42 protein-coding genes, 1 tRNA gene and 1 pseudogene (1 of these 44 running past the window's edge) are annotated in these 57,671 nt (G+C 61.8%); 10 read left to right on the top strand and 34 right to left on the bottom strand.

Features of this window, described 5'->3' with window-relative positions; genetic code table 11:
* On the top strand, window positions 1-288 hold a 288-nt coding region (locus AC5ZGW_RS13610), incomplete at its 5' end, for a DUF4082 domain-containing protein (RefSeq protein ID WP_496113922.1).
* 65 nt (window positions 289-353) lie between these two features.
* Here AC5ZGW_RS13610 and AC5ZGW_RS13615 read toward each other — a convergent pair.
* The 10 genes and pseudogenes from AC5ZGW_RS13615 to AC5ZGW_RS13660 all read right to left on the bottom strand — a co-directional run bounded on the left by AC5ZGW_RS13615 (window position 354) and on the right by AC5ZGW_RS13660 (window position 12,968).
* On the bottom strand, window positions 354-2,675 hold the full coding sequence (locus tag AC5ZGW_RS13615; RefSeq protein WP_130225244.1) for a molybdopterin guanine dinucleotide-containing S/N-oxide reductase: 2,322 nt from the start codon (window positions 2,673-2,675) through the stop codon (window positions 354-356).
* 51 nt (window positions 2,676-2,726) lie between these two features.
* Window positions 2,727-3,185 (bottom strand): annotated as a pseudogene (locus tag AC5ZGW_RS13620) (aldehyde dehydrogenase family protein); the annotation flags it as partial.
* A gap of 36 nt (window positions 3,186-3,221) precedes the next feature.
* Window positions 3,222-5,282, bottom strand: a complete 2,061-nt coding sequence (locus tag AC5ZGW_RS13625; RefSeq protein WP_130225243.1) for a hydantoinase/oxoprolinase family protein — start codon at window positions 5,280-5,282, stop codon at window positions 3,222-3,224.
* A 2-nt stretch (window positions 5,283-5,284) separates the two neighbouring features.
* On the bottom strand, window positions 5,285-6,955 hold the full coding sequence (locus tag AC5ZGW_RS13630) for a hydantoinase B/oxoprolinase family protein (RefSeq protein WP_130225242.1): 1,671 nt from the start codon (window positions 6,953-6,955) through the stop codon (window positions 5,285-5,287).
* Window positions 6,956-7,050: 95 nt separating this feature from the next.
* Window positions 7,051-8,367, bottom strand: coding sequence for an aspartate aminotransferase family protein (locus tag AC5ZGW_RS13635; RefSeq protein ID WP_130225241.1), 1,317 nt, complete (start codon window positions 8,365-8,367; stop codon window positions 7,051-7,053).
* Window positions 8,368-8,391: 24 nt separating this feature from the next.
* Window positions 8,392-9,099 (bottom strand): ABC transporter ATP-binding protein, encoded by a 708-nt coding sequence (locus tag AC5ZGW_RS13640; RefSeq protein WP_130225240.1) that lies wholly within the window; start codon window positions 9,097-9,099, stop codon window positions 8,392-8,394.
* Window positions 9,086-9,823 (bottom strand): ABC transporter ATP-binding protein, encoded by a 738-nt coding sequence (locus AC5ZGW_RS13645; RefSeq protein ID WP_130225239.1) that lies wholly within the window; start codon window positions 9,821-9,823, stop codon window positions 9,086-9,088. Before AC5ZGW_RS13645 ends, AC5ZGW_RS13640 begins: the two co-directional genes overlap by 14 nt.
* A complete protein-coding gene (locus AC5ZGW_RS13650) occupies window positions 9,820-10,806 on the bottom strand; it encodes a branched-chain amino acid ABC transporter permease (protein ID WP_130225238.1) in 987 nt (328 codons plus the stop codon). Before AC5ZGW_RS13650 ends, AC5ZGW_RS13645 begins: the two co-directional genes overlap by 4 nt.
* A gap of 3 nt (window positions 10,807-10,809) precedes the next feature.
* Entirely contained in the window at window positions 10,810-11,685 is an 876-nt protein-coding gene (locus AC5ZGW_RS13655) for a branched-chain amino acid ABC transporter permease (RefSeq protein WP_165435162.1), read from the bottom strand.
* Window positions 11,686-11,816: 131 nt separating this feature from the next.
* A complete protein-coding gene (locus AC5ZGW_RS13660; RefSeq protein WP_130225236.1) occupies window positions 11,817-12,968 on the bottom strand; it encodes an ABC transporter substrate-binding protein in 1,152 nt (383 codons plus the stop codon).
* Window positions 12,969-13,158: 190 nt separating this feature from the next.
* Between AC5ZGW_RS13660 and AC5ZGW_RS13665 the strand changes: the two genes are divergently transcribed.
* Entirely contained in the window at window positions 13,159-13,965 is an 807-nt protein-coding gene (locus AC5ZGW_RS13665) for an IclR family transcriptional regulator (protein WP_130225235.1), read from the top strand.
* Between the two features lie 326 nt (window positions 13,966-14,291).
* Here the strand turns inward: AC5ZGW_RS13665 and AC5ZGW_RS13670 are convergent, their stop codons facing one another.
* From AC5ZGW_RS13670 to AC5ZGW_RS13700, 7 genes are read right to left on the bottom strand one after another with little or no spacing between them, the layout of a single operon-like run.
* The gene (locus tag AC5ZGW_RS13670; RefSeq protein WP_130225234.1) at window positions 14,292-15,257 is read right to left on the bottom strand and encodes a dihydrodipicolinate synthase family protein; all 966 of its coding nucleotides are present in this window, start codon (window positions 15,255-15,257) and stop codon (window positions 14,292-14,294) included.
* Window positions 15,258-15,286: 29 nt separating this feature from the next.
* Complete coding sequence (locus AC5ZGW_RS13675) at window positions 15,287-15,931, bottom strand: ABC transporter ATP-binding protein (RefSeq protein WP_207230997.1); 645 nt, start codon at window positions 15,929-15,931, stop codon at window positions 15,287-15,289.
* A gap of 55 nt (window positions 15,932-15,986) precedes the next feature.
* A complete protein-coding gene (locus AC5ZGW_RS13680; protein ID WP_165435161.1) occupies window positions 15,987-16,709 on the bottom strand; it encodes an ABC transporter ATP-binding protein in 723 nt (240 codons plus the stop codon).
* A complete protein-coding gene (locus AC5ZGW_RS13685; RefSeq protein ID WP_165435160.1) occupies window positions 16,706-17,608 on the bottom strand; it encodes a branched-chain amino acid ABC transporter permease in 903 nt (300 codons plus the stop codon). Before AC5ZGW_RS13685 ends, AC5ZGW_RS13680 begins: the two co-directional genes overlap by 4 nt.
* 17 nt (window positions 17,609-17,625) lie before the next feature.
* Complete coding sequence (locus AC5ZGW_RS13690) at window positions 17,626-18,507, bottom strand: branched-chain amino acid ABC transporter permease (protein WP_130225231.1); 882 nt, start codon at window positions 18,505-18,507, stop codon at window positions 17,626-17,628.
* Window positions 18,508-18,555: 48 nt separating this feature from the next.
* Window positions 18,556-19,734 carry an ABC transporter substrate-binding protein gene (locus tag AC5ZGW_RS13695; protein WP_165435159.1) on the bottom strand — a complete coding sequence of 393 codons (1,179 nt, stop codon included), beginning with the start codon at window positions 19,732-19,734 and terminating at the stop codon, window positions 18,556-18,558.
* Window positions 19,735-19,757: 23 nt separating this feature from the next.
* A complete protein-coding gene (locus tag AC5ZGW_RS13700) occupies window positions 19,758-20,651 on the bottom strand; it encodes an amidohydrolase family protein (protein WP_130225229.1) in 894 nt (297 codons plus the stop codon).
* A gap of 118 nt (window positions 20,652-20,769) precedes the next feature.
* Between AC5ZGW_RS13700 and AC5ZGW_RS13705 the strand changes: the two genes are divergently transcribed.
* Complete coding sequence (locus AC5ZGW_RS13705) at window positions 20,770-21,468, top strand: GntR family transcriptional regulator (protein ID WP_165435158.1); 699 nt, start codon at window positions 20,770-20,772, stop codon at window positions 21,466-21,468.
* Between the two features lie 89 nt (window positions 21,469-21,557).
* Here the strand turns inward: AC5ZGW_RS13705 and AC5ZGW_RS13710 are convergent, their stop codons facing one another.
* From AC5ZGW_RS13710 to AC5ZGW_RS13735, 6 genes are all read right to left on the bottom strand, one after another.
* A complete protein-coding gene (locus tag AC5ZGW_RS13710; protein ID WP_130225227.1) occupies window positions 21,558-22,982 on the bottom strand; it encodes an amidase in 1,425 nt (474 codons plus the stop codon).
* 87 nt (window positions 22,983-23,069) lie between these two features.
* On the bottom strand, window positions 23,070-23,780 hold the full coding sequence (locus AC5ZGW_RS13715; protein ID WP_165435157.1) for an ABC transporter ATP-binding protein: 711 nt from the start codon (window positions 23,778-23,780) through the stop codon (window positions 23,070-23,072).
* Entirely contained in the window at window positions 23,770-24,525 is a 756-nt protein-coding gene (locus AC5ZGW_RS13720) for an ABC transporter ATP-binding protein (RefSeq protein WP_165435156.1), read from the bottom strand. The genes AC5ZGW_RS13715 and AC5ZGW_RS13720 overlap by 11 nt, the downstream gene beginning before the upstream one ends.
* Window positions 24,519-26,465, bottom strand: a complete 1,947-nt coding sequence (locus tag AC5ZGW_RS13725; RefSeq protein WP_130225224.1) for an ABC transporter permease — start codon at window positions 26,463-26,465, stop codon at window positions 24,519-24,521. The genes AC5ZGW_RS13720 and AC5ZGW_RS13725 overlap by 7 nt, the downstream gene beginning before the upstream one ends.
* A 38-nt stretch (window positions 26,466-26,503) precedes the next feature.
* Window positions 26,504-27,718, bottom strand: coding sequence for an ABC transporter substrate-binding protein (locus tag AC5ZGW_RS13730; protein WP_130225223.1), 1,215 nt, complete (start codon window positions 27,716-27,718; stop codon window positions 26,504-26,506).
* Between the two features lie 41 nt (window positions 27,719-27,759).
* Window positions 27,760-29,112, bottom strand: coding sequence for an aminotransferase family protein (locus AC5ZGW_RS13735; protein WP_130225222.1), 1,353 nt, complete (start codon window positions 29,110-29,112; stop codon window positions 27,760-27,762).
* A gap of 102 nt (window positions 29,113-29,214) precedes the next feature.
* Here AC5ZGW_RS13735 and AC5ZGW_RS13740 point away from each other — a divergent pair, with 102 nt between their 5' ends.
* Entirely contained in the window at window positions 29,215-29,811 is a 597-nt protein-coding gene (locus AC5ZGW_RS13740; RefSeq protein ID WP_028161501.1) for a TetR/AcrR family transcriptional regulator, read from the top strand.
* Between the two features lie 163 nt (window positions 29,812-29,974).
* On the opposite strand, the gene AC5ZGW_RS13745 is transcribed toward AC5ZGW_RS13740, so the two are convergent.
* The 5 genes from AC5ZGW_RS13745 to AC5ZGW_RS13765 form a co-directional block, all read right to left on the bottom strand.
* A tRNA-Lys gene (locus tag AC5ZGW_RS13745) sits at window positions 29,975-30,060 on the bottom strand.
* Between the two features lie 147 nt (window positions 30,061-30,207).
* Window positions 30,208-31,269 carry a Gfo/Idh/MocA family protein gene (locus AC5ZGW_RS13750; RefSeq protein ID WP_130225221.1) on the bottom strand — a complete coding sequence of 354 codons (1,062 nt, stop codon included), beginning with the start codon at window positions 31,267-31,269 and terminating at the stop codon, window positions 30,208-30,210.
* 208 nt (window positions 31,270-31,477) lie between these two features.
* Window positions 31,478-32,890, bottom strand: a complete 1,413-nt coding sequence (gene pyk, locus AC5ZGW_RS13755; RefSeq protein ID WP_496113926.1) for a pyruvate kinase — start codon at window positions 32,888-32,890, stop codon at window positions 31,478-31,480.
* A 165-nt stretch (window positions 32,891-33,055) separates the two neighbouring features.
* A complete protein-coding gene (locus AC5ZGW_RS13760; protein WP_130225219.1) occupies window positions 33,056-33,181 on the bottom strand; it encodes a cation-transporting P-type ATPase in 126 nt (41 codons plus the stop codon).
* A 144-nt stretch (window positions 33,182-33,325) separates the two neighbouring features.
* Window positions 33,326-34,300 (bottom strand): 1-phosphofructokinase family hexose kinase, encoded by a 975-nt coding sequence (locus tag AC5ZGW_RS13765; protein ID WP_035688711.1) that lies wholly within the window; start codon window positions 34,298-34,300, stop codon window positions 33,326-33,328.
* 62 nt (window positions 34,301-34,362) lie between these two features.
* On the opposite strand from AC5ZGW_RS13765, the gene glk reads away from it, so the two are divergent.
* The gene (gene glk, locus AC5ZGW_RS13770) at window positions 34,363-35,307 is read left to right on the top strand and encodes a glucokinase (protein ID WP_207230996.1); all 945 of its coding nucleotides are present in this window, start codon (window positions 34,363-34,365) and stop codon (window positions 35,305-35,307) included.
* A gap of 48 nt (window positions 35,308-35,355) precedes the next feature.
* A complete protein-coding gene (locus tag AC5ZGW_RS13775) occupies window positions 35,356-38,634 on the top strand; it encodes an HAD-IA family hydrolase (RefSeq protein WP_130225217.1) in 3,279 nt (1,092 codons plus the stop codon).
* A 30-nt stretch (window positions 38,635-38,664) separates the two neighbouring features.
* Here the strand turns inward: AC5ZGW_RS13775 and AC5ZGW_RS13780 are convergent, their stop codons facing one another.
* Window positions 38,665-39,675: a hydroxyacid dehydrogenase gene (locus tag AC5ZGW_RS13780; protein ID WP_130225216.1), complete on the bottom strand. Its 1,011-nt coding sequence runs from the start codon at window positions 39,673-39,675 to the stop codon at window positions 38,665-38,667.
* A 129-nt stretch (window positions 39,676-39,804) separates the two neighbouring features.
* The gene (locus tag AC5ZGW_RS13785; protein WP_130225215.1) at window positions 39,805-41,310 is read right to left on the bottom strand and encodes an L-lactate permease; all 1,506 of its coding nucleotides are present in this window, start codon (window positions 41,308-41,310) and stop codon (window positions 39,805-39,807) included.
* A 342-nt stretch (window positions 41,311-41,652) separates the two neighbouring features.
* On the opposite strand from AC5ZGW_RS13785, the gene gap reads away from it, so the two are divergent.
* Entirely contained in the window at window positions 41,653-42,660 is a 1,008-nt protein-coding gene (gene gap / locus AC5ZGW_RS13790; RefSeq protein WP_130225214.1) for a type I glyceraldehyde-3-phosphate dehydrogenase, read from the top strand.
* Window positions 42,661-42,955: 295 nt separating this feature from the next.
* Here gap and AC5ZGW_RS13795 read toward each other — a convergent pair whose 3' ends face one another.
* A complete protein-coding gene (locus AC5ZGW_RS13795) occupies window positions 42,956-44,659 on the bottom strand; it encodes a long-chain-fatty-acid--CoA ligase (protein ID WP_130225212.1) in 1,704 nt (567 codons plus the stop codon).
* Between the two features lie 502 nt (window positions 44,660-45,161).
* Here AC5ZGW_RS13795 and AC5ZGW_RS13800 point away from each other — a divergent pair.
* The gene (locus tag AC5ZGW_RS13800) at window positions 45,162-46,475 is read left to right on the top strand and encodes an acyltransferase family protein (protein ID WP_165435155.1); all 1,314 of its coding nucleotides are present in this window, start codon (window positions 45,162-45,164) and stop codon (window positions 46,473-46,475) included.
* 1,055 nt (window positions 46,476-47,530) lie between these two features.
* On the opposite strand, the gene AC5ZGW_RS13805 is transcribed toward AC5ZGW_RS13800, so the two are convergent.
* Window positions 47,531-52,981 carry a beta strand repeat-containing protein gene (locus AC5ZGW_RS13805; protein ID WP_130225210.1) on the bottom strand — a complete coding sequence of 1,817 codons (5,451 nt, stop codon included), beginning with the start codon at window positions 52,979-52,981 and terminating at the stop codon, window positions 47,531-47,533.
* A gap of 434 nt (window positions 52,982-53,415) precedes the next feature.
* Window positions 53,416-55,476 (bottom strand): sensor histidine kinase, encoded by a 2,061-nt coding sequence (locus AC5ZGW_RS13810; protein ID WP_165435154.1) that lies wholly within the window; start codon window positions 55,474-55,476, stop codon window positions 53,416-53,418.
* A gap of 87 nt (window positions 55,477-55,563) precedes the next feature.
* Between AC5ZGW_RS13810 and AC5ZGW_RS13815 the strand changes: the two genes are divergently transcribed.
* Both AC5ZGW_RS13815 and AC5ZGW_RS13820 read left to right on the top strand, forming a co-directional pair.
* Window positions 55,564-56,325, top strand: coding sequence for a response regulator transcription factor (locus AC5ZGW_RS13815; RefSeq protein ID WP_130225208.1), 762 nt, complete (start codon window positions 55,564-55,566; stop codon window positions 56,323-56,325).
* A gap of 64 nt (window positions 56,326-56,389) precedes the next feature.
* Window positions 56,390-56,659, top strand: coding sequence for a hypothetical protein (locus AC5ZGW_RS13820; RefSeq protein WP_130225207.1), 270 nt, complete (start codon window positions 56,390-56,392; stop codon window positions 56,657-56,659).
* A gap of 445 nt (window positions 56,660-57,104) precedes the next feature.
* Here AC5ZGW_RS13820 and AC5ZGW_RS13825 read toward each other — a convergent pair whose 3' ends face one another.
* A protein-coding gene (locus tag AC5ZGW_RS13825; protein ID WP_130225206.1) for an ABC transporter substrate-binding protein crosses the window boundary here: on the bottom strand, window positions 57,105-57,671 show its 3' portion. The gene runs 651 nt beyond the window's last position; the window shows 567 of its 1,218 coding nt (coding positions 652-1,218); its start codon lies beyond the right edge, outside the window; the stop codon is at window positions 57,105-57,107.

Below are 57,671 nucleotides of genomic sequence, written 5' to 3' on the forward strand. Positions count from 1 at the left end.
ACCGCAAGCGGCTGGCAGACCGTGCCCTTGGCGACGCCGGTCTCGATCGCCGCCAACACCACCTATGTCGCGTCCTATCACACAAACGGCGAGTATGCAGCCACCAGCAACTTCTTCACCAGCGCGCTCACGAGCGGAGCCCTGACGGCGCCATCCAGCGCTACGTCAGGCGGCAATGGCGTCTATGCTTACGGGGGAACGAACTCGGCCGGACTCTTCCCGACCAACACTTTCAGTTCCACCAACTACTACGCCGATGTGGTGTTTCAACCTCAGCTCGCAGCGTGAACTCGTCGATTCTCGCTCAGTCCGATGCGATCAGAGCTCAGACGTGATCGGGCATGTCACGTCCGCTACATCGGATCGAAAGCGCGGATCGGCGGCAGATTGCCGCTGAACCGTTCCACCTCGACAGTCGTAAGCTGGCCGGTGCAGCCTTGCGCGAAGGACGAGGTGCCGACGTCGCGGGTGAGCACATTCGGATTGCCGTGAACGCAGAGTGGTGTCTCTTCCTCCGGATCCATCGGGTCGTACCACGCGCCGGTCGGTAGCTGGACAACACCGGGAGCGATGCCATCGGTGATGTGCACCGCGGCAAGGCAGGCGCCGCGTTCGTTGAACAGGCGGATGATGTCGCCATCCGCAATTCCGCGAACGTCCGCATCGCGCGGGTTCATGCGCGCGACCTCTCGGCCGCGATGCTTGGCCCCGGTCGAATGTCCGCCGAAGTCGAGCTGGCTATGCAGACGCGTCACCGGCTGATTGGCGACGAGGAAACACGGCGAGCCCGGCTTGGGCACATCTGTCTTCTCGAGCCAGACCGGATGGCCCGGACAGTCTGCGTCGCCATGGCCCGCGATCTTCGTCGAGAAAATCTCGATGCGTCCGCTCGGCGTCGGAAGGGGATGAGCGATCGGATCCTCGCGGAAGCCGCGCAGCTTGCCGCCGTCGTCGAGGTGTTGCGGCACGATCATGCTGCCGCGCTCCCAGAATTCCTCGAAGCTCGGAGCCGCGAGGCCGCGCGCGGCGAGCGAGGTGCGGGTCGGTTCGTAGAGATGTGCCAGCCACTGCCGTGCCGTGCGGCCTTCGGTGAAGGCCTCACGACTCCCGAGACGCTCGGCAATATCGGAGAAGATCTCATAGTCATCGCGCGCAAGGCCAAACGGTTCGGCGATCCGGTGCATGGCGACCATCAGTGGATCGTTGGTGGAATAGCCGATGTCCTCGCGCTCGAGCGTCATCGTGCAGGGCAGAACGATGTCGGCGTGCCGGGCCGTGGCGGTCCAGGCGAGCTCATGCACAACCAGCGTGTCGAGCCGGGCGAAGGCTTTGCGCAGGCGGTTGAGATCCTGGTGGTGATGGAAGGGATTGCCACCTGCCCAGTAGACGAGCCGGATGTCCGGATAGACGCGTGTCTCGCCATTGTAGCGATAGGTGGTGCCGGGATTGAGCAGCATATCGGCGATACGCGCCACTGGAATGAAATCCGCGACACCATTGCGGCCTTGCCCTAGCGTCGGCCCCGGCACGTCGTTCACGCGGCGGCCGTAATAGCCGATCGCGCCGAGCGAATAAGCGTAGCCACCTCCAGGCAGGCCGATCTGGCCCAGAGCCGCCGCCAGCACCATGCCCATCCAGACCGGCTGCTCGCCGTGCTCCGAGCGCTGCAGGGAATGGGAAACGGTGATCAGCGCGCGCCGTCCGGCAAGCCGACGGGCGAGTTTCCTGATCGTGTTCGTGTCGACACCACAGATCGCGGCGGCCCACTCAGCGTTCTTGGGTTGCCCATCCGTCTCGCCGGTCAGATAGCGCAGAAAGACCGGCCAACCCTGGGTGTAGCGATCGAGGAAGGCCTGGTCATGCAGGCCTTCGCTGACCAGCGTATGGACGATGCCGAGCATCAGGGCCGTGTCGGTGCCGGGCACGAGCGTCATCCATTCGGCACCGGCCTCGGCGGGCAGATCGTCACGCAGCGGGCTGACCAGGATGAACTCGCAGCCGCGCCGGCGCGCCGCGGCCATGGCGCCGCGCTCGACATGCTTGCTGATCGAACCGCCGGCCACCATGGAGTTCTTCAGCGCCATGCCGCCGAACGCCAGCACGATCTCGCTTTCGGCCGCGATCTGCTCCCAGGTGACGTTGCGCTTGGTGATGTCTTCGTAACCCGCCAGGATCTGCGGCAGCAGCACCGAGGACGCACCCGAGGAATAGGTGTTTACCGAACGCACATAGCCGCCCATCGCAATGTTGAGGAAGCGGTGAACTTGGCTCTGTGCGTGATGGAAGCGGCCGGCGCTCGACCAGCCATAGGAACCGCCGAAGACCGCACCGGGGCCGCGTGTGTCGCGGATGCGCGATAGCTCACCGGCCAGGAGGTCGAGCGCCTTCTCCCAGCTGACGGACACGAATTCGTCGCGGCCGCGGCGATCATCGGGGCCGGGACCACGCTCAAGCCAGCCGCGGCGGATCGCCGGCTGGGCGATGCGAGCCTGGTGGCGCAACGCGCCGGGGAAGTTGCCGATGATGCCGTTCGGATCAGGATCCCCCGCATAAGGCCTGACTTCGAGTCCAGCCTCGCTGTGACGCGCCGAGAACACGCCCCAGTGCGAGGTGTGCGGCTTGAAGCCGTCCGACAGGTCGAGGCCGGGGTCGGGGTAACCAATTATCTCGTTCATCGCCTCATCCTTATGCTCCGCTGGGGTGCTCCGCCTCCACTTTCATGTCTATCAGGGCAACGTATATGCCGTCTTCACCGTGGTGAAGAGTTCGGCGACATATTTGCCCTGCTCTCTCGCTCCGTAAGAGGAGCTCTTGCGGCCACCGAACGGTACATGGAAATCGACGCCCGCAGTAGGTAGGTTCACCATCACCATGTCAGCTTCCGCATTGCGCTTGAAATGTGTGGCATGCTTGAGACTCGTCGTGGCTATGCCAGAGGAAAGGCCAAACGGCGTGTCGTCCAGGACGATGTTTTTGAGACGTTCACGGAGCGCGGCCACGAATTTGTCGTGGACGCTCTTCGTCACGATGAGGCGGGAAGAGGCCGTGCAGCGTTGGCCGGTCGAGAAGAAGGCAGAATTCACAGCAGCCTCCACGGCGACGGTGAGATCTGCGTCGTCGAGCACAACAAGCGGATTCTTACCCCCCATTTCAAGCTGAAATTTGCGGCCACGCTCGATAGAAGCTTCCCCGAGCACCCCATGTGGCAACAAGCTTCGCCCCTAAACCTCTCCCGCGACCCCAAGCTCGATATCGAGCCATCCCAGCGCATTGACCGCCGCGCGATCGCCGCTGTTGATGACGACCGTTGTCGTCTCGGCCTCGATGATCGCGGGACCTTCCAGCACATGCCCCGGGCGCAGTCTTTCCAAAGCGTAGACTGGCACCTCGCGCCAATTGCCAAAGAAGGCCTGCCGTTTGGCGGCGGGTCGCGCACTTGGCTCGGTCGCCGGCGTCGGCGCGTTGGCTTGCGCAGTTCTGGGAACTGCACCAACGGCTGCGGCTCGCGCATTGACGAACACAACTTCCTGATCGCGGGAAGCGTAGGTATAGAGCTCCTCGTGACGACGATGAAACCGCTCTTCAATGTCGGCAACCAGCGACGGCGCAGTGAGGTTGACGTCACTGAGCGGTACGTCGACCTCGAATACCTGCTCGCCATAGCGCATTTCGGCGGAGCGTTCCGTTGCGATCGGCCCGTCAAACCAGCCGCGCAACCGCTCCGCGGCCTGCCCCTCGATATGCGCAAAAATCTTGCGAATGTCCGAGGCGGTCGTACGGGTGCCTGCCTCGAAATGGGTACGGCTCACCTCGTAGCGCAGGTCACTGGTCAGCATCCCCCAAGCTGACAGCACTGAGGCTTCCGTCGGCACGATGATCCGCTTTATGTCGAGCTCGCGCGCCACTTCGGCAGCGTGCAGTCCCGCGGCTCCGCCGAAGCTGAGGAGTGCGAATCTCCGCGGATCGACACCACGACGCAAGGTCATCAATCGGATGCCATCGGCCATTTTCAGATTGACCAGTCGATAGATGCCGGCAGCCGCCTCGATGCGCGTCACTCCGAGCGAAGCTGCCAGGCGATCGACCGCCGTCTCCGCCGCAACCCGGTCCAGGGGACGCCGTCCGCCCATGAAAGCTGCCGCATCGAGATAGCCTAAGACGATGTTTGCGTCCGTTACGGTCGGCTCCGTGCCGCCGTTGCCATAGCTGGCTGGCCCTGGCATTGAGCCGGCGCTTTCGGGACCGACGCGAAAGATACCGCCAGCATCAACACTGGCGATCGACCCTCCGCCCGCCGCGATGCTGGCGATATCAAGGCTGCGCAGCGCAATGCGCTGATCCGCCAGTCCTCCATCCGCCGAGAGCGTGGCGCGCCCGTCCGTAATCAGGGAAATATCGGTGCTGGTACCGCCCATATCGAAGGGCACAAGATCCGGCAGCCCGAGCAGTTCCGCACACCGCCGGCAACCGGAGATGCCGCCCGCCGGACCGGACAGCACAGTCGCCGCCGCGAGGCGCCCGGCTTCCTCCACCGGAGCCATGCCGCCATGGGAGAGGATGATGAACAGGCTGCCCTTGAAGCCCGCTTCGGCGAGGCGGCGCTCGAGCCCGGTCAGATAATGTCGCACGGCGGGGCCCACATAGGCATTCACGATCGTGGTGGAGACGCGCTCGTACTCCTTGATCTGCGGTAGCACGTCGCTCGAGCGCGACACGCTGACACCAGGCAGCTCGCGCGCAAGCCGCTCGGCTGCCGCGATCTCATGGGCGGGGTTGCGGTAGGAATGCAGGAAGCAGACCGCGACCGACGTGGCGCCGGAGGCACGGATCGCCGCGATAGCCTCGCCGAGCGAAGCTTCGTCGAGTGGAGCCAGCACCTCACCGTTGGGCCGCAGTCGCTCGCGCACGCCGAAGCGCAGTTCGCGCGGCACCAGCGGCTCCGGCGGCGGCGTCCGCAGGTCGTAGCGGTTGCCTTTCAATCCCTCGCGCATCTCGATCACGTCGCGGTGGCCTTCCGTGGTCACGAGTGCAACCTTCGCGCCCTTGCGTTCAAGCAGCGCGTTCGTCGCAACCGTGGTGCCGTGCACCAGTCGCTGTGTCATCGCCAGCATCTCGGCGCGCGACAGGTCGAGGCGGCGCGCGAGTTCGTCGAGCCCACTCATCACGCCGATCGACTGATCCTGCGGCGTGGAAGGCGATTTCGCGAATACGGTGCGCCCGGTCGCGTCGATGGCGACCAGATCGGTGAAGGTACCGCCAACGTCAATGCCGATCGTCAACATCGTTACTGAACCACTTCTGTCGTTGAGCTTGAAGTCACGAAGCCGCACACCTCATCGCGTCGGCGCGCCTGCTCCGTGCGTCGCTCCGGCAGCCCCCATCCTCCGCCGCCGGCAGAGCGCACTTCTAGGCAATCTCCCGGATGAATCTCGATGCCGACCTCTTTGGTTCGCAACACACGCGGCGGCCGTCCGGCGGACAGCAGACGGTAGTGATGCGGCGCACCGTCCTTCCCACCCAGCATGCCGCACGCGCCGTGCCGGGTTCCGTCGCCCGCCGTGTTGCCGAGCGCCGGCTTCTCGACTTCGAAGACGAGGTCAAGCGCAACCCCGAGGCCGCCGCGGAACTGACCGTCACCGCCGGAGTCGGGCCGATACTCATGATGACGAAAGTGCAAAGGGAAACGCGCCTCCGCGACCTCGATGCTGCCGAACTTGAGTCCGCCGACCGTGTGCCATTCGCCGATCGAGGACCAGCCGTCACCGCGCGACGAAGCGCCACCGCCCGGGCGCGCCTGAAACATATGCCAGATGAAGCTGCGCCCGCTGCGAGGATCCTCGCCCTGCACCGCGATACGGAATCGCCGGCTCCAGCCACCCATGGCTCGGTCCGGACAAGATGCCGAGAGCGCCTTGATCACCGCCTCCACGATCTCGTTGGATGGATGGCTGGTGCACAGCGTCACCGGCCGGCCCGGATCGGCCCAAACGATCGTGCCCTGCTTGGCAACCACCGTGAGCGGCCGCAATGCGCCAGCGTTCTTGGGAATTTCAGCATCGATCAGATACGCAAACGCCATCACCACCGCCGCATGCATGTTGGCGTGCGACGAATTGACGAAGCTCGTGCTCTGCGGGTCGGAGTCCGACAGATCGACCTCGATCTTGCTGCCCGACTTGGTGACTTTGGCAGCAATGCGGATATCACTGCGACCATGACCATCATCGTCGAGGAAGGCTTCCCCATAGAACACGCCGTCCTTCCAGGTCGAGACCACCGCACGCGTCTGCTGCTCGGCGGCATCGAGAATCGATTCGATCGCAGCTTCGACGACGGGCGCGCCGAATTCGGCAAACAGCCTCCCCATCCGCCGCTCGCCCATGTGCGCAGCGCCGATCATGGCCGCAAGGTCGCCCCGGAAGTCGTAGGGATTGCGCACGTTCAGCGCCAGCATGTCGAGGATATCGTCGCGCAGCCGGCCGGCCTCATAGAGCTTGATGGGCGGAACGCGCAACCCTTCCTGCCAGATTTCAGTGGCATCCGGATTGTAGGCACCATGCGTCGCGCCGCCGATATCGCTCTGGTGCGCACGCACGATGCTCCAGAACAGCCGCCGATCGCCGTCGAACACCGGCACGAACGCGGTCAGATCAGGCAGATGGCTGCCGCCGTGATAGGGGTCATTCATCAGGATGACGTCGCCGGGCGCGACCTTCTCGAAGCGCTCCTCCACCGCACGCGTCGCCCAGGGCAGCGCGCCGACATGGACCGGGATGTGGTCGGCCTGGGCGATCAGCCGGGACTGGGAGTCACAGATCGCGAGCGAAAAGTCACGGCTCGAGTTGAGTATCTGTGAATAGGATGTGCGAAGCATTGCTTCGCCCATTTCGGCCACGATCGAGCTCAGCCGATGCTGAACGACGGACCGAGTGATGGGATCGACCTTGTGGGGCATTCTCGCACCTATCTCAGACAATATTGCTTTGCGGCGTGATGGCCCGATTGGCTCCCACGCGGCGCCTTTACCAACCTCAACGACACAAGGACGCGTCAGGCTTTTGCAGCAACCTGCGCCAGTGCGTCCGATGCCGCACCGATGATGATCTCGATATCAGCGTCCGTCATCGGCAGCGACAGCGCCATCAGGCCATAGCCGGCGGCGAGAATGCCGCGATTGAGAAACTCCAGATTGAACAGGGTCTGCCGTTTGGCCTCGCCTTCGGTCATGTAGGCCGACCGGTAGTCGCGGATTGGCCGTTCGGAGAAGTGGATTTTCAGCAGCGACCCAAGACCGACCGCGGTGCCCGGTAAGCCATGGCGACGGAATGCATCGTTGATGCCCTTTCGCACGGCCTCGCCGATCGCATCCAGACGCACGAATGCGTTCTCGTCCAGTAGCTCCATGGCCGCGAGGCCGGCGCGCATGGTCACCGGATTGGCCGAGAACGTACCGCCATGAGGCAGCGCGGGTTTACCCTTGCTCGGATCGAATACCGCCATGACATACCTCTTGCCGGCGATCGCGCCGACCGGAAACCCGCCGCCGATGATCTTGCCGAGCGTGGTCAGGTCAGGATCGATGCCCCACAGTCCCTGGGCGCCGTGGTAGCCGAGGCGGAAGGAAATCACCTCATCGAATACCAGCAGCGCGCCGACTTCACGCGTCGCTTGGCGCAGCGCCTCCAGATAGGCCCTGTCGGCGGGTACGAGCCCGGCGCGGTTCGGCATCGGATCGACCAGCACGCAGGCGAGATCGCGGCCGTGCTCGCGGATCAGGCTGACGGCCCCGTCAATATCGTTGAAGGGGATCGTCACGACATCGGCCAGCACGTTGTCCGGAGTGCCTTTCGCATAGGCAACGGAGACTGGCGCGTTGCCGTTCCAGTCTGCCGGCGCCGGATCGAGGCTGACTTCGGCATAGTCGTAGGAACCATGATACGCGCCCTCACACTTGGCGATCTTCGGTCGCCCGGTAAACGCACGCGCTGCCTTCAGCGCCATCATCACGGCTTCCGTGCCGGAGTTGGCGAACCGCACCTGGTCCACCGACGGCAGGCGTGCGGCGAGTAGCTCGGCAAGATCAATCTCGGACTCGGTCGGCATGCCGAATGCGGAGCCGAGCGCGAGCTGCCGCGTGGCGGCCTCGATCAGCACCGGATGGGCATGACCGTGAATCAGAGAGGTGAAGTTGTTGATACAGTCGATCAGTTCATTGCCGTCCACGTCCCAGACCCGGCACCCCGCCCCTTTCGCGGCGTAGACCGGATAAGGCTTCATGAACACCGTTGTGCGGGTGTTGCCGCCCGGCAGGCTCGTCAGCGCGCGCTCGTAGAGCGCTTTCGACCGCGAAGTCATGTCAGGATACATTGTCTTGTCTCCTTTTCCGAGAGGTCAGCGTCCGAGATAGGCTTCGCGGACGCGCGTGTTCTGTTTGAGATCGTCAGCGGCGCCATGAAGGACGATGCGGCCCGTCTCCAGGACGTAGGCCCGGTCCGCCACCGACAACGCCAGGACCGTATTTTGCTCCACCACCAGGATTGTGAGCCCGCTGTCAGCGATCTGCCTCACCCGCTCGTAGACTTCTTCGGCCAGGCGCGGTGCGAGGCCAAGTGACGGCTCGTCGAGCAGCAGCAAGCGCGGGCGCGCCATCAGTGCCCGTCCGATCGCCAGCATCTGCTGCTCACCTCCGGACAGCGACCAGCCGAGCTGCCGACGACGCTCCTTCAGGCGCGGAAACAAATCGAACACCCGCGCGAGATCGCCGGCGATCGGCTGACGCCAGCGTCGCCAGTTTACCGTGGCGAGTGCCAGGTTCTCCTCCACCGTCAGGCCAGGAAAAATCCGTCGGCCTTCCGGCGCCTGGGCGATTCCAAGCGCGACGCGACGATCGCTGGCGAGCCGCGCAACCGATGTGCCTTCGAACATGATGTCGCCGGACTGAACCGGGTTCAGGCCCGAGATCGCGTGCAGCAGCGTGGTCTTGCCGGCGCCGTTGGCGCCGATCAGGGCGACCGTCTCGCCCCGCCCCACCTCCAGCGTCACGCTCTGCAGCGCGACGATGTCGCCATACGCGACCGTCAGATCCTTACACGCCAGCATGACGATGACCTTCGCCGAGATAAGCCGACAGCACTGCGGGATCGCGCTGGATCTCAGATGGCGTGCCCTCGGCAATCTTGCAGCCGAAATTGAGCACGACGATGCGCTGCGCCAGTCGCATCACCATGCCCATGTTGTGCTCGATCAACACGATGGCGAGCCGATGTTTCGCCCGCAGGTCTGAGAGCCGGTCGGCCAGTTGATCAACCTCGGCAGAGTTGAGGCCGGCGGCAGGTTCGTCAAGCAACAGCACGCGCGGTTCGCAGGCGAGTGCTCGACACATTTCGACCATGCGCCGGCGACCATAGGACAGCGATCCGATCGCCGCCTGCGCGTCCGCCGCAAGACCCATCTGGTCGAGCACCGTCATCGCCCGCTTGCGCAGCTCCGCCTCGCTGCGACGGCTTTGGATGGCCGCGCCGGCCATGACGTTCTCCAGCACGCTCAACCTCGCGAACGGCCGCCCGTGCTGGAAAGTTCGCCCCAAGCCAGCGCGGACTCGCTTGTGAGCCGCCGCCCGCGTCATGTCGCGCCCTTCGAGCAACACCCTGCCCTTGTCAGGCAGGACGAGTCCGGTCAGGACATTGAGCAGAGTCGATTTGCCGGCACCGTTGGGGCCGATGACTGCGATGAATTCATCCTCTCCGACCGAAAGCTCGACATCCGAGAGCGCGGTGAGCCCTCCATAACGCTTGGCGATTCCGGTGGCCTGCAGCAAGCTCATGGGCGCACCTCCTTAGACGCAGCGACCATCGCCGGCTCGTTCGAGCGCCCGTCCCGCCGGAGGCCGCCCGGCCAGCGGAAGCCGACAAGGCCCGAAGGCAGGAAGACGAGAATGGCAAGAACAAAAACACCAAAGAACGCCAGATAGGCTGAGCCGAGAAAGCGCAGCCATTCGGGCAGGAAGGTCAGGAGCAGCGCCCCCAGGATGGCCCCCACGATCGAGCCTTCGCCGCCGACGATCAGCATCGCAAGGTAAGTGATGGAGTGCGCATAACTGAAGTCCTCCGGCGAGATGAAGCGCATATGGCAGGCGAACAGGCCCCCGGCGACGGCGGCATAGATCGACGACAGCACAAACGCCGCGATCTTCACCCGCGTGACGTCGATCCCCGTCATGGACGCCGCCGTCTCGTCGTCGCGCACCGCGATCATCGCCCGCCCGTGGCGCGAGGCATGAATGAGCCCGGCGACGGCAGCGGAGACCGCCAGCACCGCGAGCGCGAACCACAGGTAACTGCGCTCGTCAGCCAAAGCATGGCCTGCGACCTGCAGCTCGGGGATGCGCGAGATGCCGTTGGTGCCGCCGGTCAGCTCAATCCAGTTGGCGGCGACAATGGAGAATGAGACGTTGAGACCCAGCGTCGCCAGTGCGAGATAATGGCCCTTCAGCCGCAGGAGCGGAAGGCCGATCAGCACGGCGAAGATCGCCGTGCCGGCCACTGCGACGGGCAGCGCCAACCATGGCGACCATCCCAGCAGCGTGGTCAGCAGTGCCACGCCGTAGGCGCCGGTGCCGACGAAGGCCGCATGGCCAAGCGAGATCAGCCCGGCATAACCGAAGGCAAAGTTAAGACCGATGACGGCGATCGCAGAGATCACCGCGAGATTGAGCAGCCGAAGATGATAATCGGTCAGCAGCATCGACAGGCCGAGACCCGCGATCAGGATTACAATGCCAAGCAGGAGCGGAAAGCGCATCGACATCGATCAGCCCCGATCCTGGACGCGTTCACCGAACACACCCTGCGGCCGCACCAGCAGGAACAAGATCATGATCCCGAAGGAAATCAAATCCTTGTAGGCCGAGGAGACGTAGGATGCGCCGAGCACCTCGCTGAGCCCCACGAACAGGCCGCCGACAATCGCGCCCGGCAGACTGCCGAAGCCGCCGATGATGGTGGCTGCGAACGCCTTGAGCGCAATTGGATCGCCCATGCTGGTGTCGGCAAACCACATCGGACCAAGCATCAAGCCCGCGATGCCCGCGAGCAGCGCAGCAAGGACCCACGACAGCGCCAGCAGACGGTTGACCTTGAGGCCCATCAACCGCGCCGCCTGGATGTCCTGCGCCACTGCGCGCATGCCGATCCCAAGCGAGGTACGAAAGAATAGGAGCCAAAGCAGAGCAACCATGACGGCAGTGACAACCACGACCGCGATGGCATGGGCAGATATCGTGGCGCCTGCGATCGTGAGATTCACCCCCTCCACCGGTGACGGCAATCGAAACGGCCAGGACCCGAACGCCAGCAGCGCCGCGTTCTGCATCGTGATGCCGATCGCGACTGTGCCGATGATGATGGTCACCACCGGGCTCTTGCGCAGCGGCAGATAAAGCACCGCAAAAAACAGCGCCCCGAACAGCGCCATCGCCAGTAGGGCCGCGCCGTAGCCCACTGGCCAGGGTAGCTCGGCATTGAGCAGCATGGCCACGCCGGCGAAAGTGCCGAACATCACGAACTGTCCGGCAGCGAAGTTCACGACGCCGGTGGCGGAATAGACAATGACGAACCCGATTGCGGCGAGCGCATAGACGCCACCGATCGCAAGTCCGTTGATGAACAGCTGGATGAAATCCGTCATGTCGTCCTGGTCGTGTGTTGCAGGGCGGCTTCGATGGTCGCCGACGGTTGCGGGCGGAGGTTCAGCCCGCCCGCGGCATGATTTGCAGTGATCCGCAGCACGGGCGCACCCGCGCATCGGCACTTCGAGCGTCAGTTCAGCTTGATGCTCTGAACCAGCTCCAGCGATTTGGTCCCCGTCTTGGATTTCACGACCGCCAGATCGAATACGCCATTGCCCTTGGCGTCGTAGGAGTAGACGTGGCCGATGCCCCGCCAGTCTTTCACGGCGGCCAGCCAGTCCCGCAGCGCTTTGGGATCGGTCCCCGCCTTGCGCAGGCCCTCGGCCGCGAGCATCGCGCCATCGTAGTAGGCGAGCCCGTAGGGATCCGGATCGGTGCCGAATTTCGTCTTGTAGCGTTCGACAAAATCCTGCATGCGCCCGCCTACCGCCGGGTCAATGAAGGTGTCGACCACCCCCCACACACCGTCGAGATCGGCGGGCGACAGAAGTTGCAGTGCCGCCGGCACCAAAGCCGCTGACGACGTGACGAGCGGCATCTTGAGGCCGAGCAACTTCGCCTGCCGCAAAACCAGCGCGCCGTCCTGCGGGTAATTGAAGATCAGGATGACATCGACGCCCTTGCCGCGCAGACCGAGCAACTGCGCCGAAAAATCCTTATCGTTCTGTCCATAAGCCTCCATGCCAGCGACGGTCACACCGGCGGCTTCGAAACGCTTGGCCGCCGTTTGGGCGCCGCCTTGTCCGAAGTCGTTCTGGATGTAGAGAATGCCGGGCTTCTTCGCCTTCAGCACATTGAGCGCGCACTGCACCATGCCTTCGGCGGACACGCTGTCGGCCGGTCGCACGCGGAACATCCACTCATTGCCGCTTTCGGCCACAGCATCTGCCCCGCCCGCGTAGAACGCCGGCACCTGGACCTTCTTCAGCTCAGGCGCCACTGCCAGATTCTGTGTCGAATAGCTCGACAGGAAGAACAGCGCAGGCTTGGTTTCCTGTGCCAGCTTGACGAAGGCATTCACCGCCGTGCTGTTGGACGCCTGCGTATCCTCAAACACGATCTTGAGGTTGCGTCCGTTGATGCCGCCCGCCTTGTTGATATCCTCTTCGGCCATCATCAGCGAGTTGTGATACTGCTTGCCGGTAAGCGACAGCGGTCCGGTCATCGGCACTGTCGCGCCGACGACGATCGGGCTCCCCTGTTGCGCGCGGGCTGCCGCCGCCCACGGCATCGCCGCCGCCGCGAGCAACGCTTTCAAGAACTCCTGCCTCGTCATCCTCATGTTTGTCCCTTCTGAGCCCCTGGGGTCGCTGATGCCCCGCCGGGCCTCCCCTGCAATTTACTATTGACCTTCGTTCCGATTTCCGGAATAATATTCCGATATTGCGTAAGGCTAATCTGCTCACGTCGGCCGAGTCAAGCCGCTGGGTTAGGCACGCATGCACAAAGTTTCCGCCTCGAGGACATCCTGAATGGCAACGTCAGATGAAGCGGCGGGCCCGCTCGACCGCTACATGCAAGTGCTGGAGCTCGTGGCCACGTTTCCTGGTGCACTCACCCTGGCAGACGTGTCCTCGTTGCTCGATCTCCCGAAGACGTCTGCACACCGGCTGCTCAAGGGCTTGGTGCGCGCTGGGCTTGCGAAGGACAATGTCGGTGGCCGTGCTTATCAGCTTGGCGACCGTCTGCTGCGCCTTTTGCACGCAACCGCTGATGATGGATGGATCAGCGCGCTCGCCCGCGGACATTTGCAGCAGCTGACCGACGCGACGTCAGAAGCCTGCTATCTGACCCGCTTGATCGGCGCACGCGTCGTCGTTGCGATTTCCATGTCACCTGACGTGCGCTGGCGCAGCTATGTGCAGCCGGGGATCGAGATGCCAGTGCATGCGGCCGCGACAGCCAAGGCGATCATCGCATATCAAAGTGAAGCCGTATTGGCCGAAGCGATGTCGGCTGACCTTCCGATTCTCACGGCTAACACCCGGAACGACCGCGCTTGGGTCGAACAGGAGCTCGCGGCGGTCAGAGCTAGGGGCTATGCGACATGCATCGGAGAGATCGACGAAGGCCTGGCCGCGATTGCGGTGCCTATATTCCTGTCCGATCGACGCGTGTTTTATGCGCTCGGAATGACGGGCCCCCTGCAGCGGATCATGAATGAACAACTCCCCGACCGATTGACAGCTCTGCGAGACGTCGCGCAAGCACTGGGAAGATCACTCTCAATAGGTGAAAGGCTCAGGTCAAGGGACACACCGCCAGCCGATCAAACGTAAGTCGGCGTATTCTCATGTTCCTCTCCGGAAACGGCGGAGGGGTGTTGGCACGAACGTGGAGCGTTGCCGGCGCTGATGACATCGCGAACCTCTCTGTTCTGACTAAACTGGCTTAGCGGCGCTTTGATGGTCCGCCACATGTCGCCTTTTGTGCGCGATCTAACTACGCTTCGAGACCGACCGAGCAGGTTCAAAATCCTGGAGGCGCAGCCACCGACACCGCCATTTCACTGACGGCGGCCACATGAGGAGCGATTGGCGCACCGCTGAAACAAGCCGTACAGCGGAGTTATCAAATCCGCTGTCGGCAAGCTTGCGCACTTCGTCTATTCGGCCGCTTGACGGAAAGCGCCTTCCTTCCGGAGCCCTGCCTCGGCAACCGCCTGCCGCAACCGCGCCAGCTCCTGGTCCGACAATTTGACGAGTGGAGGACGCACGACAGCCTTGTCGAGACGCCCCAACATCACGAGCATCTCTTTCATGCGGTTGTGCATATCCAGAAACGGTGGCGCGTAGAACGCTTGCTGCAATGGAACCATGCGATCATTGATCGCCTTTGCAGTGGCCAGATCATCAGAGCTGATCGCATCAAACAGGGCCGCCTGCAAATCCGCGATCACACTTCCGGCTCCCGAGAGCAAGCCTTTTGCCCCCATCGCAAGCGATGACATCAGCCAGGAGCTATGTGTCGTGAGGACGTTTACCGGCTTTGGAAGATTCTGGAAGGTTCGGATGTGGCGCTCGTGCAGCATTGGATCATTGCACCAATCCTTCATCGCCTTGATGCTCGGAATGGCATCAAAAAGGCTGAGCAAGGTGTCGAAGGGATAGTTGACCAGGCTGGATGCCGGATACTGGAACAGGATCAGCGGCAGATCCGTTGCGTCCGCAATGCGCTTGAAATGAGCGAGCGCCATGTCGGGGCGGAGCTGGCCTCCGAGAGAGAATACCTGGCTTGGGAACACCAGGAGCGCCGAGGCTCCAGCGCGGTCCGCCATTTTGGCGATCCTTGCCGCCTCCTGCGATCCGTCGGCATAGACACCGCTGATGAGCGGTACCTTGTCACCAACCTCCTCAAGCGAGAATGTCAAGATCCGCTCCTGCTCCTCGAACGAACAGGCATGGACCTCGGACGCGTGGCCATTGACCGTGACCGCTGTGACACCCGACGTGAACGCACATTGCGCCAGATGCCGTCGTGTTTCCTTCTCGTTGATGGACAGATCATCATTGAAAGCCGCAAGCGTCGCGGGAATGACCCCGCTGGGCATAAAATCCTTGAAGCGCGGCATGTCCTGTCTCCCTGGCTCGAGAGCGCTGATTACGAAAGGCTAAGGAACGATTCGACAAATTTGGGATCGTCGAGGAGGCTCTCTGTGGTCCTCGCCATTTGGATGCGGCCAGCTTGCACGACGTAAATTCGGTCCGCAATAGCGGTCGCGAGCTTGGCATTCTGTTCGGACAACAGGATGGTCAATCCCTCGTCGCGCAGACGACCAAGGGTTCGGCCGATTTCCTTGATGATAACCGGAGCAAGACCGATCGAAGGCTCGTCCAGCATCAACAGCTTTGGTGACGCCATCAGGCCGGAAGCAATGGCGACCATTTGCTGCTGTCCTCCGGACATGGTTCCGACCATTTGGGCCCTCCGGTCCTTGAGGATGGGAAAGAGCCGGTGCACGCGCTCGATGCGCCGCGCCACTTCCTGTGTGCTTCGACAGAGATACGCGCCGACGAGAAGGTTCTCATGCACGGACATCATCGGGAAGACGCCGCGCACCTCCGGAACGAGCACCAGACCATGGGCCAGCCGTACGTCGGGCGTTGCATCTTCCAGCAGGTCAGCACCGAAGCGGACCGAGCCTGAGAACGGCCGCACGAGTCCGGCAGCGGCATTCAGCAACGATGTCTTACCGGCGCCATTGGGTCCGATGATTCCAACGATCTCGCCCTGCTTGACCGTCATGTCGACGCCGTCGACCGCAAGGAAATCTCCGTATCTGATCACAAGTTTCTGGAGTTCAAGCATCGCCCGTCCCCAAATAGATATCGATTACCTCCCGGTGGCGCAGCACGGTCTGCGGACTATCGTCGACCAGCTTTTTGCCGTTGACCAGAACGACCACCCGATCGGCGAGCGAGGTAATGACCTTCATGGTGTGCTCGATAATGAATATCCCGCACTCCTCTCGAAGGGACTGAATCAGGCCGATCATCGCGCGGATCTCTTCTGGATTGAGCCCTCCGACCGGCTCATCAAGCATCAGAAGCTTGGGTCGCGAGATCAGGCGGGAAGCAAACTCCAGCCGACGTCGATCATATAGACCAAGCGCACCCGCCCGCTGTTCGAGGTCGGCTGTCAGCCCGACGCGGGCCAATGCCCCTCTTGCCTCATCGACTTCCTTGGTGCCCATCGAACTGTGCCCGAGCGCACCGGCAAGCACGTTTTCGAGAACGGTTAACTTGTCGAAGATCTTTACGGCCTGAAAGGTCCGGGCGATGCCGGCGCGTGCGACGACGTGCTGCGGACGCCGGGCTATGTTGGCGCCATCGAGCAGGATCTCGCCGCTATCCGGCTTCAGCGTTCCGCTGATCACATTGACGAATGTCGATTTGCCGCTGCCATTCGGACCGATCATACCCAGCAACTCGCCCCTGCGCTGGGACACATTCACGTTTGAAAGCGCCTTCAGCCCGCCGAACGCTTTCGAAATGTCGGTCGCCTCGAGCAGAAGATCATTCATGTCCGCGCCTTCCGCTTCAATACAAAGCCATAGATGCCTTGCGGCAAGAATAAGGTTACGAGAACGATGGCAACCCCATAGATGACGTCCTTGACCCATGTGTACTGCACAAGCAGGTAGGGAAGCGGTGCGAGCAGGAGCGCTCCGAGCAGCGGCCCGACCAGCGTTCCGCGTCCTCCCATCGCAACCATGAGCCACAGATTCAAGCTGATTAGCACATCGAAGGCGCGTGGTGAGGCGAAGCCGATGTAGTGCGCATACAAGCCGCCGCCCAGGCCCGCGATGAACGACGAGATGATGAAAGCCGCTGTACGGTTCAGCGTGACATTGATCCCAAGCGCACGCGCAAGGTCCTCATCCTCCCGGATGGTGATCAACGTCCGACCAAATCGGGAGCGCATGGTCAAGCCGATGCCGGCGACTGCTGCGATCACGAACAGCGCAAGCACGCACTCTATGTAAGGAGACGGAATCGCACCTCCATCGAAACCGGTGGGACGCGGCACCGATGCGATCCCGGTATCGCCATTTGTATATGCCGGAAAATAAACGAAAGCGATCGTAAACGCCGATTGGATCACCATGCCGGACAACGCAAAGTAAAAGCCACGAAGGCGAATGGCCGGAAGACTGAGAAGCAATCCGACCAGAGCTGCCGCAGCACTGCCGATCGGCAACGCAAGCCAGAACGACAGTCCCAACCGCATGACCAGATGAACCGTCATATACGCGCTGATTCCGGCGATGCCGGCGTAGGTCAGCGGGATCAGACCTGTGAAGCCGTACAGCAGATTGAGGCCGCTCGCCCATAACATATGGATCAGCGCGATGCCCGCGATGAACACCAGAAAGTCATTCCGCAGGCCGAAAATCGCAACCAATGGCGTCGCGATCACCATTGCAATCACAAGTATTCTCATTTGGCGAACAACCCGCTCGGGCGAATGAACAGCATCGCAAGCATTGCCAAGAGGTAAGCAAAGGTAGCGACCGTCGGGTCGGCAAAGACGCTGACAATTGCCTGCGTGAACCCGAATACCAGGCCAACCACCAGCGCGCCGACGACGCTCCCCGGCCCACCGACGATCATGATTGAGAAAGTGATGAGTGAGATGGTCCAGCCGACGGTCAGGTCGAGCGCAAACGCCAGCGCGAACAGAATTCCACCTGCCGTCGTGATTGCGGTACCCAGCAGAAAAGCGAACCGATAGATCTTCAAGGTATCTATACCGCGCAGGCGTGCTGCCTCGCGGTTCTGGAACACGGCGCGCAGCGCTCGGCCAATCCGGTGCAGCCTGAGAAAAGCGACCAATCCGCCCAAAACCGATCCAGCCAGGACAAACGCGATCAGCCGGGTATACGCAATCGGCACCGGTTCGATAATCGCGAATCCATTGACGGGCGCCGTGACCTGAAATGTGTCGCTGATCCTGCCGAACGTGCCCGTATAAATCCCGCTCAGGATTTGTGCGATACCGAGGGTAATGATCAGATAGCTGATGTTGCGGTCCTCAAGCGGATAGAATCGCTTCAGGATCGTTGCTTCGCACGCAAATGCGAGGAAACCGATGATCAGAAAGGTCGTCGGCACGGCCAGCCAGAGCGGCCATTCCCACTCCGTACCAAAAAGCCAAAACAGCAGGCCGGCGGCTAGAAAGACCTGCCCGTTGGCCGCTTGAGGGAGAAGAATGGTACCGTGAATCAGCGACAGGCCGGCGGCAACCACGGAGAATATGGTGCCGACCAGCAGCCCCGACGTGATCACGGAAAACACTACGAGCAGATTCTCTTCGAGCATTGAAACGTAACCCCAACTCGAATTGTCGCCCCGAACCGCCGTTCCTGCTCAACGCACCAGATCGTAGACGGGCAGGACTTCCGGCGACCATTCCATGTAGTTGACCTTCTCCGTTTTGAAGTCGTCCTTGCTCAGGCTCTTCAACTGCATGAGGTACATGTACTCGATACGTGCCCCGTTTTGATCGAAGCGGATGGGCACGCCGGTCGTCACCTCCTTCGTATTGACCTCGCGCAAGGCCGCGCGAATTCCATCCCTGCCCTTTGCCCCCTTGTCCACGAGTTCGTTGAGCAGATAGACCGTCGAGTAGCAGTAGTTCTCGGTGTATCCCGGCGGATAGTTCTTCACCTTGCGGAAGTTTTCGACGAAGGCTTTGCCCTGCTCGGTCAAATTGGGAAGGTTATGGTCAAAAAACGTCCCAAAGTACGAGCCGATCGAGCGCTCTCCCCATGTCATGATCTGCTTGGTCGACCCGTAAGGATGATACAGTTGCTCCGGCTTGAAACCAACGTCGAGCATCTGTCGCGTCAGCGTGGCGTCGAACGCGCCGCCGCCAGCCAGGATGACGAAATCAGGCTTCTTCGCCTTCATTTGCGCGGTTTGCACCGTCGCATCCGAGGCTGATTGCGGAAACAGCATTTCGGCCACGATGGCAATGCCGTCCCTCTCCGCCTGATACTTCAGGCCGGCGAGGATGGCCCGATTGACCGCAAAGTCGCTCATCATGACGCCGATCTTGGCATCCGACTTCATGGTCTTGATGAATTTGACCGCGGCATAGCCCCATCCTACGGCGTCCGGCTCCATGCGAAAGACCTGCTTGGTTCCGGGCTTTGTGAGTTGCGGGAATGCTGCGACAGGCATCAAGACGGGCAGTTTGGCATCTTCGGCATATCCGTAGACCGCGAGTGACACGTCTGCATTGGTCGGACCGGACAGGAGATCGACCTTCTCCTGGGTGTCGAGCGATCTTGCTACGGCGGCAGCCTGCGCCGGATTGCTCTGATTGTCCTGGACGATCAGGTCTATCTTCTTGCCTTTTGCATTGACTTCCGTCTCGGCAAGCCGCGCTCCGTCCAAGCAGGCGTTACCGAAGAACGTCCAGACGCCGGAGAGTTCGGAATTCCAGCCCACCTTCAAAGGCTGGTCGGCAGCGAGCGCGGGACCGGCCATCGCGGCCATGGCGCAGACCAACACCGACAGTTTCGGCAAAGAACGACCGAGCATGATTTCCCCCATTAACTGATTGATTAGATTCGATAGAGCTGTGCAGCGGTGTCGTGGAGGATCGCGCGCTGCTCCTCCAGCGAGAGATAGGAAATGGACTGACGGAAGGTCTCGTTCAGCGCCTTGTAGCTCGTCCAGAGCTTTTCAATCGGGAAATTGCTTCCAAACATGCAGCGCCCTGCTCCGAAGATAGAAACGGTCTCCCTGATGATCGGAGACACGACCTCAGCCGGATAAGCATGCACAAAGGTGCCCAGACCGGATAGTTTGGTGAAAACATTCGGCTGAGCGGCAAGCAACTTCATGCCGCGACGCCAGAGCTCCCACCCCGCGAGCGAGAGATCTTCCAGCATGCCCGCATGTTCGAGCACGAAGTTGACCTTCGGAAATGCGCGCGCAAGCTCCGCACCATCCTGCATCTGGCCGGCGAAGACTTGAAGTTCGAAGATCAAATTGCGATTGGCAAGCTCGGTCATGCCCTTGCGCCAAGCGGGATCGTTCATCACGTTGGGCCGGGACGCGAAGCGGTATTGAGGATTTTCGTGCCAGTGCAGTTGCTGGCGCACGCCGCGCACCGTGGGCAACTTGCAAAGCTTGTCGAGCAATGCGTCGACGTTCGGATCGGCAAGATCAGCGTAGGCAACGCAGGCGTGCGGCCAACCTGCCGCATTAGCCACTGACTGCACCCATTGCGCCTCCGTCAATTCGCCGCCGGGGGGCCAGTTGGTCTGGACGTAAATGGATTTGACGACGTTGGCGCCTTCCAGATCGCGCCGGAATTCGTCGACCGTGTAGTCTCGGCGAATGGCTTCGTAGGGACCGAAAATACGCGGCACTGGCGGCCCGGACAGCCAAGCCAAGTCAGCAAGACGCCAAATGTGATGATGCGCGTCGATCGCCTCGATGGGCTCAGCCATCCGCATTTCCCCCCCAATATCGTTGCTGGCACTTTTAGGACTGAATTATCGCGCGTCAAGTATTTTCGAAAATATGCAGTCTGTGGTAAAATCCAGCACATCTTGTACGGGAGCATCGATGACGGCGGTTGCTGGCACGGCAAAAACCCTGGCTGAAAGTGCCTATCTACGGATTCGCGATGCTATTCGTGGTGGGGCACTGCCGCCCGGCACACGCTTACGCTTTGCAGAGCTCCAAGACCTCTGCGGGATGAGTGTCACCCCGGTCCGCGAGGCGCTGACGCGACTCACGGCCGAGGGCTTCACAACCGTGGAAGAGAACCGCGGCTATCGGGTCGCGCCACTATCCATTGAAGAGCTCTGGGACATTGCGCGGAGCCGGCAACTTATCGAGGGCGAAGCGCTACGGCTCTCGATTGCGAAGGGAGGCGCGGATTGGGAGGGCGCGCTCGTATCGGCGCACCACTTGATGAAGCGTATCGCCCGAACAACTCACCAAGCACCGACGGTAGTCGATGAAGACTGGAATCACCGGCACACTGTTTTCCACCGATCGCTTATCCTGGCCTGCGGATCACCCATACTCCTGTCCATAAGCGAGAGCCTCTATGATCGTGCCGATCGCTATCGTCGTCTGTCGTGGGCGATACCGGACAACCCTCGAGCAATCGAGGAGGAGCACGAATTGATCTTCAAAAGCGCGCTTGCTCGCGATGCCGAAGCCGCGGTGACCTACCTCCGTGTTCACTATGAACGCACGGCACAGCAGGTCGAGGCATTCCTGCTGAACAAGGCCCAGCCCGACGTTTCGATTTAGTGGACGTGCAGCGATTTGCTTCGAGAGGATAGCCTATCCGGGCGCTTGGTTAGCCTAGTCTGCTCGGTCCTCGCATGAAGGAGGCGGTGTCACGCGGCCGGTCCAATGGGTGGACGCTGTCGCTGCATTGGTAGCGCCTCTTGGAAGGACGCCGCAGCTTGCAAGACCCCGAGATCGTTGAAACGCCGGCTCACAATCTGCAACCCAACCGGAAGCCCAGCCGCGGTCATGCCACAGGGGACGCTGGCGGCTGGGTGGCTGGACATATTGAACGGATAAAGAAACTCAGACCATGCAAGCCAGTCCCATGCATGTTCCGGCCAATCCTCGGGCCTCACGCGCTCGACAGGAAACGCCGCAACAGATGCAACCGGCGTTATCAGGTAATCCCAATTTTCGAGAAACGATGAGATCCTGGCCACGTAAGTCAGCTTCCGCTCTCGCATATTGATGTAGTCGGCGGCCGAGAAGTTGGCTCCCGCGCGAATACAAGCCACAAGGTCGGGGCTCATTCGGCCTTCCCAATCAGCCAATAGCCTGGCATGACGTCCACAATAGACACTCCAGAAAAAGCGGCCGAGCTCAGGCCCGAGCACACCCCAGTCGGGGATCACTTCTTCGACGTCGGCCTGGAGCGTGCCAGCAAAAGTCCTCGCTGCATTCCGGACGATATCGGCAATCTCATCGTCAACTCTTGCGTGACCGAGATCGAGGCTGAAGGCCACACGCTTACCCTTCATCGACCCCTTCAGCTTCGCAAGATAGGCATCGGGCCGCGCCTCACACGACGTATGATCGAGAAAGTGGGGGCCGGCCATGGTCTCGAGCATGAGCGCAGCATCCGCGACAGTTCGCGTCATGGGTCCAGGATGAGTACCGTAGTCGTTGTTCGTGACGGGGACGCAAGGCACGCGCCCGTATGTCGGCTTCAACCCAAAGATGCCGCAGAAATGTGATGGCATACGGATGGAGCCAGCTCCATCAGACCCAAGATGCAGCGGTCCGAAACCGGTCGCCGCGGCAGCACCCGCTCCAGCCGAGGAGGCTCCCGCATTAAGTCCATGCCGCCAAGGATTGTGGGTAATCCCCGTCACAGGGTTGCGGCTCATGCCGGACCAGGCAAACTCGGACATTGTTGTCTTGCCGATGATCACCGCGCCGGCCTTGCGCAGACGTTCCACAACGACGTTGTCAGTCGCCGCGACCTGCCCCTTGATGGCGTATGAACCGGTCGACGTTTCTTGACCGGCAACATCGAAGGCATCCTTGATCGTGACCGGAATTCCCTCGAGCGGACCCGCCTCGCGCTCCCGGAGGCGGTGTTCCGATTGTCTTGCGGCAGCAAGCGCTTCCTCGTACATAACTACCGAGAAGGCGTTGATCCGTGGATTGATGGCGTTGATCCGTTCCAGGACCGTTCTTACGACTTCTACTGGTGTAGTATCTCCGCGCGCATAGCTTTCCTTGAGCTCAATCGCGCTCGCGTATCCGATATCGGATTGAAGATTGGTCATCGCTTGTGATCCTTCGATTGTATGGACGCGACCATGTGCAGGCGAGGCAAAGCCGGCACTGCACGATCGGACTGTGGGGCACTGATGCTAGTGAATGCCGAGATATCGCTCGATGCGTTCTGGATGACGCTGGCTTTCGATCGAGCTTAGGCGGTCGACGACGATGCCGTTTTCCATCACCACCACTCGGTCAGCGAGTGAAAGCGCAAAGCCGATATTCTGCTCAACAAGGACGACCGACAGGTCTTCACCACGCAACGCCGCAAGCGTTTCGCCCACCTTCTTGACCACAACGGGCGCCAGCCCCTGCGATGGCTCGTCCAGCAACAGCAGTCGCGGACCCGGTGCAAGTCCTCTTCCGATTACCATCATTTGCTGCTGCCCGCCCGATAGTTCCGAGCCGCGACGCCTCAGCAGGCCAGCGAGGTCCGGAAACCATTCGACGATGCGGCGCAGGTCGTAAGGAGACCCCCGGCGATGCCCGAGCATGATGTTCTCCTCGACCGTCAAGAGCGAAAACGGGTCGCGGGTTTCAGGCACATAGCTAATCCCGGATCGTGCGATCTGGTGCGACTTCATTCCGTCGATTCGCGTCGAATCGAACGAGATGGCACCGCTTTTGACCGGGTTGAGACCCATGATCGCTCGCAGCGTAGTCGTCTTTCCGGCACCGTTTCGACCCACAACCGCGACCACCTCGCGGCGGCCGACATCGAAACTCACGCCGAACAACGCTTGGCTTCGACCATAGTAGGCGTCGATGGCATCGACCTTCAGCAAAGCCTTCTCAGCTACCAAAGTAGGCCTCCTGCACATCCCTATTCTCGCGAATTTCGAAAGGGCTGCCGTGAGCAACCACCGCGCCGCGGTTCATCACGGTGATCTCGTCCGAAAGATCCATGACGATACCCACGTTGTGTTCGATCATGATGATGCTGAACTCACCTTTCAGGGCCATGATCACCCGCTTCACACGCTCGGCCTCTTTGCTTGAAAGTCCGGCAGTTGGCTCGTCGAGAAGAATGATCCTGGGCTCGCAGGCCAAGGTGACAGCGAGTTCGAGGAGGCGTTGATCGCCATATGAAAGTTCTCGCACCGGCACATCCGCGATCTCGACCAACCCAAGCCTCTGCAGATAGGAAAAGGCCCATTCGCGCGTTTCGGCGAACCGCGTCACTTGCCGCCAGAACACAAAGGGATTGCCGCCGCGGGCCCGGTACGCGGCAACCCAGACATTCTCTCGCGCACTCATGTCCAGATAGACGCTTGAGATCTGATAGGAGCGGGCGACCCCCATTCTCGCGACGCGATCAGGCGTCAGGTCGGTGATGTCGGTCGCTCCAAGCCGAATTGCACCTGAGTCCGGGGTAAGGTCCCTGGTCAAGAGATTGAATAGCGTGGTCTTGCCGGCACCGTTTGGCCCAAGAATGCTGTGCAGACGCCCTTTGGCGAACGCGATGCTCACCTGATCGACTACAGTGTTTCCGCCGAAGCGCTTCGACAATCGGTCTGCCGCCAATACGATTTGATCTTGCACTAGCATTGTCGCTGTCCACGCCCCTTGACCGTCCAGCTCGAGAGTTTGGAGACGAAGCCGACCAGCCCATTCGGTAGAGAGGCCATGGTGACTATGACGAATACCCCGAGGAGCAGCGGCCATCGAGTCCAGACCAAGCTGAACAAGCCCTGCAACCATATGAACACGGCGGCGCCGATCACCGGGCCAAGCATGCTCCTCTGCCCGCCAATGACGACCATGAACACCACGTACGCTGATCCGGTCCAATGTACGGAATCAATGGGCATGATCCGGTACAACATGGCAAACAGTGCACCCGCCACGCCTGAGATCGCCCCCGCGATCACGAAGGCGACGAGCTGGAGCATAGGCACAGGATACCCGAGGGAGACCGTGCGACGACTGTTCTGCCGGCTCGCCGCAAGTACAAGACCAAACGGGCTGTTCACCATCCGCACCAGAACAATCATCGTCGCAAGGAAGAGGACAGATGCAAGCGCGTAGAAACTTCGATTGTCGTCGAAACTGAACGACCCGACAAATGGCAGTTCAAGGACGGGACGACGAATGCCCGCCAGGCCATCCTCTCCACCGGTAACCGAGCGCCAGGAATATACGATGTAGTAGACCAGCTGGTTGAACGCGAAGGTGAGCATCATGAAGTAGATGCCGAGCCTGCGGATACTTAGAATGCCGACCGCTGCCGCGATTAGTCCTCCGCTTCCGCAGGCAACGACCAGGGCGAGCGGCAACGACGTCCAACCATGCGCCAGAAGGTACCCGGCCGCGTATCCGCCTGTACCAAAGAACGCGGCCTGGCCGAAAGAGTAGAGGCCAGCCGTTCCGATCAGCAGATTCGCTGCCATTGCGAAAATCCCAAAGATCAGGATTTCCGTCGCGATGTTGATCGGCATCACCAAGGGCAGGATCGATACGGCACCGATAATGCCGATGCTTCGGATCAGGTTCGCGGTCAGCGGTCCCGGTCTCGCGGTCGTGCCAACACTGCTGATTTCGATAGGTTCTTCGATACTCTTGGCCAATACAGTTCCGTTGTGGTCCGATGATCTCATCGCCAATACCTCGCCAGACCGGCTTTGCCGTAAGCGCTCGCCAAAAAGCCCCTGGGGTCGAAGAAGCAAGACGCCGATCATCACTGCATAAATAATCGCCGTGCTCGCGGCAGGCGCCGCAATCGTCATGAGACTCTGGACCACTCCGACCAGCACCCCCGCGGCAATCGAGCCATAAAGAGATCCGAGACCACCGATGACGAGCACGACGAAGGCAATGCCCAACATATCGCCCCCCATGGTCGATGTCGCTCCGACCAGCGGCAATGCCAAGCCACCCGCCAGTCCGGCCAGTCCGGCGCCAAGCATCATTCCCGCGGAGAGCAACAGGTCGACGTTGATCCCCAAAGCCTGAGTGGTCTCGGGTCGTTCGATTCCTGCCCTGACATAAGCACCGAACTTGGTGCGCTCGATCAACAACCAAACGGCACTGATCACCAGCGCGGAGAAAACGCTCGCAAAGGCTATATATTTCGGCACGATCGTAAAGCCGAGATTGATCGCCCCCCGCAATATGGGCGGTGGCGAATAGCTGAGGCCAACCGTGCCCCAGCCAATCAGGAGGGCCTGCTCGATCACAAGCGCGGCGCCGAACAACGTGATCAATTGGGGAAGATATCCGCTTCCGCTGACAGGCTGTATCGCAAAGCGGTCAAGCGCCAAACCGGCAAGCGCCGCGCCCAGAAATGCGACCGCCAATCCGACGGCAAAGGACATTCCAAGCGACACGACCGAATAGCAGAGGTAAGCACCGAGCGCGTACAAGGCACCGTGAGCGAAGTTCGGAATGTTCAGCAGGCCTTTGATGATGGAAAGGCCGAACGACATCAGGGCGTAAATCATCCCGATCGCGATGCCGTTGACGAGTTGCGCTGAAATCAGCCAAAGCATCTGCCGTCCCTCTCGCGTCGCGTGCTCATATCGGTGAATCAGAGCGCAGGCATCTGCTTACATTCGTTGAGTTCGGGAGGCTGAGGCTTGTCGCCGTTCGCCACGATGTCAGCGAAGTCGGTTGCATGGCGCATGTCGGATGCCTGTTTGCAGCGCACGACGAAATACGGTCGAATAAGCTGATGGGTCTTCGGATCGATCGACATTCGACCAAGCACTCCATCCCAGGACATTTGCTCTAGAGTCTTGATGATGTCCGGAACTTCGGTACTGTTCGCCTTCTCCATGGCCATAAGGAGAGCCCGGACTGCGTCATAGGCATAGGCGGAGGAATATCCCGGAAGCGCCGAGAACTTCTTCGTGTAGGTTCCCACAAACTCCCTGTTGGCCCGCGTGTCGATGTCGGGATAGTAGTTTTGACCAAGGACCAAGCCCGTCCGCATTTCCGGCGCGAGCTCCGCAAGCTGATCGACTTCGAGCGACCAAGGACCAACGACGGCGATGTTCTCCGCGCCAAAACTCGCGAACTGGCGGACCGCCGTGACGGCATCAGCTCCGGCTGTATTCAACAGCAGAATATCAGGCTTCGCAGCGACCGCCTTTGTGAGGTATTGGGTATATTGACGCTCGCCGGACGGATGGTTGTCGTTGCCAACCAGCTCAAAGCCGAGCTCGGCCGCCACGATCTTGGTATATTTGAGAAGTGCGTGCCCGAAGACGTAGTCTGCAGTTAAAGTGTAGATCGTTTTCTTTTGAGGAAACGTCTTTCTTACGTAGTCGAGCGTCGCGCGTATCGCGGTGTAAGGATGAGCCGACCATTGAAACGTATACCGTCCGCACCGACTGCCCGTGAAGTCTTCGGATCCGCCCGCGGCGAATTGCAACAGCTTTTCGCGCTGTGCGACCTCGGATTCGGCAAGTCCGACAGCGCTGGAATAGGCTCCGATGAAATATCGCATTCCGTCGCTGGTTGCGGCCTCCTGAACACGGCGAACACCAGACGCCGGCTTGCCTTCGTCATCTCGCGTCAGCAAGCGCACGGCGTTGCCAAGAACACTGCCGCCATGCATTTCCAGCGCCAGCGAGGCACCGCGCGCAACTAGATCCCCGGCATACGCGAAAGTGCCAGTGGTTGGAGTTATAACGCCCATGGTTACCACACCGGCCCTTTGGCCCCAGGCCGGAAGGATCGGAGCTACCGCGAGCGCCACGGCGGACAACAGAACATCGCGACGCGTTTGTGCAATGGGCATCAAGATCTCCTCCTGGGCTAAATGGATTGTTCAGGCCGCGTCTAGGCTACGACTTTCTCGAATTCGAAAAGGCTATCCCCCAGCTTTGCGATCAGCTCGGCTATGTGGTCCGACGCGGCAATGAGCGGCGGCGCCACAATGATCGAATTGTTGAGCGGCGCGATCCCCGCGGGATATACGACAAGCCCATGATCACGACAGATCGACACCAGCATTCCTGCTGCATTCTGTTGCGCCTCGAAGGTCCGGCGGGTTGCCCGATCGCGCACGAGCTCGAATCCCCACAACAGGCCGCGTCCTCGGATGTCGACCATGCACGGATGTCGCTGCGAGAGCGCCAAAAGTCCCGCGTGCAACTCCTCGCCGCGCTCGCGCACGTTACGCAATAGGTCGTTCCGCTCGATGTAGTCGAGCACAGATAGGCACACCGCCGCGCTGAGAGGATTGGCGCTGAATGTGTGGCCGAAGGGAACGATGCTGCTGCCCTCGGCAATGGCATGCACGATCCTCTGGCGCAGGAGGATGGCGGCCATGGGCGTGTATCCCGCGCTCAACCCCTTTGCGAGCAGGATGATGTCAGGAACAACCTGTTCTTGCTCCGATGCAAACCATGCGCCGGTACGTCCTGCGCCGGTGATCACTTCGTCGGCGATGAGCAGAACCTCATAGCGATCGCAGATTTCTCGCAACCGACGGAAGTAGCCAGGCGGGGGCGGCAACACTCCGCCCGCAGCACCAACGATCGGCTCAGCGATGACAGCCGCGACCGTATCGGGGCCTTGAGCAAGGATCTCCGTCTCCCAAGCATCGGCGCATTCCGTCGCGCAGTCTTCCGGCTGAAGCCCGAACGGGCATCGATAACAATAAGCTGGGGGAACTTTGGCGAACTGGTGCAGCAGCGGACCGTAGTCGGGCCGGCGCCCCGAATGGCCTGAGATCGACAGGGCTCCCATCGTCATGCCGTGATAGCTGGTGATGCGGCCGAGGACCTTGGTCTTCTGTGGGCGACCACACTCCTTCCAATAGTGGAGGGCCATGCGGACGGCGTATTCCGAGGCTTCTGAGCCGCTGTTCACGAAGAACGCACTGCAGATATCCCCAGGAGCCAACTCGCAAAGCTTCTGAGCCAGGCGCTCGGCCGGCTCATTGCTGAACTGGTTTCTGAAGGTAAATGCGATGGTAGCGGCCTGTTCCGCCATGACGTCGCCGATTTCGCGGAGACCGTGACCCAGGTTCGCGGTCATCGCACCGCTCGATCCATCGAAATAGCGTCGTCCTTCGCTATCGAATAGATAAGGTCCCTCGCCCCGCGTGACTTTGGGATAATGTGCAGCCAGATTCGGCTTGAGCAGGCGGCTGCCCTCCAGTCCACCAGTCCGCGACAAATCGATCATTTGGGAAACTGCCATGCCCCGAAATCTCAAAAAGAGAGACTGGCCCCCTGGCCAACGAACCAAATACAATACGAACCGTTGCGTATGTCAATAGGATGAATGATGGGAAAGAAGGCTGTTGCCCGCGCGGGGCGCCCCAGGGACGAAAACGTCCACCGCGCCATTCTCGACGCGGCCAGAGATCTCATTCGGGATGAGGGTTACGCTTCATTCTCGATCGAGGGCGTCGCAGCCCGGGCCGCGGTAGCAAAGCAGTCCATTTATCGACGATGGTCGTCGAAGGGCGCACTGCTCGTCGACTTGTACATGGATGGACTGGAGCGCCCGGCCCCGCTGCCTGCGCGCGGCCTTGTGAATGACTTGCTTGCCGTTCTGTTGCAGACGACAAAGCGCATTCAGGACGCGGCCTATGCAAATATTCTGAAGAGCGTGGTCGTCGAAGCGCAAAGCGACCCCGACATGCGAAAGCTCGTTCTTCAGAAGATTGTCGAGCCTCGTCGAGATGCTGCGAAGGCAGTCATCAACCGGGCCATCGAATCCGGCGAGCTGCCAAGCACGCTCGATTCAGAGATGATTGTTGACTTTGTCTTTGGCGCGGTCTGGTTCAATTTGCTGCTGGGCGACGCGAATCTCACCAGCCGATTTGCGCACCGGGTCGTCAAAATGGTCGAACAGCTCGGATCCAAGCAGGCCCCATAACCAATGCGCAGTCACGTCCGAGCCCACGAGCCGATGCTTGGAGAGACTCGAACCCCGGACGTCAGGGGTCGCTGGAGTGGGGAGCGCAGCCGAAGATCCGGGTTCGCTTCCCGCAGTCGCGACGTGTTGAAAAAGCGAACAGACGGGAGACTTGATATATATGTGGGCGCACCAGGGCTCGAACCTGGGACCCGCTGATTAAGAGGCAGCCCCGGGTTGAGAACGATCAATGACTTACCGGTCGCACCCAAGGGCTTATCCGGTAGAAGATGGGATCCGTCGCGCGGTCAGCCGTCGCCAAGCTCTCGGCCATAGAGATTGCAGAGCTCAACCACCACCTTCACGCCGGCGCTAAATTGCGCATCCCGTACGCCGATCCGAGATGCTCCGGCTGGTTTACGATACGACGCCCAACCGGCCCAGACGCGGCGTGAAGGGAATCGCCACCTCCTGCGCGATCTCAATCGATTCATAGAGCGCCGAGATCAGTTCCAGGCTCTTGCGGCCCTCGAGGCCGTCGACCAGCGCCGCGCGCTGGCTCACCAGGCAATCGACGACGTTTTGGTAATAGGCCTGATGGCCGAAGCCGTAGACGTCAGGCGGGTCGATCGAAAATTCTTCGATCACGTCCTTGTCCGACGGCAGTTCGTCGACGAAACGCCAATGTCGGATCTGGTTGACCGCAAGGCCCGCAATTTCAACTATCCCCTTTTCTCCGAGAATGGAGAGCGAGCCTTCGATGTCGGTCGGCCGGGTGGCGGTGGTCGCCTCGATGACGCCGAGCGCGCCGTTCCTGAACTTCAACGTCGCGACCGCCGTGTCCTCGGCCTCGATCCGAACCAAGGCGGTGATCGCGCGGGCATGAACGCTGATGACATCGCCGAAGAACCATTCCAGCAGGTCGATATAGTGGCTCGCCTGATTGGTGAGCACGCCCCCGTCATAGGCCCAGGTGCCGCGCCAGCTATCCTGGTCGTAATAGGTCTGATCGCGACACCAGCGCACGCGCACGGTGCCGAGCACGAGCTTGCCGAAGCGGCCGGCCTCCAGCGCCTCCCGTGCCTTGAGCACGGGAACATTGAAGCGGTTCTGCTTGACGACGAAAAGCTTGACGCCTGCCTCGTCGCAGGCGCGGATCATGTCATCCGCGTCCCGCAGCCGCAGCGCCATCGGCTTTTCCACCACGACGTGCTTGCCGGCGTTCGCGCAGGCGATGACATGCTCGCGACGCATGCCGCTCGGGGTCAACAACGCGACCGCATCGACGTCCTTGCGGGCGAGAAAATCATCGATGTCGTAGTGGGCGCCAACGCCGAACTTCGCTGCGAGCGCATCCGCGCGAGCACGCACCAAGTCGCAGACAGCCGCGAGCGTTGCGCCCTCGATGCGATTGCCGCCGAGCAGATCGGAATGGCGCTCGGCGATACGCCCGCATCCCAGCAGGCCGAACCTGATCATTGAGCCTCCTTTTCGACGCGGAGACCATGCGGGACGATAATACTCCCGGCTCCCTATTAGCAAAGGTTCCAACAGATCAAGTCAATCGGGAGGCAGCGCGTTCCCGGCTCGACCGGTTCGGGTGTCGGTTTTTGGTTGCCGGCGATCACTGGTACGGCTCTCGTCGCGCTCGGCCGCCAGTTCGGCAATCTCCGCCCCACCGGGGAGATCAGGAGACCGAAACGACGCGCAAGTTGTTGGTTGTCCCGCCCTGGCCTAACGGTATGCCGGCAACGACCACCAAAGTATCACCGGCGCCGGCGAACCCTTCCCGTTTCGCAAGCTCCGTCGCGCGGCTGACCATCTCCTCGTAGGCCTTCACATCGTCGGAAAGCACGCTGTGTGCACCCCAGAAGAGACAGAGGCGACGGGACACTTCCACACTCGTCGTGGTCGCCAGGATCGGCACCCTGGGCCGCTTCCGCGCGACACGTGCGGCCGTTGTCCCGCTCGCGGTATAGGCGACGATGACCGCCGCACGGATCGCCGAGGCCAAGTCGGCCGCCGCCGCGGCCACCGCGTGCGGCGGAGTCTGCTCCTCATCGGGCTGGGTTGCTTCGATGATCGAGCGATACATCTTGTGCTGCTCTGTGCTGCGGATGATGCGGTCCATCATTTCGACGGCCTCTCGCGGGTACTGGCCGGTGGCCGACTCCGCCGACAACATCACGGCATCCGCGCCGTCATAGATTGCGGTGGCGACGTCTGAAGCCTCGGCACGCGTGGGTGTCGGGGCTGTCACCATTGAATCGAGCATCTGAGTGGCGACGATCACCGGTTTGACGGCCAGCCTGCAGGCGCGGACCAGTTCCTTCTGGCGAGCGGGCACTTCCTCGTGCGGAATCTCGACGCCCAGATCGCCGCGCGCAACCATGATCGCATCCGACATCTGGATAATGTCATCGATCCGCTCGAGTGCCGCGGGCTTCTCGATCTTCGCCATGAGCCCGGCGCGCTCGCCAATCAGCGCCCGTGCTTCGATCACGTCCGATGGCTTCTGCACAAATGAGAGAGCTACCCAGTCCACGCCAAGGCCCAAGCCGAATTTCAGATCGGCGCGGTCCTTTGCGGTGAGCGGCGACAGATCGAGAATCGTTCCCGGCAAATTGACGCCCTTGTGGTTCGAGATCGCACCACCAACGATCACCTCGGCCTCGATGGTGTCATTGCCCAGTCTCGTCGCGCGAACGCGTACCCTGCCATCGTCGATCAGGAGATCGTCGCCGGGGGCAAGGGCTGCAAAGATTTCCGGGTGCGGCAAGGGTATAGCCCCGGCGTCACCTTCCGATCCGGAGCCGACAAAGCGAACGATCTCACCGGACCGAACTGTGATCTTCTTGTCGCGCAAGGTGCCAACGCGAATTTTGGGCCCCTGCAGGTCCATCAGAACGCCGATCGGGCGCTGCATTTCCTGCTCGAGTGCGCGGATCGCAGCATGGACGTTTGCATGATCCTTCTGGGTTCCGTGGCTGAAGTTGAGACGGAATGTGTCCACACCTGCGACAAACAGCGCTTTAAGCATCTCTGGCGAAGCGCTGGCCGGGCCAACGGTAGCAACTATTTTCGCCCGTCGACGACGCATGACCATGTGATCCCTTCCGTTCCGGCTCGATCAGGCAGGACTCGCATGCGGCTTCATCTAGTGACTTTTTGTGCCGCAGTTAATCTCCTGCGAAGAGCATGGTACCCGCCCCGCGGCTTATTCGCTGACCTTTTGCGCCGCGCTGGTTGCTCACTACTAGCATTTTTATGCCGGATCGTACACTGCTGGGTTGTATGGCGCATACGCCTGCAGCCGCCTCGCTGCTTCAGCCGGATCGAGCCCTTTCCCGCAGTCGGTGGCAAGCAACTTCGCAACATCGCTGGCAGACATCGTATGCCAGCGATGTGACGCCACTCGTCAAAGTCGACTCTGCCGCTGCGCCCATGGCTGTCTCTGATTAATCCGTGTTCATCCCGGGCATCCGGGAAGCTCGGTGCGGAGCGACTGCGAGGTCGAGGTTACGACGCCAGCGCGCTAGGTGGGCTGCATGGACAGGCGCTCGGCCATCACTTCGGCATGGAGACGCTCGACATCCTCCCGACGGCACAATTGGGTGCCTTGTGTCAGGACAGCAGCGGCACCCGCGGCCATGCCGAGCGTGAATGCATCTTCAGCACTTTTTCCGCGCGCCAGCGCAAAGGTCATGCCCGCTACAAAACTATCGCCCGCCCCTACAGCGCTCACAGGCTTCACCTTGGGGCCTCGTAGTCGCAACGTGCCTGACCGAGTTGCGAGCAATGCGCCATCGCGTCCCATGGTCACAGCAAGGTTTTCGACGGATCCGGTAGCGACCAAAGACGTCGCGGCATCGACAAGTTCCTCGGGTGACTCGAACTTTCTGTGTGTCAACGTCTCGAACTCCCCAACACTGGGCTTGGCGAGACAAATGCCTCCTGCCGACACGGCCGCTTGGAGCGCAGGCCCTGAGGTATCAAGGATCAAGCGTGCTCCATTGCTCCGCACGATGTCGGCCGCGCGGGCGTAAAAATCGATGGGAACACCCGGCGGCAAGCTACCACTCGCGACGATGATGTCTGCGTCACATTCCTTAAGGTGCGATAGGGCCGATTGCCACTCTGCTTCGACAAGAGAACAGCCCTCGCTTACGAAACGATATTCGAGCCCCGAAATCTCTTCGAAGACCGTGAAGCTGATGCGTGTGCTGCCGGCTATATTGACGCATTTTGCTGGCACGTCCAATTTCGAGACAAGTTCATTCAAGACGAGTCCAGTAGCGCCGCCAGCCAGGTAAATGGCGTAGGCCTCGGCGCCCAGTTCCTTCAGCACACGCGCGACATTTATGCCGCCGCCTCCCGCATCCGTGCGCTGTTGTACCGCACGATTCTTACGGATCGGTCTGATCTCGTTCGACTGGAACGCGAGATCAATGGTCGGGCTGAGCGTCAGTGTAACGATAGGCTTTGAGGCTGTCTCCGGCTGCTGTATCATGTTGCAAGCCTTCTCGCCTGGAAATAGAAGTTGAACATTATCATCCTCAGGGGATGAACGCCATGCGGCTGGTCGGAGACATTGGCGGCACCAACGCAAGGTTTGCGATTGCAGAGCCTGGTTCGCATCCATCGGATGCGCGCAAGCTACCGGTCGCCCACTATCCCGGCCTTGTCGAGGCGGTGGAGGACTATCTGTCCGGCGTCCCGATGCTGGAAGAGGCGGTGCTCGCTGTGGCGGGCCCCGTCCTGGGCGATGAGGTGACCTTCAGCAACAGCTCCTGGCATTTCTCGATAGCGGATGTGCGGCGGCGGCTCGGCTTGCGCAAGTTAATCGTGATCAATGATCTTCTCGCCCAGGCGCTGTCCGTTGCCGCACTGCAACCCGATGAGATCCGTTCCGTAAAAGCGGGAACACGTGATCCAAGCCAGCCTTCCCTCGTCATTGGCCCCGGCACCGGCCTCGGCGTTGCTTTTCTGCTGAATAATGCGGGAACACTTGTCGGACTCCCGAGTGAGGCCGGGCATGCCACATTCGCTCCGACGGACAGTGTCCAAGTCGAGATCCTGTCGCATCTCCACAGGCACTATCCGCATGTGTCAGCCGAACGGTTGCTGTCCGGAAAGGGGTTATTGGCGATTGCGACAACTCTGGCCAAGATGAATGGGCAGATCATCGATCTGCAGGATCCCAGAGACGTTTCGGCCCGCGCCGCAGCGAACCAGTGCCCTACTTGCTGTGAGGCGATAAGGATCTTCTCGTCCATCCTCGGTGCGACCGCCGGCAATCTCGCCCTGACCCTTTTGACCAGCGGCGGGGTCGTCATTACTGGCGGACTGTGCCGCGGACTGCGGCCACTCTGGGATGTCGAAGCGCTCAAGCAGGCTTTCACTGCAAAGGGACAGTTCAGCTCGTATCTGGACGGGATACCGATCGACCAGATCTTACGTCCTCATGCGGGCCTCCTCGGCGCTGCCTTGTATGTGGAGCCGAGCCACTCCGTTTAATTGGAAATCAATGCTGGCGTACGTCGCAATAACTCCGTGAGCCGAGGCATGTCTCGCAAAGCCGGTCTTGTTCCGTCGCAATTTGATGCCGTCGCCTTCGATCTCGATGGCGTGGTGACAGATACCGCGCGCATCCATTTCCAGGCTTGGACGCAAACCTTCGATGTTTTTTTCGAAGGGTACACCCGTCGCACCGGCGTTGCCTTCGCGCCATTCACGCTTGAGGACTACCGCAAGTACATCGACGGCCGTCCGCGCGAAGAGGCCATTCGTGCCTTCCTGGCCGCGCGCGGCGTGGGCCTCGCGGAAGGCGATGAGCGCGATGGTCCCGAGGTCGAAACCATCCAGGGCCTCGCCGTGCGAAAGGACGGACTGTTCCTGGACAGGATGCGCGGCAAAGGGGTCGACGTCTATCCTTCCACGGTGGCCCTGATTCGGCGTCTGCGCGCGCTCGGCCTGAAGACGGCGGTGGTTTCGGCGAGCCGCAATTGCCAGGAGATTCTGCAAACTGCGCGGCTCGATCATCTGTTCGACGCTCGCATCGACGGACGCGATGCCGCGACCCTGGGGCTCCCGGGCAAGCCAGCTCCCGACACTTTTCTTGCGGCGGCGCAGCGCCTCGGCAGCTTGCCCGATCGCACGGTCGTTATCGAGGACGCGATCGCCGGCGTGGCAGCGGGACGAGCCGGCGGTTTCGGCCTCGTCATCGGCATCGACCGGGTCGGCCATGGTGCGGACCTGAAGAACGCCGGTGCCGATATCGTCGTCGCCGACCTCAACCAGATCGATTTGGAATTGGACGATCGAGTGACGCCGCGCCCGCTTGTCGCCAAGCCCGACGTGCATCGGCTTGACCCGTTCATCGCGCAACAAGGAACCGAGACCCGCCATCCCGCGGCCCGCGCTCGGCCGGACCCTTGGCTGTTTGTCCATGAGGGGTTCGATCCCGCCCTGGAAGGGCGTCGCGAAACCCTGTTCGCCGTTGGCAACGGATACTTCGTGACCCGCGGAGCCGCCGCCGAAGCGCGCGCTGATGATCTGTATTATCCCGGCACGTATCTCGCCGGCGGCTACAACCGGCTCACCACCATGATCGATGGTCGCCCGATCGAGAACGAGGACCTGGTCAACCTCCCCAACTGGCTGCCACTGACCTTCCGGATCGACGACGGAGACTGGTTCGACCTGCGTCGCGTCGAAGTGCTCGAGTATCAGCAAACGCTCGATCTGCGCCACGGTCTGTACTTGCGAAGTTTGCGGGTGCGCGACCCGCTGGGGCGGGAAATCAACCTCACTGAGCGCCGCTTCGTGCACATGGACAGCAAGCACCTCGCCGGCCAGCATGTCACCGTCACCTCGCAGAATTGGTCCGGCCGGCTCACCGTGCGCGCCATGCTGGACGGCGACGTCGCCAATACCGGCGTGCCGAGATACAAAGCGTTTGAAAGCCGGAATCTGCGTGTGTGCGAAGCCGCCGCCTTCGCACCTTGCTCCATGCTGCTTCAGGTGGAGATGACGCAGTCGCAGCTACGGATCGCACAGGCCGCACGGTTGGACGTACGTGCGCGCGGGCTTGATGCCGCCGTGCACAAGCACCCGATCGAGGAAGCGGCGCGTGTCGGCTATGACATCGCCCTTGATGCCGTGCCGGGCGCCGGCATCGAGATCGAGAAGATCGTCGCGCTCTATACCTCCAGGGACCGCGCCATCGCCGATCCGGAAACCGCAGCGCGCACGGCCATCGCACGCGCCGACAGCTTTGATGCGCTTCTGCAAACCCATCGGCGTGTCTGGGGACATTTGTGGGAGCGCTGCGACCTGGATCTGCTCGATATCGCCAGCGACGAAGCGGATGAGACGCATTTGGCCGTGCGTCTGCATCTCTTCCATCTGCTCCAGACAGCTTCCAGCCACAGCATGGAGCTGGATGCTGGCATCCCCGCCCGCGGCTGGCATGGCGAGGGCTACCGTGGCCACATCTTCTGGGACGAGCTGTTCATCTTCCCGCTGCTGAACCTGCATTTTCCGATCCTCGCGCGTGCCTTGCTGCTCTACCGCTACCGGCGCCTCGATGAGGCGCGCTGGGCCGCGCGGCAAGCCGGCTTCCGCGGCGCGATGTACCCATGGCAGAGCGGTAGCGATGGGCGCGAAGAAACCGACGTGATGTACTTCAACCCGCGTTCCGGCAACTGGATCAAAGACGACACACATCTGCAGCGCCATATCGGCGCGGCCGTCGCCTATAATGTCTGGCAGTACCATCAAGCCACTGGCGATGCCGAGTTCCTTTACTCCTTCGGCGCCGAGCTGATGTTCGAGATTGCCCGCTTCTGGGCCAGTCTTGCGCAGTGGAACGAAGCACGCGACCGCTATGATATCCGCGGCGTGATGGGGCCGGACGAATTCCATGACGGCTATCCGGATCGGGATGAGGCAGGCCTGGACAATAACGCGTACACCAATGTCATGGCCGTCTGGTGCATTGCCCGCGCGCTCGACCTCTTTGAGCTGCTGCCAAAGGAACGCTGTCACGAATTGTGCCAGAACCTGCGGATCGAGCAGGAGGAACTCGCACATTGGGAGCATGTCAGTTGCAAGTTGTACCTGCCATTCCACGACGACGGCATTCTCAGCCAGTTTGAAGGCTATGAGCTGCTACAGGAATTCGACTGGGACGCCTATCGCCGCAAATACCCGAATATCATGCGGCTCGACCTGATCCTCGAGGCGGAGAGCGACTCGCCCAATCGCTACAAGCTCTCCAAGCAGGCCGATGCGCTGATGTTGTTCTATCTGTTTTCCGCAGAAGAACTGGCGGAGCTCTTCAACCGCCTTGGTTACACTTTCAATCCTGCCACGATCCCCAGAACCATCGACTACTATCTGCGGCGCAGCTCGCACGGCTCCACCCTGAGCGCCCTCGTGCATGCCTGGGTCTTGGCGCGCTGCTGCCGGCAACGCTCCTGGTCACTTTTCACGGAGGCTCTGCAAAGTGACATTAGCGACGTTCAAGGCGGGACCACGCGCGAAGGCATTCATCTCGGCGCCATGTCCGGCACGATCGACCTGTTGCAACGCTGCTTCACCGGGCTGGAGCTGCGCGGCGAAGAACTGCATTTTCACCCCACATTACCGGATGAACTGCGCCGGCTTGCATTTCGGCTCCGCTACCGCCAGCACTCGCTCAGCGTGGATATAACCCAGGATGCGCTGACGCTGGCGAGCGATCCAAGTGGAGCGGACGCAATCTCCATCGCGGTCGACGAACGGCATTTCGTTCTGTACCCGGGCGAGCGAACCAGCGTGCCGCTTCACCGTGCGTCCTGATCACGCGAGCACTCGCGGCGCCGCGAACTTTCAATGCGCGGACACGACGTTCTGCGGCGTGCCGCGCGCAAACGCCTCGATATTGGCAAGCGTCGTCGCGGTGATGCGCTGCAGCGCCGACTCGGTGTTGTACGCATTGTGCGGCGTCACCACCACATTGGGAAAGCGCAGCAATACATGGTTCGCAACCAGTGCCTTGAAATCATCGGCGTCCCGAACTGCGTCCTGGTGGAAGATCGCCGCCTCCTCGCGGATCAGGGGCTCCTGCGGCAGAACGTCGAGGCCGGCGCCGCGGAGCCTGCCGTTAGCCAGCGCCCGCACCAGCGCTTCAACGTCAACGATATGGCCGCGTGCCGTATTGATCAGGATTGCATCCGGCTTCATGCGGGCGAGCTCGCGATCCGAGAGCATGCTGGCCGTGCCGGACGTTGCGGGCACGTGCAGCGTCACGACGTCCGAATCCGACAACAGTTTGTCGAGGCTCGCGTAGGAAAACTTGAGCCGGACGGCGGCCGCTTCGTCCGGTCGGAGGTCGTAAGCAAGAACATTCATGCCGAAGCCGCGTGCGATTTCGATCACGCGAATCCCGATCCGGCCGGTGCCGATGACGCCGATTGTCCCGTCGCGGAGCTCAAAGCCGCGTAGCCCGGTCTGCGTGAACCGCCCGCGCCGCGTCCGCTCCACCGACTCCACGAGATTGCGCGCAACTGCCAACAGCAGAGCGAAGACGTGCTCGGCCACGGTGGAATCGCCATAGTCAGGCACGTTCGACACGATGATGCCGTGTGCGGCGCAGTAGCTGAGATCGATGTGATCGTATCCCGTCGATCGCGTCGCTATCAGCTTTAGCTTTGGGAATTGTGCGAGGGCTGCTGCGTCAAACCGCGAATTGATGAATGGGCTGGCAACTTCGGCCTCGGAGAAGTCAGCCGCGTTCCGTTGGTCCAGCGGCTCAGCAACGCAGCGCACGCGATGGCTTGGCTCAAGGCGCAGGAAGGCTTGTCGCTCCCATTCCTCGGTTTCGAACACGACAATGTTCATGATGGCCTCCCGGGTCTGAGCACGGGTTCATAGCTCCGATGAGCTTATGCGGTCCAATCCAGATGCAACCTTACATGACGGCAGGAATCAGTCCAGCCGCTGCCATCCGATGGAACAACGCGGCCACTTCTAAAACGGGAACCATCGCGCGAACGTCAGCGCAAGAACGCCTCCCAGCGCAAGGTATCCAAGACAAACTGGTCCCGTCTTCCTCAGAATATCGCCTTCACGTCCTTGCAGGCCGACCGTGGCAGCGCCCGTGATGATGTTGTGCAGCGCCGCACAATTGCCGACGGCAGCTCCGAATCCCTGGGCGGCGATCAGTGCCAACATCGGCAAGCCGAGCCCGGCAGCGGCTGCCTGCTGAAGATCCGTCAGGAGGATGTTGGAGACGGTTGTCGATCCCGTGATGAAGGAGCCGATTGCCCCAACTGAAGGCGCAAGCAGCGGCCACGCCTGACCGGTCCGTGTAGCCGTTTCCGCCAGTGCCTCTATCATGCCCGCATGGACCATCAGCCGCGCTATCGCGAGCATCGAGAACAAGGCAGCGGCCACGGGAACCAGTCGACGGATAGCAGCAGTGACGGCACCGGCCAGATCGGCAATCTTGCATCCCTGCAAGAGCCCGCCGAACAGAAATCCTGCGAGCAGCATGGTCCCGGGATGATAGAGGAGCTCGACGCGTCCGCTGAACGGTCCGGGCAACCCCCATTCGAGCACAATCTGCCGGAGCGGATCGCGGATCTGCGGAACGAGACGCGTCACGAGGATCAAGCCGACCAGCACGGCATATGGTAGAGCAGCAATGGCAAGCGATCTCGCATCCAGAGTTTCAGCTTGCTGCGGATGCATCCGTCTGAGGACAAAAGCAAATGCCAATCCGCCGGCCAGCGCTCCGCCGATCGTCGGCAGCTCTGGTCCTACCCACATGGCCAAGACCAGGTACGGCAGCAGGAAACAAATGGCGGCGACGATGGCCCATGCCGCGTATTTCACCTGGAATCGCGCTTTGCTCGCGATGAACACGATCGAAAGCACCAGCAATGGCGCCAGGCTCGCATGCAGCAAGGCCGTCGGCGGGGCGATGCTGCTGCCGCTGATGCCTGACACGTCGGCCTGCGCCAAGATCGGAGTGCCGAGCGCGCCAAACGAAGTGCCTGTGACATGACCAATGAGCGGCAAAGCGACCGCCACGACGGGTGTGTAGCCGAGACTGACCAGAAGAGGCGCAGCGAGGGCGATAGGTGTGCCGAACCCCGCCGCTCCTTCCATGAACGACGCAAAGAACCAGGCGATGACGAGGGCAAGCAGGGTCTCGTCCGAGGACAAACTCATCAATCCCCTGCGGATGGCATCGATCGCGCCTGAGCGCTGCTGCAGCTCATAGAGGGACAGAGCCGGCAGGATGATCCACACGATGTCAGCGGCCGAGAAAGCTGCCTCCGCACCGGTTCCGATGAGCACTCCGGCGATGCCCTGCTCAGCGTAGATGCGCGTTCCGAAGCCAAAGAATCCGATTGCGCCAGCCGCGGCCGCCACGAGTCCGACCAGTCCCGCGCTGGCCGCCGACCACCGCAATACGGCCATGAGAAGAACGATCAGAGCGAGTGGGGCGATCGAGACGAAGGCTGCCATTCCGCTTTCCGTGCATTTGATTTGGTTCGCTGCAAGGAACCATCAATCGCGAGCCCGATTAAATGCCATTATACAGGCCATCTCGGATAGCCCACAGTAGAGCCGCAGACGGGCGCCACGCTGATAATCGACCTTGAAGCGTCAGAACTCATACGGCCAGCAGACACGCCTAAGGCGAGTTCCATCATGCCCCGGGGCCAAGTGTCCGGATCAAAAGGAGGCAGGCAGTCGCATAGGGCCGTCCGCACGACAATGCCCACCGTCTGAAATCATCGAAACTAGTATCGTCCCTATCCCGACAGGAAACAGTATCGGAGCGTAGTGCCAAGAAGGGAGCCGAAAATGACCGTTCGCGTCGCCATCAACGGATTCGGCCGCATCGGCCGTAACATTCTCCGCGCCATCATCGAGGAGGGCCGCAAGGATATCGAGGTGGTCGCTGTCAATGATCTCGGGCCCGTGGAGACCAACGCGCACCTTCTACGATATGATTCCGTGCACGGCCGCTTCCCAGGGCAAGTCAAGGTCGAAGGCGACGCCATCAGCGTCGGCAACGGCAAAGTCAAAGTCACCGCGATCAAGGATCCCTCGGACCTGCCATGGAAGGACCTGGGCGTTGACATTGCGCTCGAATGCACGGGCGTCTTCAACTCAAAAAGCAAAGCTTCCGCTCATCTCAAAGCAGGTGCAAAGGCCGTTCTTGTCTCGGCGCCGGCCGACGGCGCCGATCTCACGGTGGTTTACGGCGTCAATCACGACGGGCTGTCGAAGGAGCACAAGATCGTCTCCGCCGCCTCATGCACGACCAACTGTCTGGCGCCGGTTGCCAAGGTGCTCAACGATGCGATCGGGATCGAAAGGGGCTTCATGACAACGATCCATGCCTATACTGGCGATCAGCCGACGCTGGATACATTGCACAGAGACTTGTACCGCGCGCGAGCGGCGGCGATGTCGATGATCCCGACGTCAACAGGCGCGGCAAAGGCGGTCGGCCTCGTGCTACCGGAACTGAACGGCAAGCTCGACGGTGTCGCCATTCGTGTCCCGGTGCCGAATGTCTCGGTGGTCGATTTCAAATTCGTCGCCAAGAAGGCGACATCGAAGGACGAGGTGAACGCCGCGATCAAGCGCGCCGCCGACCAGCAGCTCAACGGGATTCTCGGCTATACCAACGATCCAAATGTTTCCATCGACTTCAACCACGATCCGCACAGCTCCGTCTTCCACATGGATCAGACGAAGGTCATGGATGGCACGCTGGTACGCGTGATGTCATGGTACGATAACGAGTGGGGATTCTCGTGCCGCATGGCGGATACCGCCGTAGCGATGGGGAAGCTGATCTGAACCGAGACTGAGGGCGGATCGCGGAGCGAAGGTGCCCGACGAGATTGCTCGATATGGGACTGTCCCCATTTCTCGCGGCTCAGGGCCGCGCGTATCGTTTGCAACTCCATTCTCTTCTCAGGATCGATCATCGGGTAAGTGAGGTCGATTTTCTCCACCGCCTCGACGATGGCGGCAGCAAACACAAGCCGGGTGAACCATTTGTTGTCGGCGGAATGCCCGATGCTGCGCGTCGCGCTACGCGCCTGCAATCCCTGCAGGCGCAGGATCGAAGCTGGCGCTGCCAAACGGGGGGTTAGCCAGGGAAGCCGACGGTAGTGAAGCCTGCCGACTCGTCGCGCAACTGCCGGCGCAAGATCTTGCCGACATTGGTCTTGGGCAGCTCGGTCCTGAACTCCACCAGCCGCGGCACCTTGTAGGGTGTGAGCCGCGTTCGGCAGTAGGCGATCAGGGCCGCTTCGGTGAGGTTTGGATCCTTCTTGACGACGAACAGCTTCACCGCATCGCCGGAGCGCGGATCGGGGATGCCGATCACTCCGCATTCGAGCACTCCCGGGTGGCTCGACACCACCGCCTCGACCTCGCTCGGATAGACCTTGAACCCGGACACCGTGATCATGTCCTTCTTGCGATCGACGATCCGAGTCCGGCCGGTCTCGTCCATGATGCCGATATCGCCAGTGAGGAAGAAGCCGTCGGGAGTAAAGACGTTGGCCGTCTCATCCGGACGGTTCCAGTAGCCCGGCATCACCTGCGGGCCGCGCGCGCAGATCTCGCCCGGCTCCCCAAGCGGCACCTCGTTGTTGTCGTCGTCGCGAATCGAGATGTCCGTTGACGGCATCGGCAGCCCGATGGTGCCGTCCCATTCGGGTGCGGTCGGCGGATTGCAGGTCAAGACCGGCGACGTCTCCGACAGGCCATAACCTTCCCACAGCGGCGAGCCCGTGGTCCTGAACCAACGGTCCGCCACTGATTTCTGCACCGCCATGCCGCCGCCGACAGCGCACTTGAGCATGCTCCAGTCGATCTTGTCGAAATCCGGATGATTGAGCAGCGCGTTGTAAAGCGTGTTCACCGCCGGAAAATGGTTGACCTTGTACTTGGCAAGCTCCTCAATGAGGCTGTGAATATCGCGCGGGTTTGGGATGAGAATGTTTTGGCCGCCGGTACGGACGCTGAGCAGGAAACATGCCGTCAACGCGAAGATGTGATAGAGCGGCAGCGCCGCCATGACGGTCAGACGATCGACCTTCGGCTCGTTCTCCAATACCGGCTTCAGCCATTCGTCGATCTGCAGCATGTTGGCGACTACGTTGCGATGCAACAGCATCGCGCCTTTGGCGATGCCCGTGGTCCCGCCGGTGTATTGCAGGAATGCGAGATCGTCGGATCCGAGCTGCGGCTTGGTCAACGTCATGTTCTTGCCGGCCGCGAGGGCCGCATTGAACGGCGTTGCGCCCGGCAGCGAGTAGGCCGGCACCATCTTCTTCACCCACCGTACCACCAGATTGACGATCGTGCCTTTCATCAAGCCCAGGAGGTCGCCCATGGATGCAACGACGACGTGTTTAATGCTGGTCTTGTCGATTGCCTGCTGCAGGGTATGCGCGAAGTTCTCAAGCACGATGATGGCTTCGGCGCCGGCATCCTTGAGCTGAGTCTCGAGCTCATGCGCCGTGTACAAGGGGTTGATGTTCACCACGGTGAAGCCGGCACGAAGGACGGCGCAGATCGCCACCGGATACTGCAGCACGTTCGGCATCATGATGGCGACGCGTGCACCCTTCGCCAGGCCTCTGCCCTGCAGCCAAGCCCCGAAAGCGCGTGACATCTCGTCGGTTTCACCGTAGGTCAGCCCCTTGTCCATGCAGATGAAGGCGGTGCGCTCGCGATATTTGGCAAAACTTTCTTCGAGCATCGCAACGAGCGATGCGTATCGCGACGGGTCGATCTCCGCCGAAACTCCCGGCGGGTAGTGCTTGAGCCAGATGCGCTCCATGGCACTCCTCCCGACGGCCGGTAGATACTGCGCCTCGGCCGGTCAGGCCTCTGGAAGTGTCGGCTTTCCATTGGCTACCGGCAAGTGCGGCCAGTGCCTCACTTCCGAAGTTCGTAAAACACGACAACAATTTTGAGACGAACCTCGGAAGTAACGTGCGTCAACAAATTCATGATTCTAATGCCGTTTTCTGATTTGAAGTTCCTGAACGAGCTTGCGGCAAATGCTGCAGGGAACTTCAAATTGGCGGCATCGGCCCACAATCAGTGGTCCATGCCACCAATTTGACCGTAGTGCTTATTCGGCGATTTCAGGCTTACGGTCCCGCAGCCGCGATGGACTATGCATCCAAGCAGCAAACGTCGAGAGAGCTCCGGACCGTCCGCGTTTGCAACCCGGTTCGATCGAGCTAAGGTCGCGGAGGATGCTCACGAGCGCCAATCCGTTGACTTGCTCATGTTGACTTGGTCACACAGGCTGGACGGCAGGTTGGAGAATGATCATGTCGGCTTGGTCCCGTGCTGCCGAGCTTGCTGACCGGACGCCCGCGTCCCGAAACCGCTACGTCGACTTCCTGCGAGCTATGTCGATGCTGGTGGTGATTGTCGGGCACTGGCTGGCCGCCGCGCCTTATTTCGACGCAACCGACACGTTGAAGACATCCCATATCCTGACGGTCGTTCCTTGGACCGCTTGGCTCACATGGGTCGTGCAGGTCATGCCGATCTTCTTCATGGTCGGCGGATACGCGAACGGCATCAGTTGGCGTGCCGCGCGACGGGACGACAAATCATATGCAGCCTGGCTTGAAGGCCGGTTGCGGCGTCTCGTGTGGCCAATCCTCCCACTGCTCACGGTTTGGGTGGCGATCGTTGCAATTGAGTACGCCCGCGGCGTGCGTGCGGAGCTGATCAGCTATGGCTCGCAGGCTGCGTTCATACCAATCTGGTTCCTCGCGGTGTACATCGGAATTGTTCTGCTCGTGCCAGCCACGGAGGCTGCATGGGCCCGATTTGGTATGGGATCGTTCTGGGCTTTGACAGCCGCTGCAGTTGCTGTCGATGTCATGTACTTTGCCGTCGGTTTGCGCTGGCTTGGCTTCGCGAACTATCTGTTCGTCTGGGGTGCAATCTCCATGCTCGGTTATGCGTGGCTCGACGAGCGATTTTCCGAGTTCAGGACACTGCTAGTCGGCGCCGCTTTGGGCTTTGCCGTGCTACTTTTGCTGGTACACATCGGGCCTTATCCTGTCTCGATGATTGGCGTCCCCGGCGATCCGGTCAGCACCACGACACCTCCGAAGGTCACGCTGATAGCGCTCGCAATCATGCAGGGCGGGTTGCTGCTTGCCGCGCAGGTACCCGCGCGCCGCTGGCTGGCTGGCCGCATAGCGTGGACGGCAACCGTGGCGATGAATGGCAACATCATGACGCTGTTTATTTGGCACCTGACGGCCACCACCCTTGTGATCCTCGCAGCCTATCTCACCGGCGGCTTCGGTCTACGGCTTGAGCCGGGAAGCTCCGAGTGGTGGTGGTCGCGGTTCCCGTGGCTCGCAGCGAATGCGATGGCGCTTATTCCTCTTGTTATCGCATTCGGACGCTTTGAGCGGCCGCGCGCGACTGCGGGCGCACCGGCGCCCGCGTGGCGCTACGTGCTCGGCGCCCTCATGACCGGCACTGGCCTTGCGCTGCTTGCGGCGCAGGGAGTTGGTGGATACGGGAGGCTTGGATTGAACGTGTGGGGTCTCGCGCTCGCGCTGATGGGCATCGGCCTTATCGCAAGCAGGATCGGTGCGTCGCGCAGTGTAATCTAACCCTGCGGCAACGCACAGAACAGATTGTCCGTTTTTCTCGCCCTAATATCCTGTCCTACGACGAGCACGTGATCGGCCTGTGTACCAGCGGTTCTGCGCGCTGTATCGAATGGGGTGAAGATACAGAAACAAAACGAGAAGCCGCACGGCAATTTGGCCGTGGCGCGTCCGACCACAAAAACGTCGCGCGAGATCCGCTTTGTTCTCGGCGACCGCTCCCACAAATTATTAAGACGCCTTCTCGCGATGGTGGGCGCACCAGGGCTCGAACCTGGGACCCGCTGATTAAGCAGTCGCGGATCGACGCCACAGCGGCCTGCCGATATCAGGCTTGGCCCTTCACGTTGGCAGCATCGAGTCCAAATCCCGCCGTGTCGTAATCTAGAACGGTACAGCGAGGCGAAGGCTGGCCTCCTGGCTAATATAGTTCCTGCTGAAACCGGCCGAGTATTCCGTGCGCAGCTCGTAGCCCTTCGTCGAGAAGATCTGCAGCCCCGCGGTAACATTGACCAGCGTTGCGGGAAGCTTCGCCTGGGTGATGAAGCCCGCGTCAGCCGCATTGCCGAAGGTGACGCCGATATCCATGCTGTCCCTGGCGAAGAAAGTCATACCCACCGACGCATAGGGCCGCAGCCAAGCCTGCGGATCGACGTCCAGCCGGCCGCCGATTTCGAGCGATGGGCTCACTGCCACATTCCATTGGCGTGCGGACGAGAAATGAAGGTCCATGCCCCCCATGCCGTGCTCAGTATAGCCCGGCATGGCAGTGTAGAGCAGGTCGAGGTCGGTATAGGGCTTGATGTACCAGTTGGAATAAGCCAGCTCGTAGCTGGCGCGGACGCGGGCGGCGGCCGTCCAAATGTGCGAGGTGCCGTTCGCGAGCCAGACGCTCGGTCCGACGTCGAGAAGCCGTTGCGTCTCGAACGTACCGTAACCCATGTGGCCGGACATCGCGAGCAGCCATGGGCCGATCTGATGCTTCAGCGAGACCGCAACGTCGCCAGCGACGCCGTTCGTCCTCGACAGCCTGTCGCTGTCAGACAGAGCGGATTGCGTCAGGCCGGCGGTCGCGCCAAGAAACCAGCCGTCGGCGATCTCGCGCTGCGCGCCGACGCGGTAGGTCTCGGCATTCTGGTGATAGCCGCTCGCATCAGCACTTTCGGTCTGCCTGGTCCAGGCGCCGGTGACACGGGCCCACCGCAATCGGTCTCCTGCATCATCGTGCCCGCGCCGGTGAAGATCGGACAACTGAGCGACATCTTGACGGATGTAAGGGCGCCCAGGGTCTGGTTGGACAGCGCGCCAAGCGACTCCTCAGGTGTAATGCTGTCGATCGAGCGGGTATAGTCGTCCACTGAGCTGACATTGGCCAGCTTTCCAAACAGCGATGCATTGGACTGCGAGATCTTGCCGGACTCCCAGGCCCGCTGGAGATAGGCCATGGCGGCATCCTCGCTGGCGGTCATATCCACCCCCTGGAGGGCCCGGATGTTCGCGGCGGGGTCGATGAAGATCCGGCTTCCCTCGCGTTGGACAGACCAGTTAAAGGGGCTGAAGTTGCCATGTGCCCCGGCCGCTTTGAGGTTGTTGGTGGTCCCGCTCACCTCGGCCACGGCGAAACGGCCCGGCATGAGGCCGTCCACGACGTTCACCTTGATGGTGCCGCTAAGCGAGCCCGTCAGCTGTACGAGATCGTTTTTGGCCCCCGCAGGGGTGCGGCTGACATCCATCAGCAACGAGCCGGCCTCGGTCTGTACATAAGTGCCAATGACATTCGCGGTGGCAATGGCATTGATGCCGCCGATATTGAAGGTCCCCTCGTTCCGGAACGTCCCTGCGGCTCCAACATTTACGATCCCACGGGCGGAGCTGGTATAGGTGCCGCCAAGGCGGTTGTTGAATGTGTTGACCTCTCCGGTGTTGCCGACGGCAAGATTCACGTCGCCGGATAACAACCCCCAGTTGTCCAGCCGGTCCTGGCCGTGGCTGGCCAACACTGCCACGCCCGAGCCGGCGCTGACTTCAGACCCGGCCTGGAACTCGATCGCATTGGCACCGCCGCCATCGATCTGGACCGCAGCACCGGTCCCGGAGCCACCCGCGAGCACGCCCTGGAAGTTGACTCTGATGTCCGAACCCGTGCCGGCCACGACCCGCCCCGCGCCGCCCTGCGCGCCGCTCTGGGCGTAGATGCTGACCGAATTTTCGCCGGTCGTCCTGATCGACCCCTTGAGGTCGATCTCGATCAGACCACCGCCGCGAGTTGCCTTGTTGCGGTTGGTCGTGTCGCCGATCTGCGTCGGCAACACGATCCCCTCGGCCGTGCCGACCGCGCCGCCACCGCCGCCGACGCTCTGCGCGAAGACGCCATGCGCGTTCTTGCCCTGTGTTTGGATCGACATCCTGGCAGCAGTGTTCGCCATCGAAACCAGGATGCCGCCGCCGCGCCCGGATGACGGATCCCTCTGCGCCAGGAGATTCGCATAGGTCGCATCCACCGAATTGAGTGCACCGGTATAGCCGCCGCCACCGCCAATGCTCTGCGCGAGGATGCCGACAGAGCCCACGCCCGTGGTCTGGATGCTGCTTCCCGCGCCGAGTTTGACATAAACCTCGGAGCCGTCCCCGAAGCTGTTGGCGGACCCGCCCAGGCGACCGGACACTTTCAGCGTGTTGATGCCGGGCCCCGATCCGTCCGACATGAAACCGCCGCCGCCGCCGATGGACTGCGCAAGGATGCCGAAGGCATTGCCGCCAGTCGTCGTGATGGATCCCGCATGTTCGATTGTCACCGCGGCGGCGTTGCCGTTCGCACCGCCCGTGCCGCCAAGTTGAAGGGTGAGGGTGTCGGTCCCCGGCTTGGCTGCAGCTTTCGCGGATTCGGCTTCCTTGATGGCTTGGTCGACGTCCAGGCCATAACGCTTCAGTGTATCTTTCTCGGCCTGGGTCAGCGCAGTCTTGAGGCTCAGAACCTCGAAGGCATCCATGGAGTTGAGCGCCACGAGGCCGCCACCGCCGCCGATGGACTGGGCGACAATGCCGTGGGATTGCGCGCCGCCGGTGACGATGCTCCCTGCATTGGTGACCTTGACCGCGCCGCCATTTCCACGCGACCCGTTACCGCCGGCCAACAGCGCGGGCCGATCGAGTGAGAAACCCGAACGGTCCACGCCGACGGTCGCCTGCCCGCCACCGCCGCCGATGGATTGAGCAAAAATGCCGTACGAGGAGGCCCCCCCTGTGCTGATCTTGCCGTTGAATCCATTGGTCACCGTGACGGCGCCGCCATCGCCGGCCACGCCGCCGCTGCCGCCGCTGGCGATCTTCATGTTCGCGAGGAGCGCACCGCCACCAACCGTGGAGGCGCCGCCATTGCCGCCGCCACCGCCGATCGACTGCGCGAACACCGCCGTGGCCACCTGGCCATTGGTGGAAATCTCACCCCAGTTGGTGACTGTGACGGACTTGCCGTTGCCGCCCGAACCTCCCGTACCTCCCACGGTATCGTTGCCGGCGACGGAGATCGGGAAGGACGGCTTGATACCGTGCTTGGCGGAGAATTTGGGCAGTACCTTCTGGGCGAGCGCCTTGAAGCCGTTTGCGGCGAGCGTCTTGCCAAGCAGAGCCAACGTGGAATCTCCCGCATCGGCAGAGGCCGAGCCGCCGCTGCCGCCACCGCCGCCGACCGACTGCGCCTGGATGCCGTAGGCGCCGTTGCCGTAGGTGGTGATGATAGCGGCCGCGGTCCCGCCGTTGTTCACGACCACGTCGCCGCCGTCGCTCGCGCCGCCGCCAGTCGCACCGACCGCTACGTTGACCTGCACGTTGTTGGCACTGTGCGCCGTGCCCGCGCCGCCTACGCCGCCGCCGCCGCCGATGCTCTGGGCCAGGATGCCCCTGGCATCAACCCCGCGGGTCGTGATCGCCGTGTTGTTCGTGACCTCGACGAGTCCTCCATTCGACCCGCTGCCACCGGCGCCACCGACGCCCACATTGACCGCCGCGGTGATGCGCGCTGAGTCGCTGGGTTTGGGCTGCGACGAATCCGACCCTGCGGACCTGGCCATCCCGGCGCCGCCATAGCCTCCGCCCCCGCCGGCGCTGAGCGCATGGATCGCGGACGCCGCATAGCCCTGCGTCTCGGTCGTTCCATTATTGGTGATCTTGACGGTGCCGCCGGTATTGCCGCTGCCGCCCTTCCCACCGACGGCAACGTTCACCGCGACCGAGAAACCCTTACCGGACGTGGTGCCGGTCACGTCGGCGCTGCCGCCGGCACCGCCGCCGCCGCCAATGCTGTAGCCGACAATGCCGATGGACTGATCTCCGGACGTGGTGACTCTGTTGCCACTGACGATGGTTACGGCTCCTCCAGTACCGCCGCCGCCCCCGGTTCCACCGACGCCGACGCCCACGGCCACGCCGACAACCGAGGACCCGCTCGCCGTGGCGCTGACGTCGGAAATGCCGCCGTCGCCGCCACCACCACCAATGCTCATGCCCATGATGCCGAACGCATCATTGCCACTGGTCGACACGGCCCCGGAATTGGTCACGGTGACGGCGCCTCCCTGGCCACCCTTGCCGCCTGAGCCGCCGACCGCGACCGCGACCGCGATATTGGGCAGCCGCTTCTCGACTGCTTTGGAATAGGCTGCCGCATACGAGGCGCCGCCATCGCCTCCGCCGCCACCAATGCTCATCGACTGAATGCCATGGGAGCGTACCCCCGAGGTGGAAACGGCCCAGCCGTTGTCGATGAGAACCGTGCCGCCGGAGCCGCCATCGCCGCCCGAACCACCGAGAGCCGTCGCGGACGTGACCAAGGTGCCGCCCACGACGGTGACGGCTTCGCCGCCCGAGCCGCCCCCGCCGCCGATGGATTCCGCGATGATGCCGGCAGCATCGGCACCACGGGTATGAATGCCGCCCAGGAAATAGCCGATGCTGCCCCGACGGCTGTTGACCGTGACGGTGCCGCCATTACCGCCGCCGCCACCGCTGCCGCCCCGTGAGACGCCGAAGCCAACGCCGAAGGCCGTGGCCTCGCCACCACCCCCACCGCCTCCGCCGATGCTCTGCGCCAGGATGCCGGCTGCGCCGACGCCATCTGTCCACAGATCGCCGTTGTTGTTGACCGTCACTGCGCCGCCATCGCCGCCCGTTCCGCCGACGCCACCGCTGCTGAGCCAGAGGAATAGACCCGACCCGCCCGCACCGCCTCCACCGACCGGCGGTGCCAGAAGATCGGACTGGAAGGCCTGAACGGCTTTGCCGCCGCCGACCGATTGCGCCACGACCGCGGTAGCGCCTTTGCCCGCCGTGCGGATCTGGTCGGCGACGGTCAGGTCGATGCTACCGCCGCTCCCGGCCACCCCGCCGGCCCCGCCGGATGCCAGACCGTTACCTCCTGCACCACCGGCACCGCCGACCGACTGCGCCACGATGCCGTAGCTGTAGGCCCCTTTGGTGTCGATCCTGCCGGTCTGGAGCCCTATGATGTTGCCGCCATGGCCACCGGCGCCGCCCGGCGTTCCGCGTCCGGACACCGCCGCGGTGCCGCCCTTCCCGCCGGCGCCGCCGACGCTCTGCAGCAGCACGCCGGGCGCAAATTCCCCCGCCGTCGAGACCGCGCCAGCATTGCTATAAAGAATCGATCTCCTGTCAGAGCCTGCATGGGCGTTGCCCGCGACCCCGCCGCGGGTGTCCTGCGCATTGGCCGAATTGGAGCCGTCGCCCCCGATCGACTCCACCACGATCGCCGCTGCGGCCTTGCCGGTCGTAGTGAGTTTGGCGTCTTTGCCGAGCGTCACCGAAACGAGACCGCTGTATCCACCGGTGCCAGCACGGGGCGTCTGCGGCTCGTCCTCGTCGATCCGGCCGTGATCACCGCCATTGCCCCCGCGGGACATCACATGAAGCGCTCCGACATAGTCCCCCTGGGTGTCGATACCCTTCTGGACGGTCGCCGTGACGTCGCCACCCGCCCCGCCCCCACCGGCCGAGGCATAAAGCTCGGACCGACCGTCGAGATCGCCGACAACGCCGGCGCCTCCCTTGCCGCCCCGGGAGTAGATCGACACCAGGGACGTCAGCATGGTCGCCTCCGCCGGGCTGAGCGCCATGCTCGCATTGTGGACGACCGTAACGTTGCCACCGGCTCCGCCGGCCGCGGCCTCCGCATCCCGCTTCAGGCCGTCACCGCCTTTGCCGCCCTCGGAGCCGATCACCACCGAGGGTGCGATCGCCTGCCGCCAGATAACCTGGGTTGGATCTTTGTTGAGAATCCAGGAATTATTGATGATGTTGAGAGACGGCCCCGCCTGACCGGAGGTCGCCTGGTACAATGTCTCCCAAATGAAGCCCTCCGTATAGGCGGCACGACCGTTCACCGGCGCGGGGATGACGAACAGGCTGTTGCGCTGTCCGGGATAATAAGTCTGAGCCCCTGCAGGCTGCAGCGCCAGAATGAGCGCCAGCGAGCTGACGCCGGCGCTGAGACTCAAGCGATGCCCGGAAACGAGGGGCCGATGACAAAAATTTTGCCGATAAGCGATCGTCTGCAAGATCATCTCCGCGGTCGCGAAACCAATAGGGTGTACGAAACCTTCGCGCCGCTGCTTGGAGAGGTCCGTTGCATCTGGCGCGTACGCGGTGGACAGCCGAGTTGTTGAACGAACCCCCCAACGCGGCGCTCGATCGTCTCTCAGGCGAGAAGCTGTCTGCGAGCTTGCAGGAGGTTAAAGCTGCGGGCGTGAGTGCAACAGAAGCGAGTTGGAGCGATTTGTAACGCATTGGAACATGCGGAAACGTCTTGGAACGAAACATGTTGCCTCGTCGCAACGCCACAAAACTTCTGCAACGGGTGACCGACAGGGCACATGTTCAGCGTGATCAGGAGAGCTGCATCGAACCGCTTCTGAGGCGTCGCGGCGCCGAATCAGGAAGGCAGCGGCACGATGATTCGGATCGTGGTGCCGACACCGACCTTGCTGTCGATCTCAATCGTTCCACCGTGGGCGCCCGCGATGCGGGAGACGAGTGATAGGCCGATGCCCGTGCCCTCGACATGTCGAGCATTGGAGCCGCGCACCGATCGGCGCATGATTCCGACGATCTCGTCGGGCGGGATGCCAATGCCCTTGTCGGTGACAGCGATCACGCCGCTATCTCCCGCGATCGAGCATGAGAGGATCACAGGATCCCCCTTCATGTGGACAGAGAATTTCACCGCGTTCTCGAGGAGATTGATGATGGCGATGCCGAGCATCTCGGGATCGGCCATAATCGATGCATGCGCCGCTCGTGGGGCAGCATCCGTCAGAATGTCGGCTTGAAGCAGGTCGTTGGCGCGAGCTGCGCTGGCCAAGACGACATCCTGCAAGGACGTCCGAACCAGTTGCGGTGAGAAGGACGGCCCCTGCAAGCGGCTGCGCGTCAGGTTCACCTCGAGCGTTTCGATCAGCCGTACGATGCCGCGGCGCACACGCTTGAGGCGGTCGTGATTGGCTTGGTCCTCCACGGGCAAGCTGAGGCCGATGCCGTCGATATTGGAGCGGATCGTGGCGAGCGGCGTGCGATACTGATGCGAGATCACCTCCATGAACCGCACCTGTTGCTCTTGCGACTGCAATTCGGCGCGCAGGGCGTCCTCGGCGATCTTCTTGGCTGCGGCGAGCTCCCGGGTCTTCTCCTCGACCATGGCGACGGCGCGGCGTTCCGCGGCCTGCGCGGCGAGCAGCATCTCGGTGCTCATGGCGGCGTTCATGGCTTCCGCGGAGCGCAGGCGCACCGCCACCGCTCCCGACAGCAACACCATTTGCAGGAGGACCGGCAGCGCATAGGTATGCGCAACCCAGTCCGGCAGCTCCACGAAGCCGGCGCGCTGGACCACCGTTCCCGCCACGCCGAACCAGAGAACCCAGTAGGCTGCGGCGCGCAGCCGCGTGTCGACGCCATTCTCGTTGGCACAGAACAACGCGAGCACCAGGGCGAGCGTCACCAAGATCAAAATGACGACGCCGCCAAACGGCGCGAAGACGAGGTTGGCGTTGAAGCCGACGAAGACGATCCCGATAAAACCCACGCCGGCTCCAGCGAGAAATATCCGGTTCATCCAGGGAAGGCGTTGGGGCAATTCGAGAATGCTGGCGGTGGCGAGCGAGCTGGCCAGCAGCCCGAGCCAGGCCGCACCTCCAGTGAAGTAGTCGTTGCCGTAGCCGCCGTTCGGAAACAGCAGCATGCGGGACAGGCCGAGATTGCCGACATAGACCAGCGTCGCGCCGAGGATGCTGAAGGCGAGCAGCGGATAGGACGGCTTGCGGTCGAAATGAAAGAAGACGAGCTGGATGATCAGCAGGACGGCCATGCCGCCGAACCAGGCGCCGGCGACGAGACCTTGGACGGTCACACGGAACGTATGGACCGTGGGAGAGTAGAGCACCGCCGAGAGATTGAGCGACGAATTGACGCTGGCCAGCCGGATATAAACGAGCATCGCGGCATCCGGCTGCAATTGCAGCGGAACCACGTTGTCGAGCCCGGAGAGCGTATCGTCCGCCGAGAAAGGACGATGATCGCCGGTGGCGTAGTGCTTGAAATCGTCGGCAGCGAGGCCGGGATGGTCGGCTGCGACATAGACGTCGACCAGATCGACGAAATTCGGAGTCAGCGACAGGAGGACACGTTGCCACTCCCCCGCTCCCACGCGAATCCTGAGCCACGCTGCATCCGTCGTATAGCCGAGATTGATGCCGTGGCCTGAAATAGGGTGAAACTGCGCGCTCGCCCTCAGCACGTCCCCCAGGTCCAGGGTCCGCGACGGATCGACGAACAATTCCATGTATCCGTCCAGCGGCAACTCGCCGCTCGGCCCGACGATGGCCGTCGGCTGCAGTTCCCGCGCGTTGACCTCGCGCGCGAAGACGGAGAGGGCGAAGAGACAAACCAGGATAGCAAGGAGGTCGCCAAGGCTGGCGCATCCCTTCGGGCGATCGATCATCGGCAACCATCCCCTCAGGCGTTGTCCACTCGGCGCTGCCGTGTATATGCGATGATTCGAGACGATTGACCTGATTCGTTGCAGCCTATGACGACAAGCTCCCTGCCCCGACAAACCGCTCACCAGCCCAAGTCCGATGGTCAGCCGATCCACGTCGTTCTCGTGGAGGACGATCATGATCTGCGGCAGGGCTTGGCAGAATACCTGCGGCTCAGCGGGATCACTGTGACCGACCTGTCCTCGGCCATCTCATTTTACAAGGCGTTGCGGACGGACGTGTTCGACATCGCCATTCTCGATGTCAACCTCCCCGATGCGAGCGGCTTCGAGCTTGCGCGCGATCTCTCGGCTGAAAGGCGCCCAGGCATCATCATGCTGACGGCCTGGACCGGCCGCGACGACCGGATCCGAGGCTACGCAGAGGGTGCTGACCTTTATCTGACCAAGCCGGTCGATGGTGAAGAGCTTCTGCTCGCCGTCAGAAATCTTGCTCGCCGCGTCCACACTGCCGCAGTTACAAAAGCCGAGCACATCGATGCGCGGCAGCCGGCGGTTTGGCAGATCGAAACGCAGCGCCGTCTTCTCGTCGCCCCCGGAGGCGTGTCATTGCAGCTCTCGGGACGCGAGTTGCTGCTGCTGGAATATCTCGCACAGGCCGAGGGCGCGACGGTCGCCCGGGCCGGGCTTGCCAAGCACCTCGGCTACGGCGAGATGGACGTGGAAAGCCGAAGCCTCGACGCCGTCCTGCGCCGTTTACGGCAAAAGGCGCAGGATTGCAGCATCGAGCTGCCGTTGCTCGTCATTCATGCGGTCGGGATTCGCTTCTCCGCTCCGCTCGTCAGGACCTGAGCAGGCCCGATCTGTTCAAAAGCCCACGTGTCCGATCCGCCGTGGCTAGATGCGCTTTCCGAGAATGCCTGACTTCCGGGTCGACTTCGTCGCCCATAAGGCGGTCAAAAGCCGGATCTCACATCTGAATCTGCGCAGCGGCCAGTCGCACCAAAGCGATCAGGTCATACCGGAAAACTGGACCGCAGCCCCTCCCCCGCGCCGTTCAGAGCACTTCGATCCGATCGCGATGATCGATCGCCTCATGCAAGACGCGGTGGCGCAAAGCGTCGCGCAGGCCGCCCGCAAGTTCTCTGTCCGAGACAGGAATAAAGCCAAACTGGGTGCTCGCTGACGGGCCTTTGCTTCCGTGTCGGACTCATCGACGCCCAGGTTACGCCTTGCGACGTCGCGTGTTGAAGCAACGGAATGGTACTGCCCGCGCGCAACCGCCGCGTGGAGTCAATTCGCTGATCTCTGCAAGCGTCTTGTGGATGCAGAGCTTGTTTGGGGGCGCATAGGGAGGAAGAACCAGAATGGCGGTCACCTGTGGTGGGCAGCCTGGCGCGGCGCAAGCGAGTTGATTAATCGATCGTAACTCTGTCACTGCAGCCGAGAGGCGAAGCCGCTGCGCCCGCATCCGCTTGATCTCCTCATCAAGCGCGTTGCATCTCCTCATCATGACGATTAGACCACGATACGGTCGCATCGTCGGCGCACATCTTGCTGAGCGCCTTCTACGGAGAGTTTTTTGTTTCGGCCATGATTTCCGGTCCTCTAAAGCTGTTGGACGGGAATGCCTAGTTATCGAGGTTGGCAAACGCCGTCTCTAGAACGTCGCCAATCGGCTGCCAAGTGCGGCCGTCGAATTGAACCAATCGCATGTGCTTGATTGGCCGGAAATTCAATGGACCGGTGGTGATCTTGATGCCGGGCAAAAGGGCTGAGCTCTGATAGTCCTTTAGCGCTGCAGCCTGCTTCATGACATTCTCACGCGACAAGTCATTGCCAGACTGCCTGAGCACCTGCGCCAGCGTCTCGGCGGCGGCGTATCCGAACATGGCGGCGCTTTCGTCCCTGCCACCGATTCGTTGATATTTCTCCAGAAATGATTGCCAATCAGAGCCGGACTGTCCGACCTTCCAAGCCGGATCGTCGGCGTCCTTGAGGTATGCGGCGGTGATTACACCTACCGCATTGTCCAAGCCGGCAGGTTTTAGAGCCATTGCGATCGACGAGGCCATCTGGTTCAGGATGAAGGTGGGACGCCAATTAATGTCCGCTGCCAGGCGGATCACTTTCGCGGCGTTTGAGGCTACGCCCGCAAAGACAACGATTTCTGCACCTGATCGCTTCAGGATCGATAC

The organism is Bradyrhizobium sp. Crot121 (assembly GCF_059512385.1).

What these genes read in the sequence shown, in the direction of transcription:
- AC5ZGW_RS13615 (WP_130225244.1), bottom strand. Translation starts at nt 2,675, where the DNA reads ATGAACGAGATAATTGGTTACCCCGACCCCGGCCTCGACCTGTCGGAC.
- AC5ZGW_RS13625 (WP_130225243.1), bottom strand. Translation starts at nt 5,282, where the DNA reads ATGTTGACGATCGGCATTGACGTTGGCGGTACCTTCACCGATCTGGTC.
- AC5ZGW_RS13630 (WP_130225242.1), bottom strand. Translation starts at nt 6,955, where the DNA reads ATGCCCCACAAGGTCGATCCCATCACTCGGTCCGTCGTTCAGCATCGG.
- AC5ZGW_RS13635 (WP_130225241.1), bottom strand. Translation starts at nt 8,367, where the DNA reads ATGTATCCTGACATGACTTCGCGGTCGAAAGCGCTCTACGAGCGCGCG.
- AC5ZGW_RS13640 (WP_130225240.1), bottom strand. Translation starts at nt 9,099, where the DNA reads ATGCTGGCGTGTAAGGATCTGACGGTCGCGTATGGCGACATCGTCGCG.
- AC5ZGW_RS13645 (WP_130225239.1), bottom strand. Translation starts at nt 9,823, where the DNA reads ATGAGCTTGCTGCAGGCCACCGGAATCGCCAAGCGTTATGGAGGGCTC.
- AC5ZGW_RS13650 (WP_130225238.1), bottom strand. Translation starts at nt 10,806, where the DNA reads ATGTCGATGCGCTTTCCGCTCCTGCTTGGCATTGTAATCCTGATCGCG.
- AC5ZGW_RS13655 (WP_165435162.1), bottom strand. Translation starts at nt 11,685, where the DNA reads ATGACGGATTTCATCCAGCTGTTCATCAACGGACTTGCGATCGGTGGC.
- AC5ZGW_RS13660 (WP_130225236.1), bottom strand. Translation starts at nt 12,968, where the DNA reads ATGAGGATGACGAGGCAGGAGTTCTTGAAAGCGTTGCTCGCGGCGGCG.
- AC5ZGW_RS13665 (WP_130225235.1), top strand. Translation starts at nt 13,159, where the DNA reads ATGGCAACGTCAGATGAAGCGGCGGGCCCGCTCGACCGCTACATGCAA.
- AC5ZGW_RS13670 (WP_130225234.1), bottom strand. Translation starts at nt 15,257, where the DNA reads ATGCCGCGCTTCAAGGATTTTATGCCCAGCGGGGTCATTCCCGCGACG.
- AC5ZGW_RS13675 (WP_207230997.1), bottom strand. Translation starts at nt 15,931, where the DNA reads ATGACGGTCAAGCAGGGCGAGATCGTTGGAATCATCGGACCCAATGGC.
- AC5ZGW_RS13680 (WP_165435161.1), bottom strand. Translation starts at nt 16,709, where the DNA reads ATGAATGATCTTCTGCTCGAGGCGACCGACATTTCGAAAGCGTTCGGC.
- AC5ZGW_RS13685 (WP_165435160.1), bottom strand. Translation starts at nt 17,608, where the DNA reads ATGGTGATCGCGACGCCATTGGTTGCGATTTTCGGCCTGCGGAATGAC.
- AC5ZGW_RS13690 (WP_130225231.1), bottom strand. Translation starts at nt 18,507, where the DNA reads ATGCTCGAAGAGAATCTGCTCGTAGTGTTTTCCGTGATCACGTCGGGG.
- AC5ZGW_RS13695 (WP_165435159.1), bottom strand. Translation starts at nt 19,734, where the DNA reads ATGCTCGGTCGTTCTTTGCCGAAACTGTCGGTGTTGGTCTGCGCCATG.
- AC5ZGW_RS13700 (WP_130225229.1), bottom strand. Translation starts at nt 20,651, where the DNA reads ATGGCTGAGCCCATCGAGGCGATCGACGCGCATCATCACATTTGGCGT.
- AC5ZGW_RS13705 (WP_165435158.1), top strand. Translation starts at nt 20,770, where the DNA reads ATGACGGCGGTTGCTGGCACGGCAAAAACCCTGGCTGAAAGTGCCTAT.
- AC5ZGW_RS13710 (WP_130225227.1), bottom strand. Translation starts at nt 22,982, where the DNA reads ATGACCAATCTTCAATCCGATATCGGATACGCGAGCGCGATTGAGCTC.
- AC5ZGW_RS13720 (WP_165435156.1), bottom strand. Translation starts at nt 24,525, where the DNA reads ATGCTAGTGCAAGATCAAATCGTATTGGCGGCAGACCGATTGTCGAAG.
- AC5ZGW_RS13725 (WP_130225224.1), bottom strand. Translation starts at nt 26,465, where the DNA reads ATGCTTTGGCTGATTTCAGCGCAACTCGTCAACGGCATCGCGATCGGG.
- AC5ZGW_RS13730 (WP_130225223.1), bottom strand. Translation starts at nt 27,718, where the DNA reads ATGCCCATTGCACAAACGCGTCGCGATGTTCTGTTGTCCGCCGTGGCG.
- AC5ZGW_RS13735 (WP_130225222.1), bottom strand. Translation starts at nt 29,112, where the DNA reads ATGATCGATTTGTCGCGGACTGGTGGACTGGAGGGCAGCCGCCTGCTC.
- AC5ZGW_RS13740 (WP_028161501.1), top strand. Translation starts at nt 29,215, where the DNA reads ATGGGAAAGAAGGCTGTTGCCCGCGCGGGGCGCCCCAGGGACGAAAAC.
- AC5ZGW_RS13750 (WP_130225221.1), bottom strand. Translation starts at nt 31,269, where the DNA reads ATGATCAGGTTCGGCCTGCTGGGATGCGGGCGTATCGCCGAGCGCCAT.
- pyk (WP_496113926.1), bottom strand. Translation starts at nt 32,890, where the DNA reads ATGCGTCGTCGACGGGCGAAAATAGTTGCTACCGTTGGCCCGGCCAGC.
- AC5ZGW_RS13760 (WP_130225219.1), bottom strand. Translation starts at nt 33,181, where the DNA reads ATGTCTGCCAGCGATGTTGCGAAGTTGCTTGCCACCGACTGCGGGAAA.
- AC5ZGW_RS13765 (WP_035688711.1), bottom strand. Translation starts at nt 34,300, where the DNA reads ATGATACAGCAGCCGGAGACAGCCTCAAAGCCTATCGTTACACTGACG.
- glk (WP_207230996.1), top strand. Translation starts at nt 34,363, where the DNA reads ATGCGGCTGGTCGGAGACATTGGCGGCACCAACGCAAGGTTTGCGATT.
- AC5ZGW_RS13775 (WP_130225217.1), top strand. Translation starts at nt 35,356, where the DNA reads ATGTCTCGCAAAGCCGGTCTTGTTCCGTCGCAATTTGATGCCGTCGCC.
- AC5ZGW_RS13780 (WP_130225216.1), bottom strand. Translation starts at nt 39,675, where the DNA reads ATGAACATTGTCGTGTTCGAAACCGAGGAATGGGAGCGACAAGCCTTC.
- AC5ZGW_RS13785 (WP_130225215.1), bottom strand. Translation starts at nt 41,310, where the DNA reads ATGGCAGCCTTCGTCTCGATCGCCCCACTCGCTCTGATCGTTCTTCTC.
- gap (WP_130225214.1), top strand. Translation starts at nt 41,653, where the DNA reads ATGACCGTTCGCGTCGCCATCAACGGATTCGGCCGCATCGGCCGTAAC.
- AC5ZGW_RS13795 (WP_130225212.1), bottom strand. Translation starts at nt 44,659, where the DNA reads ATGGAGCGCATCTGGCTCAAGCACTACCCGCCGGGAGTTTCGGCGGAG.
- AC5ZGW_RS13800 (WP_165435155.1), top strand. Translation starts at nt 45,162, where the DNA reads ATGTCGGCTTGGTCCCGTGCTGCCGAGCTTGCTGACCGGACGCCCGCG.
- AC5ZGW_RS13810 (WP_165435154.1), bottom strand. Translation starts at nt 55,476, where the DNA reads ATGATCGATCGCCCGAAGGGATGCGCCAGCCTTGGCGACCTCCTTGCT.
- AC5ZGW_RS13815 (WP_130225208.1), top strand. Translation starts at nt 55,564, where the DNA reads ATGACGACAAGCTCCCTGCCCCGACAAACCGCTCACCAGCCCAAGTCC.
- AC5ZGW_RS13820 (WP_130225207.1), top strand. Translation starts at nt 56,390, where the DNA reads ATGCCTGACTTCCGGGTCGACTTCGTCGCCCATAAGGCGGTCAAAAGC.